We start from the raw sequence: 55,862 nt of genomic DNA on the forward strand, positions 1-55,862 counted from the left end.
TGCACTCGGCCAGGCTGAAATCCCGTAGTTCGCCGGTCTGGCGATCAAGGGCGGTCAGGCCGCTGAATACATCCTTGATCTCTACACCGTAGGCGCCGATGTTCTGCATCGGTGCGGCGCCGACCGTTCCGGGAATCAGGCTGAGGTTTTCCAGGCCGGAAAAGCCCTTGGCCAGGGTCCACAGCACAAACGGATGCCAGGCTTCGCCCGCTTCGGCCTCAACCACGACCTGCACGCCATCGTCGTGCAACACCCGGATGCCCTGGCTGGCCATGCGCAGCACCAGTGCGTCAATATCCTGGGTCAACAGCAAGTTGCTGCCACCGCCAATCACCAGCAACGGCAGTTGTTGCTCGGCGGCACAGGCCAGGGCCTCACGCACGTCGGCGTCATTGTGGGCCTCGGCAAACAGCCGGGCACGCACGTCGATACCAAAGCTGTTGAACGGCTTGAGCGAAACCTGTGCCCGTACCTGCAAAGTCATAACCGGCCCTTCAATTCAATCACCAACAGGTCACAGGCGCGCTCGATCAGGTCGAGGACAGTTTCAAAGCCCTGGTCACCTTCGTAGTACGGGTCCGGCACTTCATCCACCACCGAGTCGTAGCGGCGCAGGAACAGGTCCAGGTCCGCCTTGCCCTGAGCCGGCTGCATGGCCTTGAGGTTGCGCAGGTTGCTCTGGTCCATGGCGAGGATCAGGTCGTAGCGGGAAAAGTCGGCACGCGACACCTGTTGTGCACGCTGGGCCGACAGGTCGTAGCCGCGTTGCAGCGCTGCACGCTGGCTGCGCTTGTCCGGTGGGTTGCCGACGTGCCAATCACCGGTACCGGCAGAGGCCACTTCAACCTGATCGGCCAGGCCGGCTTCGCGCAATTTGTGGCGCAGAACGCCTTCGGCCGTGGGCGAACGGCAGATGTTGCCCAGGCAGACGAACAGAACCTGCATCAGGCCCCCAGAAGGCGACGGACGCGCTCGAGGTCTTCAGGGGTGTCGACGCCCGCCGGCGGCGCTTCCAGGGCATCGCCCACATGAATGCGCACGCCGTGCCACAGGGCACGCAGTTGTTCCAGGGATTCGGTATTTTCCAGCCAGCACGGGCCCCAGCTCACGAAGTCGTGCAGGAAACCGGCGCGGTAGGCGTAGATGCCGATGTGGCGACGGTACGGCACGCCAGCCGGCAGCACGTCAGGCTGTTTGGCGAACGCATCCCGCGCCCACGGCAAGGTGGAGCGGCTGAAGGTCAGCGCCAGGCCATTGATGTCGCTGACCACTTTCACCACGTTGGGGTTGAACAGGGTCTCGATGTCTTCAATCGGCTCGGCCAGGGTCGCCATGCGCGCTTCGCCATGGGCTGCCAGGTTGGCCGCCACCTGATCGATCACGCTGGGCGGAATCAACGGCTCGTCACCTTGCACATTGACCACGATGGCGTCCGCCGCCAGGCCCAGCTTTGTGGCCACTTCGGCCAGGCGGTCGGTACCGGAGTTGTGGTCTTCACGGGTCAGCACCGCTTCGGCACCAAAGCCTTTGCAGGCCTCGATGATGCGCGGATCGTCGGTGGCCACCACTACCCTTTCGGCGCTGCTTTTGCAGGCCTGTTCCCACACCAGCTGGATCATCGGCTTGTTGCCGATCAGTTGCAGCGGCTTGCCGGGCAGGCGGGTGGAGGCGTAGCGGGACGGGATGACAACGGTGAAGGCGGTGGTCATTTATCCAGGCGCTCGTCGGTGGTCAGGGTGCGGGCTTCGCTTTCGAGCATTACCGGAATGCCATCACGAATCGGGTACGCCAGGCCGGCGCCCTTGCTGATCAGCTCGGTTTTGTCGGCGCTGAGCTTGAGCGGCCCCTTGCAGATCGGGCAAGCGAGGATATCGAGCAGTTTGGTGTCCATGAGTATGTCCTGGAGAGCAGCGTTTTAAGGCAAAAGGCGAGCGGGCAGCAAGCGCATCAACTGCGTGTCGAACCAGGCGATAAACGCCGGTGACGGTGCCGCGTCCACCGCAAGGTACCACCAGTCGGGCCTGGCAAAGGCGCGGCACTTCACCGCGTCCTTTTCAGTCATGACCAACGGCAGTGCCGGTGTGAAATTCAAGACCTCGGCGCTGTACGGCGCGTGGTCGGCAAAAGCATGGGGTATTGGGCGCCAGTGTAGCGTTTCAAGGGTGTTGAAGAAACGTTGCGGGTTGCCGATGCCGGCCACCGCATGTACCTGCTGCCCCACCGCGAAGTGTTCGACGGGTTTACGCTCGCCGGAATGCAGGTTGACCAGCGCGGCAGGCAACAGACGGAAGGCAAAGCCGTCGTCACGGTCAGAACCTGCGCCGTTGTAAAGCAGCGCATCGACGCTCTGCAAACGCTCGACCGGCTCACGCAACGGCCCCGCCGGCAGGCAGCGACGGTTACCCAGCCCGCGGGCGGCGTCAATCAACACCAGTTCCAGATCACGGGCCAGGCGGTAATGTTGCAGGCCGTCGTCGGAGAGGATCAGGTCGAGGGTTTCGCTGGCCAACAGCGCCTTCACGGCGCGGCTGCGGTCGGGGTCGATCATCAGCGGCACGCCGCTGCGCTGCACGATCAGCAAGGGTTCGTCCCCCGCCACCGCAGCGGTTTGATCGGCCTCTACGCGCCATGGAAACTGTGGCGGCTTGGCGCCATAACCGCGGCTGACCACACCGACGCGCAAACCACTGCGCTGGCAATGGTCGATCAGCCAGAGAATCATGGGCGTCTTGCCGGTGCCGCCCACCGTGATATTGCCTACCACCACGACCGGCACCGGCGACTGATAGATCTCGCCCTCGCCCGCCAGGAACCGTGCGCGCTTGCGCTGCACCACCCGGCGATAGAGGGATTCCAGCGGCTGCAATAACGCAAGTGCAGGATGGCCTTCGTACCAGGCCTTGAGCAAACGATCAGTCATGGCCATCAGGGTTGGCTCGCCGCCTCGACGGTGGTCATGCGCAAATGGCTGAAGCCGAGCTTGCCGGCAGCGTCCATCGCCGTGATGACGGCCTGGTGCTTGGTGTTGCCATCGGCGCTGATGGACAGTGGCAAGTTAGTGTCCCCACCAGACTCTTTTTGCAGCGCTTCCATCAGGCTGGCCAGGTCGTTTTTCTCCAGCAACTGGTTATTCACCGAGAACACGCCATCGGCGCTGATGGCGATGTCCAGTTGCTTGGCCTGCTGGTCTTCCGCCGGCGAACCGCTGACGGCTTCCGGCAGGTCGACGCGCAGCTGGGTTTCCCGGGTAAAGGTGGTGGTGACGACAAAAAACAGCAGCAGGATAAACACCACGTCGATCAACGACGCCAGGTTGATATCGACGTTTTCCCGTTGCTTGCGACGAAATTTCACGCGTTGCCCTCAACCAGGTCCACGTCACGGTCGCCCTGTACCACTTCCACCAGCTTGATGGCTTCCTGCTCCATGCCCACCACCAGTTCGTCGATGCGCCGTTGCAGGAAACGGTGGAAGAACACCGAAGGAATACCGACCATCAGGCCCGCCGCCGTGGTGATCAAGGCCTTGGAAATACCACCGGCCAGCACTGCGGCGTTGGTGGTCATGCCCGACCCCATGAATGAGCTGAAAATATCGATCATGCCCAGCACCGTACCGAGCAGGCCGAGCAACGGTGCCATGGCGGCGATGGTGCCCAGGGCATTGATGTAGCGCTCCAGCTCATGGATGACCCGGGCGGCGGCCTCTTCGATGCACTCCTTCATGATCTCGCGACCGTGCTTGGAGTTGGCGAGGCCGGCGGCGAGGATTTCACCCAGGGGCGAGTTGGCGCGCAGTTCCTTGAGTTTTGTCTTGTCGAGCTGCTTGTTCTTGATCCAGCCCCAGACCTGGCCCAGCAGGTGGTCAGGCGTTACACGGCTGGCACGCAGGGTCCATAGGCGTTCGGCGATGATGCCGAGTGCGGCGATGGAACTCAAAATGATCGGCAACATCATCCAGCCGCCGGATTTGACCAATTCCCACACAGTGAATGTCCCCTCGAAAAAGTGCGCCACTTTACCATAAGGGTCCGGTGGAAGGGCTGGCCTGCCCCAGAGCATCCTGACGCAGGGGCCGCTCTTTGGTAACGCTGTTTTGCGGCGGGCGCTCGCGCCAGAAACGCCGCTGGCTGCGCGCGGCCAGCGGCGGCTGGAACGTGCCCAGTTGCAGGCGGAGTGCGCCTTGCTCGGCACTGTCATAAATCGCGCTGCCCATGGCCTGGTAACGCTCCAGCACCTGTGGATGCGGGTGGCCAAACCCATTGCTGCGCCCCCGGGAAATCAACACGGCCTTGGGTGCCAGGCGCTGTAGAAAGGCCCATGACGACGAGCTGCGGCTGCCGTGGTGCGGCGCTTGCAGCCAATCGACAGGAGCGCCCATGGGAGTGGCCAGCAATGCCCGCTCGGCGTCATGGTCAATATCCCCGGTCAGCAACAAGCGCTCGCCATTGGCCTGCACCCGCAACACGCAGGACATCTGGTTACCGTCCGTCGCATCAGGCCATTGCCATAGCTCGAACCTCACGCCGTCCCACTCCCACTGCTCGCCGCTGACACACGCCTGGGTACCGAGCGAGGCCGGCAGCCGTGCCGTCTCACCGCCCACCACACGCTTGACCGGCAACCCATGGGCGACGGCCAACGCGCCGCCGGCATGATCGGCATCGGCATGACTGAGCAGCATCACGTCCAGCTCTGCGACCCCCAGCTTGCGCAACGCAGGCAATACGACACGCGCGCCAAGATCGAACTCACCGGAGCGCGGCCCGGCGTCATACAGCAGTACATGGTTGCGGGTACGCAGGATGATCGCCAACCCCTGGCCGACATCCAGCTGCACCACCTCGACCAGCCCATGAGGTATCGACTCCCGCGGCGGGAACACTGCCAGCAGCAACATCGGCCAGCCCAGCAGCCGAAACGGGACGCCCTTGGGCAGCAATAACAGCACCGCCCCCAGCAGGCTCACCAGCCAATAGCCAATGGGCACTTGCGCCGGTATCCAGGCCGGCAAGTACTGCGCCAGCAGCGCCAAGGCCTTGAACAGCCCGTCCAGTGTGCCGCCCGCCAGCCATAACAACCCCTCTCCTATATAAGGCAGCGGCAATAACACCGTACCCAGCAAGGCCAGGGGCAGCACCACCAGGCTGATCCACGGCACCGCAACCAGGTTGGCCAGCGGCCCGCTCAGGCTGATGGGCAGGCCGAGCACCAGCAGCAGCGGAAACAGGCCGATGGCAATCATCCATTGGGCGCGGGTCCAGGCTTGCCACAAGGGCCAGGGGCCCAATCGGCCACTGAACGCCAAAATCAGCACCGCAACAGCCGCAAAAGACAACCAGAACCCCGGCTGCAGGCTGGCCAGCGGTTCGAGGATCAGCACCGCGTCCAGCGCCAGCAACAGCGGCCACCAGATTCCCAGGTGACGAAACCGCAGACGCCACAGCAACACCAGGCCCACCATCACGCAGGCCCGTTGCACCGGCACCTCGAAACCTGCCAGCAGGCCGTAGCCCAGCGCTGCAGCAAACGCCAGGCCGCAGGCCCAGGGCAGCCACGGCAAAGGTTTTGGCCACCCCCCGTAGCGCGCAAGCCCGGCGACCAGGCCATAGATCAACCCCGCCAGCAGGCCGATGTGCTGCCCGGATATCACCAGTAAATGCACGGTGCCAGTGGCTTGCAGGACCCGCCAATCCTCGGCGGCCAACCCGGAACCATCGCCGAGCACCAGCGCCGCCAGGCCCGCCTCTCGCCCCTGGGCATCCACTGCCAGCAGCCGCTGGCGAATCCCGTCGCGCCAGGCATGTCGTGGCGGTGCCAGCAGTTGGCCGTCCTTGACCGAGCCGGTGGCGCCAATCCGCTGGGCCAGCAGCCAGGCTTCATAGTCAAAGCCATCGGCATTGAGCAATCCGGAAGGACGCTTGAGAGTCACCGCCAGTCGCCAGCGCTCACCGCTCTTAACCGGTGGGCCGCCGCGCCAGGACACGCGAATGCGCTTGGGAAGCAGGTCCTTGCGTGACCGGCTGTCGGTCAGTTCGAAGCGCACACCGTCGCCCATCTGCTGCGGTAACCCGCTGACACGCCCTTCCACCCAGCGGGTCTGGCCATCCAGATGCGGGGCCAACCGGTCATCCAGCGCCCACTGCGCGCTGAGGCATGCCCAGCCCAGGCCAAGCAGGAAAAACCCCAGCGGATAGGTACGAAAAGGCAACAGCATCAGGGCCAGCACCGGCATCAGCAACAGCCAGCCGCCGGACGGCAACGCGGGTAAAAAACGCAAGGCGAGCAGCCCCAGCGCGAGTGCGAACATCCCTGTTCTCATGGATCTTTCCTTGAAAGCGACCCATTGAGTCTTAGCCGGGCTAGCGGTGTGGCCTATTATTATTTGTCACAAAGTCTGAATTTCACGTTCGTGGAATGCGGGCATACTTGCCCCTCGAACTGACCTGGACCCCTTATGCCACGGCGCTTATTCAAACGGTACATGCCCGATCCGACCAGCATTCGGGAACACAAGTCCTTACGCTTTCTCGGCAAGTTGCTGCATGACCCGAATCTCTGGCACCTCAATCGGCACTCGGTCGCGCGGGCCATGGCCGTTGGCCTGTTCGCGGCATTCATCCCCATTCCCTTGCAGATGCTGCTGGCAGCGGTCCTCGCCATCAGCGTGCGCGGCAACATGCCGATTGCCGTGAGCCTGGTCTGGCTGACCAACCCGATTACCATGCCGCCGGTGTTTTTCTGCACCTACATGACCGGGGCCTGGCTGATGAATGTGCCACCCCGCAGCATGCCCGACGAGCTGACCTGGGAATGGATCAGCGGGCAGTTGTCGACGCTGTGGCAACCGTTCCTGCTGGGCTCGGTAGTACTGGGGCTGGTGATGGCGGTGCTGGGTTATTGCCTGACCATGGGCTATTGGCGCTGGTGGGTGGCCCGCCAGTGGAAAAAACGCAAACAGCGCAGGTTGTAACCGTTAGCGCGCCAGCAAGCGCATGTGCACACGCAAACCCTGGCCGGTATTTTCCGCCCACAGGCTGCCGTCCTGACGCTGCACAGCGTTGCGCGCAATGCTCAAGCCCAGGCCAAAGCCGCCGTCGCCGGGCCTTGAGCCGTCCAGTCGGGTGAATGGCGCAAAGATTCGCTCCAACTCCACCTCATCGATCCCGCCGCCCTGGTCTTCCAGCCACAAGTGCCAGTGATCCCCCTCACGCTGCCCGCCCAATTGCACCGTTCCGTCTTGCGCAGAGTGCCGGATGGCATTGCGCAGGATGTTCTCCAATGCCTGGGCCAGCAGGTTCAGATGACCGCGCACCCAGCAGTCGGCCCCCAGCTCGCACTGCAAGCGTGAAGCCGGCCAGCCACTTTCAAAACAGGCGTTTTCCCGGAGCATGTCCCACAGCGCCTGCACCTGGATGTCTTCCTTGGGCAACGGCGCGCGTTCGGTGTCGAGCCAGGCCAGTTGCAGGGTGTCGTCCACCAGGCGCTGCATGCCGTCGATTTCCCTCCCGAGGCGCTCGCGCAGCTGGGTCAGGTCCTGCTCGCTGTCACTGGCCACACGCAGGCGGCTCAACGGTGTGCGCAACTCATGGGACAAATCCCGCAGCAGTTGCTGTTGCAGGGCCACGGTGCCTTGCAGGCGTTCAGACATCTGGTCAAACGCGCGGCCCAATTCCCCCAGTTCATCCTGGCGGCTGGTGGTGTCGCGGGAAAGCCGGGTGCCCAGTTGATCGGCACGCCAGGCGTTGGCCTGCTCTCGCAGGTGGTTGAGAGGCATGATCAACAGCCGGTAGAGGCCGATGCACAGCAGCAGGGTGAACAGGCCGGGAATCACGCCATTGGTGACGATCCGCCAGAACAGCTGGTTTTGCCCGGGCATGAAACGCCGCGGCAACTCGATCACCAGGGAGCCCGCACCCGGGTCGAGCGGGAACGGGATTTTCAACCACGGCAGGCCCTTGGCATGCCGGCTGACGGGCCAGTCCAGGCCGCGCAGGAAGGTCAGGCGCTGGCTCTCCTTGTCCGTCAGTGGGTAGCTGCTCAGGGATTGCAGGTCGTTGCCGATGACCCCCACCCAGGTGCGCTCGCGCTGGCCCAGGGTGTGCAACCATTCGTCCACACCGGCGTTGCCGCCCTTGTTCCAGGCCAGTTCCGCGCCAGCGGCATAACCGCTCAGGGTGGCGCGGGCCTCGCTGGACAGAAAGGCATTCTGCTCTTCCATATACCGGCCCCATGACCAACTGAGCCAGATCATCAGCAAGCAAAACGCGATCAGCAGGCAGGCCAGTTTCCAGAATAACGAATGCTTGCCCGGCAGCCGTTTGAACGCGGCTTTAAAGCCCGTCATCGTGACCGCTCAACACATAGCCCTTGCCCCACACCGTGCGCACTTCCCGCTCGCTGTAGCCGACAGCCTTGAGCTTGCGACGAATCTGGCTGATGTGCATGTCCAGGCTGCGGTCATGGGGCGCATAGCCGCGCTGGAACACATGCTGGTAGAGGAAGGCTTTGCTGAGGACTTCTTCGGCGTTGCGGTGCAGGGTTTCCAACAGGCGATATTCGCTGCGGGTCAGGCCGGCCCACTGCTCCCGGTGAAACACATCACACAGCTCGTCATCGAAACGCAGGCTGCGGGCATCGCCGCGCACCGCCGCCAGGGCCGGCAACGGCCGCCGGTCCAGGGCGACCCGGCGCAGGATCGCTTCGATGCGCACCCGCAACTCGGCCATGCTGAACGGCTTGGGCAGGTAATCGTCGGCCCCCAGGCGAAAACCGCTGATGCGATCGGCTTCGGCCCCCAGGGCCGACATCAGGATCACCGGCATCGAATGGCTCTGGCGCAAATGCGTGAGCACCGACAACCCGTCCATGCCCGGCAGCAGGATGTCCATCAACACCACGTCGAAGCGCTGATCGCGGGCCATTTGCAGGCCCTGCTGGCCATTCTGGCACCAGGTCACCTGGAAGCCACAGAGGCCCAATTGCTCATGGACATAGGCGCCAAGCACAGGATCGTCTTCAATCGCCAGGATACTGGGTAAGCCAAGTGCTGCGGGATTCATTAGCGTCTGCAAGTCATTCTCAATGACTGATTATTCAAGATTGCCCCCCCATGAGCAACCGCCGCCGGGCGTCCGGCGGCCCAAGGTTTGCCTCAGGTCATTAATTTTGCAAGATTCCCCGCCGCGCAAATGGCTACACTGCGCAGGTGGCGCGGGCCGGATGCCTGCGTGGAATTCGACAACAGTGTGGTAGCAGGAGAGTGGCGTGCTTAAAAGAATGGGGATAAAAGGCCGCGTACTGTTGCTGACCTTATTGCCTACCAGCCTGATGGCGTTGCTGCTGGGCGGGTACTTCACCTGGATGCAGCTTTCGGAGTTGCAGTCGCAGTTGCTGCAACGCGGCGAGATGATCGCCGAGCAACTGGCGCCGCTGGTGGCCCCGGCCCTCGGCACCAGGAACACCGACCTGCTGGAACGCATCGCCACCCAGTCCCTGGAACAAACCGATGTGCGCGCCGTATCGTTCCTCGGGCCCGACCGCACGCCCCTGGCCCACGCCGGGCCGACCATGCTCAACCAGCCGCCCATCGGCAACAGTTCGCACCTGTTGCAGCGCACCGGCAATGACGCCACCCGTTATCTGCTGCCGGTGTTCGGCCGCCATCGCAACCTCGCCGGTGAACTGATCCCGGATGAATCCGACCGCCTGCTCGGCTGGGTCGAGCTGGAACTGTCCCACAACGGCATGTTGCTGCGTGGCTACCGCAGCCTGTTCGCCAGCCTGCTGCTGATCGCCATCGGCCTGATCTGCACGGCAGCCCTCGCCTTGCGCATCAGCCGTACGATCAACTCACCGATCGGCCTGATCAAACAGGCCGTCGCGCAACTCAAGGACGGCAATCTCGAAACCCGCTTGCCACCCCTGGGTAGCCAGGAGCTGGATCACCTGGCCTCGGGCATCAACCGCATGGCCGAGACCCTGCAAAACGCCCAGGAAGAATTGCAACACAGCATCGACCAGGCCACCGAAGACGTGCGGCAAAACCTCGAAACCATCGAGATCCAGAACATCGAGTTGGACCTGGCCCGCAAGGAAGCCCTGGAAGCCAGCCGCATCAAGTCGGAGTTTCTGGCCAACATGAGCCATGAAATCCGCACGCCGTTGAACGGCATCCTTGGTTTCACCCATTTGTTGCAGAAAAGCGAACTGTCACCGCGCCAACTGGATTACCTGGGCACCATCGAAAAATCCGCCGATAACCTGCTGGGCATCATCAACGAAATCCTCGACTTCTCGAAAATCGAGGCCGGCAAGCTGGTGCTCGACAGCATCCCGTTCAACCTGCGGGACTTGCTGCAAGACACCCTGACCATCCTCGCCCCGGCCGCCCACGCCAAACAGCTGGAGCTGGTGAGCCTGGTCTACCGCGACACGCCGCTCGCCTTGGTGGGTGACCCGCTGCGGCTCAAGCAGATCCTCACGAACCTGGTGAGCAACGCGATCAAGTTCACCCGCGAAGGCACCATCGTTGCCCGCGCCATGATTGAAGACGAACAGGAAGACAGCGTACAACTGCGCATCAGCGTGCAGGACACCGGCATCGGCCTGTCGAACCAGGATGTGCGGGCGCTGTTCCAAGCGTTCAGCCAGGCGGACAATTCGCTGTCACGCCAACCCGGCGGGACCGGCCTTGGACTGGTGATTTCCAAGCGCCTGATCGAACAGATGGGCGGTGAGATCGGCGTCGACAGCACGCCGGGAGAAGGCTCGGAATTCTGGATCAGCCTGAACCTGCCGAAAACCCGTGACGATATCGAAGACCTGCCCTCCGCGCCGCTGCTGGGCCGGCGCGTGGCGGTGCTGGAAAACCACGAGCTGGCGCGCCAGGCCCTGCAACATCAGCTGGAAGACTGCGGCCTGGAAGTCACCCCGTTCAACAGCCTGGAAAGCCTGACCAACGGCATCACCAGCGCCCACCAGACCGAACAGGCGATTGACCTGGCCGTGCTGGGCATCACCGCCAATGACATTCCGCCGGAGCGTTTGAACCAGCACCTGTGGGACCTCGAACACCTGGGCTGCAAGGTACTGGTGTTGTGCCCGACCACCGAACAGCTGCTGTTCAACCCCTCGGTGCCCAACCCCAACAGCCAGTTGCAGGCCAAGCCCGCGTGCACCCGCAAACTGCGTCGCGCCCTGGCCGACCTGATCAGCCCGCGCCCGCTGCGCAGCGAACCCGGCGAGCCCCTGTCCAGCCGCGCGCCGCGGGTGCTGTGTGTCGACGACAACCCGGCCAACCTACTGCTGGTGCAAACCCTGCTGGAAGACATGGGCGCCAAGGTCCAGGCGGTGGAAAGCGGTTACTCGGCCATCGAGGCAGTGAAGCAGGAAGCCTTCGACCTGGTGCTGATGGACGTGCAGATGCCGGGGATGGACGGTCGCCAGAGCACCGAGGCAATCCGCACGTGGGAAAGCGAACGCCATGGCACACCGCTGCCCATCGTCGCGCTGACGGCCCATGCGATGGCCAACGAAAAACGCGCCCTGCTGCAAAGCGGCATGGATGATTACCTAACCAAACCCATCAGCGAACGGCAACTGGCCCAGGTGGTGTTGAAATGGACCGGGCTGGCCCTGCGCAACCAGGGCCCGGACCGTGGCACCGAAAGTTTCGGGCATGCCACGCAATTGCCGGTACTGGACCATGAAGAAGGTTTGCGCCTGGCGGCCGGTAAGGCGGATCTGGCGGCAGACATGCTCGCGATGCTGCTGGCCTCGCTGGAAGCGGACCGTGAAGCGATTCGCGTCGCCCGTGACGCCAATGACCGCAACGCCCTGATCGAACGGGTGCACCGCCTGCACGGCGCCACCCGGTATTGCGGCGTGCCGCAACTGCGTGCGGCCTGCCAACGGGCCGAGACCCTGCTCAAGCAGGACGACGCCAAGGCCATGCCGGCCCTGGATGAACTGGACATGGCGATTGCCCGGCTGGCCAGCGAGGCGCGGGTCAGCGCGTAAACTTTCGGGGCAATGTGGCGAGGGAGCTTGCTCCCGCTGGGCTGCGCAGCGGCCCCAAAATCCTGGGAGCGCTTCGCACTCCAGCGGGAGCAAGCTCCCTCGCCACAGTAAGCTTCCTCACCACAGCAGGCTCACTCACCACAGACAAGCCCCCTCGCCACAAAATCAGCTTTCCATCATCAAGAAGGAATATTTGATGCGCATCATCCTCTTCAGCAGCCAGACCTACGACCGCGACAGCTTTCTCGCCCAACCGCTGCCCGAAGGCATGCAGCTGCAATTCCAGCCGGCCCGGCTGAACCTCGACACCGTGGCCCTGGCCGAACACCACGAAGTGGTCTGCGCCTTTATCAACGATGACCTCAGCGCCCCGGTGCTGGAGCAGTTGGCCAGCGGCGGCACCCGCCTGATCGCCCTGCGTTCCGCCGGTTACAACCATGTCGACCTGCCCGCCGCCAAGCGCCTGGGCCTGACCATCGTGCGGGTGCCGGCCTACTCGCCCCATGCGGTGGCCGAACATGCGGTCGCGTTGATCCTGGCCCTCAATCGCCGCCTGCACCGAGCCTACAACCGTACCCGCGACGGTGACTTCAGCCTGCACGGCCTGACCGGGTTCGACCTGGTGGGCAAGACCGTCGGCGTGGTCGGCACCGGGCAGATCGGCGCCACATTCGCCAAGATCATGGCCGGGTTCGGCTGCCAGCTGCTGGCCTACGACCCCTACCCCAATCCGCAGGTCGAGGCCCTTGGCGCCCGGTGTGTGAGCCTGCCGCAGTTGCTGGGCGAGTCACAGGTCATCAGCCTGCATTGCCCGCTGACGGCGGACAGCAAACACCTGATCAACGCCCAAAGCCTCGCCCATATGCAGCCCGGCGCGATGCTCATCAACACCGGGCGCGGCGGCCTGGTGGACACCCCGGCGCTGATCGACGCACTCAAGGACGGCCAGCTCGGCTATCTGGGGCTGGATGTATATGAAGAAGAGGCCCAGCTGTTTTTCGAAGACCGCTCGGACCTGCCCCTGCAAGACGACGTATTGGCGCGCCTGCTGACCTTCCCCAATGTGATCATCACCGCGCACCAGGCCTTCCTGACCCGCGAGGCGCTGGGGGCGATTGCCGGCACCACCCTGGCCAACATCGCGGCGTGGGCTGGCGGGCAGGCGCAAAACCTCGTCGAAGGATGATCAGCGGTCACATAGCCGCGCCATGATGGGTAGCGGCGCATGATAGGATGCCGCGCCTATTTGGAGGATCCATGGCCGAACACGATTTCCGCTTCAGCTTGCTGAGCCCGCAACACACCCTGATCGAATGCCGGGCCCTGGTGCCGGGCCGTTATCAAGTCACCGGCAACGGTGGCTCGATCAAGAACGGCGACGTTCTGATCGTCACCCTGCGCGGCAGCAAAACCCTGTCGATGCGCCTGACCGTCGAAGGCGATGCGCGCTACTCCATCCGCCCGGCGGGCCAGTGGGTCGCCATGGCCCAGGGGCCGAAATTCGGCGAACTGGAGATTCACACCTGGAAGGTCAACTGCGACAGCTGCGACAACGTGCTGGAGTTTGAATTCGCGGTGGAAACCAAGCTGACCAAGGAACCGCTGCAACCGGCCGCCACTGCACGGGTTACCGAGTTGGGCTGGGCCACCCTGGGTGACAAGCACCGCTGCCCGAAATGCCAGCAGGCCGCGCAATGAAAGCCCTGCTGATGCTGGCCGTGCTGGGTGCAGGCCTTGCGGGCTGCGCCAGCGACGAGGTCAAGCTCAAGCAGGATCACAGCTACGTGGTGGAATGGATCGGTGAGCGGCCGCTGATGGATTACGCCCACCTGACCGTAACCCTCGGCGCCGATGGCCGGGCCTATGGCAATGGTGGCTGCAACCATTGGTTTGCGCCCTACACCCTGGACGGCGACAAGCTGAGCTTCGGCAAGGTCGGCAGCACCCGCAAACTCTGCGCCGAAGCGCTGATGGAGCAGGAGCACCGCTTCTTCCAGGCCCTGCAGGGCGTGCAGCGCTGGGACATTTCGCCGATCGAACAGACCCGCTTCTGGCCGGCGGATGGCAAGCCGTTGCGGTTGTGGCTGGAAGAAGGCTGATCTGTAAGGCGCAGCAGGTCTAAATGTGGGAGCGGGCTTGCTCGCGAAAGCGGTGGATCAGTCGATGTATCCGGTGACTGCCACACCGCATTCGCGAGCAAGCCCGCTCCCACATTTTTTATCCGCGCAACGCCTTGAGCTTGGCCAACACCCCTTCCGCCGTCTGCTCACCCATCAGTTGCTCACGCACCTTGCCCTTGTCATCAATGATGTAGGTCACCGGCAGGGCTTCACTGCGGGGAATATCGAAGATCCCGTCCGGGTTCTGCGCCAGTACGGTGAACTTGATGCCCAACTTCTCGCTGGCGCTCTTGAGCTCGTCACCCTGGACGTTGTCGAAATTCACCCCGAACACCCCCACAGACTGGCCCTTGAGCTGTTCGGCCAAGGCGTTGAGTTCTGGGATTTCGGTACGGCACGGGCCACACCATTCGGCCCAGTAGTTAACCACCAGCCATTGCTTGTCCAGGCGTTCGGCGGCCACTTTCTGACCATATTGGTCAACGCCATAATCATTGCCACAGCCGCTGAGCAGCAGTGTGCCGATGATTGCCAATGCGCCTAACAGTCGCCTCGTCATGGGGTAATCCTTCGTAAAAATGAACGTTGGCTGCGGCCTATCGCCTCTCATGGTTTAAGGACGCGGCGCAGCGCGGGTAGAATACCCGCCACCTTACGCAAGATGCGACCCGCACATGACCGATCTGACGCTTTATCACAACCCGCGCTGCTCGAAATCCCGCGGTGCGCTCGAACTGCTGGAAGCCCGTGGCCTCACACCGACCGTGGTGCGCTACCTGGAAACCCCGCTCGACGCCGCGCAATTGCAGGCCCTGCTGGGCAAGCTGAACATCAGCGCGCGGCAACTGCTGCGTACCGGCGAGGACGAATATAAAACCCTCAACCTGGCTGACACCAGCCTCAGCGAAGCACAGTTGATCGCTGCCATCGCCGCTCATCCGAAACTGATGGAGCGTCCGATCCTCGCCACCGCCGACAAGGCCGTGATCGGCCGCCCACCGGAGAACATCCTGGAGCTGGTTTCGTGAGTGCGCCGTATGTGCTGGTGTTGTATTACAGCCGCAACGGTTCAGTCAGCGAAATGGCCCGGCAGATTGCCCGGGGCATCGAGCAAGCCGGGCTTGAGGCGCGGCTGCGCACCGTGCCGGCCATCTCCAGTGAATGCGAGGCCGTGGCGCCGGACATTCCGGTCGACGGCCCGCTGTACTGCAGCCTCGACGACCTGAAGAACTGCGCAGGCATGGCGCTGGGCAGCCCGACCCGTTTCGGCAACATGGCCGCGCCGCTCAAGTACTTTCTCGACGGCACCAGCAACCTGTGGCTGACCGGCGCCCTGGTCGGCAAGCCGGCGGGTGTGTTCACCTCCACCGCCAGCCTGCACGGCGGCCAGGAGACCACGCTGATGTCGATGCTGCTGCCGCTGCTGCACCACGGCATGCTGATCACCGGACTGCCCTACAGTGAACAGGCGCTGCTCGACACCAAGGGCGGTGGTACGCCTTATGGCGCCAGCCACCATTCCGGTGCCGACGGCAAGCGTGCGTTGGATCAACACGAGATCGCCCTGTGCCGCGCACTCGGCCTGCGCCTGGCGAAGACCGCTGCGCTACTGGAGAACGGCCGTGGCCAGGAAGCCTAAGCTACTGCCGCCCCAGGCCTGGCTGGAGCCACGGGTCAAGGCGATGCGGGCGTTGAGCCTGCTGGCGTTCCTGGGATTGGTGGGGCTGCTGTGTGCCTACTACCTGGTGTTCGCCGATCTGCATGGCGCGCGGCCGTGGGTGATTCTGCTGATCGAATTGGTGCCGCTGCTGTTGCTGGCGCCGGGGATGATCCTGGGCAGCGCGCGCGGGCATTCATGGATGTGCTTTGTGGTGAACCTGTATTTCATCAAGGGCGCGCTGGCGGCCTATGACCCGAATCGGCAGTGGTTTGGTGTGCTCGAGATGCTGGCGAGCCTGGCGGTGTTCTGCACGGCGTTGATGTATGTGCGGTACCGGCATCAGCTGAATCGGCGGTTGGCGGGGGAAGGATTGCCTGCCTGATGCTTTTGTAGTGCCTGACCTGCCGCTATCGCAGGCAAGCCAGCTCCCACAGAGGAATGCATTCCAAGTGTGGGAGCTGGCTTGCCTGCGATGGCATCAACCCGGTATCAATGATTCACGGTGTAAGCCAGCATCATCGACAACTGGCACATCGGCCGCCCGCTCTCGGCATGCCACTGGTTGAATGCGCCCTGCACCGTGGCCAGGTCCCGCAGGCTGGTGGGCACCTTGTCGACGATCTTCTGCGCATTCAGCGCCGCCACCACGTCATAGCTCGGCACGAACGTGTCCTTGCCCACCATCCGTAAAAAGCGTGGCGCCGACAGCCCGCCCAACTGGTGGCCGTGCTTGCTCAGGTACTTCCACAGGCCGACGATATCGGTCACCGGCCAGTCGGCAATAAACCCGCCGAAGCTGCCTTTTTCCTTCTCGATATCCAGAATCATCTGCGCATTGCGCGGCACGCTCTTGAGCTTGCCCAGGTGACGGATGATGCGCGTGTCCTGCATCAGCCGCTCCAGGTGCTCGGCGCCCATGAGTACGACTTTTTCCGGGTCAAACCCAAAGAACACCTGCTCGAAGGCCGGCCACTTGGCGTCCACCACGCTGTGCTTCAGGCCGGCACGAAACACCCGCAGCGACAGGGTCGACAGGTAGCGGTCATCGCTGATCTTGCGCAGTTTCGCCGGGGTCAGGGGCACAGGCAGGTGGGCTTCCAACTCGGCCGCCGAACCAAACCGGTTCAGACAATATTCGTGCAGCCACTTGTAATCGCGCATGCCCTCTCCTAAGGATTGAAATGAAAACGGCGCCCAGGAGCGCCGTCTGTCAGAGCGGTGAAAACACTCAGAGGTTCACTACGTTGACGAAGCGCGACGCCGCACTTTCGTCGATACGCAAGCTGGTGAAGTCGAACAGGTTACGGTCAGCCAACTGCGACGGCTGCACGTTCTGCAAGCTGCGGAAGATGCTGTCGACGCGGCCCGGGGTCTTGCGGTCCCAATCCTGGAGCATGTCCTTGACCACCTGGCGCTGCAGGTTTTCCTGGGAGCCGCAGAGGTTGCACGGGATGATCGGGAATTGCTTGAGGTCGGAGTAGGCCTGGATGTCCTTCTCATGGCAGTACGCCAGTGGGCGGATCACCACGTTGCGCCCGTCATCGGCCCGCAGCTTGGGCGGCATGGCCTTGAGGCTGCCGTTGAAGAACATGTTGAGGAAGAAGGTTTCGACGATGTCATCGCGGTGATGACCGAGGGCCATCTTGGTCGCGCCGATTTCGTCGGCAAACGTATAGAGCGTGCCACGGCGCAGGCGCGAGCACAGCGAGCAGGTGGTCTTGCCTTCCGGGACCAGCTCCTTGACCACCGAATAGGTGTCTTTCTCGACGATGTGGTACTCGACCCCCAATGCCTTGAGGTAGGCCGGCAGCACATGCTCGGGAAAACCCGGCTGCTTCTGGTCCATGTTCACGGCAACGATGTCGAACTTGATCGGCGCGACCTTTTGCAGGTGCATCAGCACGTCGAGCATGGTGTAGCTGTCCTTGCCGCCGGACAGGCAGACCATGACCTTGTCGCCCTCTTCGATCATATTGAAATCGGCGACTGCCTCGCCGGCCAGGCGACGCAGGCGTTTTTGCAGTTTGTTCTGGTTGACCGTAAGAGTGCCCATGGCGCTTGGATCCGCGAAAGGTGTGTGACGAAAAGCCGGGTATTTTACCGGGATGGACGACCGAGTTCCAATGTGGGAGCGGGCTTGCTCGCGAACGCGAAGTGTCATTCGCCAGGTGTTTAGCTGACCCACCGCATTCGCGAGCAAGCCCGCTCCCACATTTGACCGCATTCCAATCAACAGACCCCGCCGCGATTAAGCCCAATGTTTACAGCGCAATTTGCTCTAAAGCCCCACACTTTTTCCGGTCATCACTTCCTATACTGCGACATAAGGTCGCACATATATCCAGACCTTTCAGGCCAATTGGCCCGTGGGCGCTCCGCTGGGGGGCGATGGTAATAACGACAGGAGTGACTGGCATGATCCATCACGTCGTGGGACTTTTCACCCACCCCGATCAGGAATGGCGGGAAATTCGTGGCGATAAAGAAGAAAGCATCGGCCACATGTACCTCACCCACACGCTGATTCTCGCGGCCATCCCCGCTGTCTCAGCCTTTATCGGTACCACTCAGGTGGGTTGGGTCATCGGCAGCCGCGCCCCGGTGATGCTGACGGTGGAAAGCGCGTTGTGGATGACCCTCATGTCCTACGCGGCGATGCTCGGCGGCGTGGCGGTGATGGGCGCGTTCATTCACTGGATGGCCCGCACCTATGACGCCAACCCCAGCATGGCGCGCTGCGTGGCGTTTGCCACCTACACCGCGACACCGCTGTTTATCGGCGGGCTGGCGGCGCTGTACCCGCATATGTGGCTGGGCATGGTGGTGGGCACGGCGGCCATTTGCTACACGGTGTATCTGCTGTACGTGGGGCTGCCGACCTTCATGAATATTCACCCGGACGAGGGCTTCCTGTTTTCCAGCTCGGTACTGGCGGTAGGCCTGGTGGTGCTGGTGGCGATCATGGCCTTTACCGTGATCGTCTGGGGGCTGGGCGTAGGCCCGATCTACACCAACTGACGCGGTTTACCCGCAGGAAAAGCCACCGCAAGGTGGCTTTGTGCGTTATGCATGACCATTCGGCGCCTGACAGATTCGGATACACCCTTGTTTGCGGCATACTGGACATCTCTGGAGATATGTACAGCATGCCCGAGCAACTCAATACCCGCGTCGAAGATTGTTTCCTGCAAGCCGAATCCTTTTTCAAACGAAGCTTCAAACGCCCCCAGGTCAGCCTCAAGCTGCGGGGCCAGAAGGCCGGTGTCGCGCATTTGCACGAGAACCTGCTGCGCTTCAACCCGCAGCTCTACCGTGAAAACAGCCAACACTTCCTTAAACAGACAGTCGCCCATGAAGTGGCGCACCTGATTGCCCACCAATTGTTCGGCGAGCGCATCCAGCCCCATGGCGAGGAATGGCAGCTGATCATGCGTGGGGTTTACGAACTGCCGCCGGACCGCTGCCACACCTATGAAATCCAGCGGCGGCGCGTCACGCGGTATATCTACCGCTGTCCGTGTGCCGACAGTGACTTCCCGTTTTCGCCCCAGCGTCACGGGTTGGTGGGCCAGGGGCGGCGGTATTTGTGCCGCAGGTGCCGGCAGACTTTGGTGTTTACCGGGGAAACCCGCGTCGAGTGAGGTTTGTGGTGCTTGTATGGCCCTCTTCGCGAGCAAGCCCGCTCCCACATTTGATCGCATTCCAACGATGGAACTCGGTTGAATGTGGGAGCGGGCTTGCTCGCGAAGGGGCCGGCCCAGGCGCTACTGAATCACCTTGGCACGCCGCAAATCATCTATCTGCTGAGCACTGAAGCCCAACTCCGCCAACACCTCATCGCTGTGAGCGCCCACCGCCGCGCCTATGTGCCTGGCCGCCGGCAAGCCCTCGGAAAACTTCAGCGGGCAGGCCATTTGCGCCTGGCTGGAACCATCGCCCCGCGGCACCTGGCTGACCAGCTCCCGGGCTTTCAACTGCGGGTGTTCAACGGCCTCGCTCAGATTCAGCACCGGCTCGACACACGCATCAATCCCGGCAAACAGCTCACACAGCTCATCAAAGCTGCGTTTCTCGAACTCGACCTGCAGCGCCAGCTTGAGGGCTTTCTGCTGCTCGGGTTTGGGCGATAGGCCCATTGCCGCCAATTCAGGGCGGCCAAGGGCCGTACACAGCTGCTGCATAAACGCCGGCTCCAGACTGCCCACCGACAACCAGCGTCCTTCCCGCGATCGGTAATAGTCATAGAAACTGCCGCCATTGAGCACCTGGTTCTCCCACGCCGGCTCCACGCCGCACGCCAGGTAACCGGCGCCGGCCATGGCATGCAGGCTGAAGGCGCAGTCGGTCATGCTCACGTCCAGGTATTGCCCCACCCCACTGTGCTGCCGGGCAATCACCGCCGCCAGCAAACCGATCACCGCGTGCAACGAGCCGCCCCCCACATCCGCCAACTGCACACCCAAGGGCAACGGCCCGCTGTCCTGGCGCCCGGTGTAGCTGGCAATGCCTGCCAGGGCCAGATAATTGATGTCATGGCCGGCGCGATCCTTGTAGGGGCCGGTCTGGCCGTAGCCGGTGATGGAGACGTAGATCAGCTTTGGGTTGATCGCCTTCAACGCCTCGTAACCCAGGCCCAGGCGCTCCATGACCCCGGGACGGAATTGCTCGAGGACGATGTCGTAGTCCGCCACCAGTTGCCGCACGATCGCCACCGCCTCGGCCTGTTTGAGGTCCAGGGCCAGGCTGCGTTTGTTGCGGTTCAGATAGGCATGGCTGGCCGACACGCCCTGGTCATGGGGCGGCAGTACTCGCAGCAGGTCCATGCGCGTGGGGGATTCGATGCGCAACACCTCGGCGCCCATGTCGGCCAGCAGCAACGAGGCGAACGGCCCCGGCAGCAAGGTGGAGAAATCCAGTACTTTGAGGGACGCCAAGGGACCTGACATGCGGACTCCGATTCCGATTCGATTGGCCACAGAGTAGGCAAACCCGGCGGTCGGCGGCAATCACATAAACCATCATCCGAAGTGACTGATGCTTCCCGAAGGCATAAAAAAACCCATCCGAAGATGGGTTTTTCACAAACGCTGCAGCCTTACTTGACGGCGGTTGGAGCCGGGCCTTCGGCCACGCCCAGGTCGTCTTCTTCACGGGTGTCGGAGATACCGCGACCACCGGAAGCCAGTTCGACTTTCAGCTTGTCTTCGTCCAGTTCCTTGACCCACTTGGCCACAACCAGGGTTGCAACAGCGTTGCCAACCAGGTTGGTCAGTGCGCGGGCTTCGGACATGAAGCGGTCGATACCCAGGATCAGCGCCAGGCCGGCAACCGGCAGGTGGCCAACAGCCGATAGGGTAGCGGCCAGTACGATGAAACCACTACCCGTCACGCCAGCAGCGCCCTTGGACGACAGCAGCAGTACCAGCAACAGGGTGATCTGGTGGGTGATGTCCATGTGGGTGTCAGTCGCCTGGGCGATGAACACGGCAGCCATGGTCAGGTAGATCGAAGTACCGTCCAGGTTGAAGGAGTAGCCAGTCGGGATAACCAGGCCGACTACCGACTTCTTGGCGCCCAGGCGTTCCATCTTGATCAGCATGCGTGGCAGTGCGGATTCGGACGAGGAAGTACCCAGTACGATCAGCAGTTCTTCACGGATGTAGCGGATCAGTTTCAGGACGCTGAAGCCGTGTGCGCGGCAGATGGCGCCCAGCACCAGCACCACGAACAGGATGCAGGTGATGTAGAAGCAGATCATCAGCTGACCGAGCTGCACCAGCGAACCTACGCCGTAGGCACCGATGGTGAACGCCATGGCGCCCAGGGCACCGAGTGGCGCGAGCTTCATGATCATGTTGATGATGTTGAACATCACGTGGGCGAAACGATCGATGAAGTCCAGCACCGGCTTGCCGTAGGCACCCAGGCGGTGCAGGGCGAAACCGAAGATCACCGAGAACATCAGCACTTGCAAGATGTCACCGGTAGCGAACGCGCCAACGATAGTGTTCGGGATCACGTTCAGCAGGAAGCCAACGATGCTCTGGTCGGCACCGGCAGTCACGTAGGCCGCGACTTTGGAGGCGTCCAGGGTAGCCACGTCGATATGCATGCCGGCGCCCGGTTGCACGACGTTGACCACGACCAGGCCGATCAGCAGGGCGATGGTGGAGACGATTTCGAAGTACAGCAGCGCGTAGCCGCCGGTCTTGCCGACCGATTTCATGCTTTGCATGCCAGCGATGCCGCTGACAACGGTGCAGAAGATGATCGGGGCGATGACCATTTTGATCAGCTTGATAAAGCCGTCACCCAGTGGCTTGAGGGCCACGCCGGTCTGCGGGTAGAAGTGACCGAGCAAAATACCGATAACGATTGCAACGATCACCTGGAAATACAGGGATTTGTACAGTGGCTGACGAGTCGTCATTGCAAAGTTCCTCAATCGTCCCGTGTGGCAAATATCCGCCATTGCCCACGACACTTGAATTGCGAACCCTCCTGCACTGGAGGGATTTGTTGTTTGAGAGCCTGCTCGAGGCGGTCTCCCTGCGCTCTGTATCGCAAGCGTCGTGCCACTTCTGCTGAAACTCCCTGAAGGCCTTTAGACATCAGCGCTCGGGCGATTTCCAGCTTAAGGTTATGCCTACAGACAGTGGCGGATTTCCGCCTGCTCGCCTGATCTCGTCCTACAATTTGGCGGATATCCGCCTTGTTGCACCCGCCCGGGGTGGCTAACATCCGCCACTCAATGGACGAGGCCCCTCATGCGTGAACGAACCATCGCCAGTCACTACGCCCGAGCCGCTCTCGGCGGTGCTCGCCGGGCCGGCTACGATTATTCGGGCCTGCTGCAGCAGGTCGGCATCACTGCGGAACTGCTGAGCGAGCCCCGCGCCCGCATCGCCCCCGAGCAATTCACCCAGTTGTTGCAAATGCTGTGGCTGGCGCTGGATGACGAATACCTGGGCTTCGCCGAAGGCCCGAGCAAGCGCGGCACTTTCGCCATGATGTGCCACGCGCTGATTCACTGCCGCACCCTGGAGAAGGCTCTGGAACGCGGCTTATTATTTTATAGCCTATTCCCGCAGGGTCCGCGCTGGCGTCTGACACGTGAAGGAGAAATGGCCCGCCTGAGCCTGGACGATTCGCAACTCTGGGACCCGGATCACTTCCTCAGCGAATGCCTGCTGGTGATCTGGCACCGCCTCGGCAGTTGGCTGATTGGCCAGCGCATCCGCCTGCACCAGGCCACCTTCAGCTACCCGACGCCGGCCCATGCCGGTGAGTACGACTTGCTGTTCCCCTGCCCGCAGGTATTCGCGGCACCCACCAGCAGCCTGGTGTTCCCCAGCCGCTACCTGAGCCTGCCGTTGTTGCAGGACGAGCGCACCCTCAAGCATTTCCTCGAACGCTCCCCGGCCGACCTGCTGTCGCGGCCGGATGAAGGCGACAGCCTGAGCAGCCAGTTGCGCCGCTTATTGAGCCGCGACCGCACGCCCTGGCCCGACCTCGAAGCCGTCGCCCAGCACCTGCATATCAGCCCGCAGACCCTGCGTCGGCATTTGCGGGAGGAAGGCACCAGCTTTCAGGCGCTCAAGGATGAGTTGCGCCGGGACATTGCGATCTATCATTTGGGGCGGGCGGATTTGTCGCTGCAGGAGATCGCCGAGCAGCTGGGGTTTTCCGAACCGTCGGCGTTTCATCGGGCGTTCAAGAAGTGGACCGGGCTGACGCCGGGGGCCTATAGAGCACAAGAAACCTAGGTGTGTATTGATGCGACTGGCCTCTTCGCGAGCAAGTCCGCTCCCACATTTGACCGAGTTCCACCTTGGGAATGCCATCGAATGTGGGAGCGGGCTTGCTCGCGAAGAGGCCGGCACAGCCAATAAAGATCAAACAGCCGGGAAGTGGATCTTGAACGCAGCCCCACCCAGCGGTGAATCCCCAAGGGTCAGCCGGGCGCCATAGCTTTCAATGATGTCCTTGACCACCGCCAGGCCAATCCCCTGCCCCGGATGCTGGCGGTCGAGCCGCTCGCCCCGCTGCAGGATGCGCGCACGCTGGTCCGGCGGCACGCCGGGGCCATCGTCTTCGATGCACAACTCGGTGCCCTCCAGGCTTTCCTGCAAGGTGATGCGCACTTCGCTCAGGCACAGGCGATAGGCGTTCTCCAGCAGGTTGCCGAGCAGTTCCAGCAAGGCGCCCTTCTCGATCGGCACGTCGCATTCGTCCGGCAGTTCAAAGGCGACCTTCACGCCCTTATCGCGATAAACCTTGTCCAGCGTGTCGCACAGGCTTTGCAGCACCGGCTCCAGCCGCACCTGGTGGCGCACCAGGCCGCTTTTACGCAGGCTGGCGCGCTGCAATTGGTAGCTGATCTGCTGGCTCATGCGTTCGATCTGCGATTGCAGTACCCAGGCCTGGTCCCGATCTTCGGGGCGCTGGGCCATGTCTTCACTCACGCCTTGCAACACCGCCAACGGGGTTTTCAGGCTGTGGGCCAGGTCATCCAGGGAATCGCGGTAACGGGTGCGTTGCTCCCGCTCGCTGTGGAGCAACCGGTTCAGGGAGCCGGTCAGGCGCAGCAGCTCGCGCGGGTGTTGCTCGCTGAGGCTTTCCCGGGTACCGCCTTCGATTTCATCCAGTTCCTGGCTCAGCCGGCGCAGCGCCTGCAGGCCCCAGGTCAGGCCCAGCCACAACAGGGTCAGCAGCACCAGCAAGGCGGCGCCGAAGCCCAGGTAGAGGTTTTCCCGCAGGCCTTCGAGGGTCAGTTGGTATTCACGCACCGGTTGCAGGGCGACGATACTGAACGCCGCGCTCTTGCCGCCCAGCAGCTTGACCTCGACGTCATAGACAAAAAATTCCTGGCCGTTGGCCTCGCGTATCCGCGCAAATTCGTTGCCGCGCCCGTCATAGCGCGGCTTGTAGTTGATGTTCTCTTCCTGTGTGGCGCGCGACCGCCAGACCAGATGGCCTTCGCGGTCATAGATGTAGCCCAGCAGGCGGCTGTCGGTGAGGTTGAAACGCTCGTCCGGCAACTGCGCGGGCATCAGCAGGCGATTGTTTTCAACCCGGGCAGCCGAAATCAGCGTCGTGACATCCGACGCCAGGCGCTGCTCGATGGAGTCCTGCAGGGCCAGGCTGAAGGCGCCCTGCATGGCCGGCAACAAGGCCAGCATAAACAGCACGGCCAGGATGGTGGCCGCGAGCATCAAACGTACACGTAGCGAGCGAATCAACGGCAGCGCTCATTGAACAGGTAGCCCAGGCCACGCACGGTGTCGATCGGTTTGAAACCCGCCGGGCCTTCCAGCTTGCGGCGCAGGCGGCCCACCAGCACTTCGATCACGTTCGGATCACGCTCGTCGTCATCGGGGTAGAGCTGTTCCATCAGGCGGTCCTTGGCGACCACTTGCTGGTGATGCCGCATCAGGTATTCGAGGATGCGGTATTCGTAGGCGGTCAGCGCCAGTGGCTGTTCGTCGAGGGACGCCTGCTTGCGATTGAGGTCCAGCAGCAACGGCCCGGCGACGATGGTGGATTGGGTGAAACCGCTGGAGCGGCGCAACAGTGCGTTCATCCGCGCTTCCAGCTCTTCGAACTGGAACGGCTTGACCACGTAGTCGTCGGCACCTGCTGCCAGGCCTTCAACCTTGTCCTGCCAGTTGCCACGGGCGGTCAGGATCAGGATCGGGAAGGTCTTGGCCTGGGCGCGCAATTGGCGGATCAGGTCCAGGCCGCCCATGCCGGGCAGGCCCAAATCGATGATCGCCAGGTCGTGGTTGAATTGCCCGGTCTGGTACAGCGCCTCTTCGGCATTGGCGACGGCCTCGACCACGTGACCGCTGTCGGTAAGGCGGGTCAACAGGTGATGGCGCAGCAACGCCTCATCTTCGACAACCAGCAATTTCATAAAGCTCTCCAAGGCAAATCAACTTTCCAACTGGGGTATATCATAGCGGCCCTGCAGGTCTTGCTGGCGCAATTTACTGCCGTTGAAGTGACCTGACAGGTTTTCATTGCCCACGCGGTAGTCTGACTGCGGGGTGTGCTGGCCCAGGGACTGGCCCCATGGAGCTGCCTGTTCACCGGCATCCTCAAAGCTCACCCGCTGGAGAAGGCTGTAGGGCTTTTTGCTCTTCTCCTTGGAGAAACCCGCGAAACTCGAATCAGAGGCCTGGACGCCAGCGGTGGCGCTGAGCATGGTTAAGGCCAACATCAGCTTCTTGATCGCAGTCATGGTGCTACCTCATACGCTTGGGCTTTGGGTACGGGGCCAGACTACGCAGACGCCCCTGAACTCCCCCTGAACACTCTCTGAACCTGGGCTGAACCGAGGCCGGCTACTGTGTAAAGAGTTATTTACGTATCCCCGGCCGCAGGCTATCCAGCGGCCCTGCAACTCGGCAAAATACCCGGCATGAATTCCCTACCCGCCTGCTGCACCCCACTTGACGCCCATTGGCCGTTGCCCGATGCCTTGCCCGGCACGGTCTTGCTGAGCACCCGTTTTGACCCGGCCCTGCTGGCCATCGGCGATTTCCAGCGCAGCGCCGTGCCGCCACCCGCGAGCATCCAGCGTTCGGTGGCCAAGCGGCAGGCGGAGTTCTTGGCCGGTCGCCTGTGCGCCCGCGCGGCCCTGCAACAGCTGGACGGGCTGGATTGCGTGCCGGCGATCGGCGAGGACCGCGCGCCGGTCTGGCCCGCGCACATCAGCGGTTCGATCACCCACAGCACCGGCCATGCAGCGGCCATCGTCGCCCACAAGTCACAGTGGCGCGGGCTGGGGATGGACCTGGAGAACCTGCTGACCCTGGAGCGGGCGGAACGCCTGGCCGGGGAGATCCTCACACCGGATGAATTGCTGCGCATGGCCGCCGGGCCGCGGGAGCAGGTTGCGCAACTGGTGACGCTGACGTTTTCGGCGAAAGAGAGCCTGTTCAAGGCGCTCTACCCGATCGTGCAGAAGCGCTTTTATTTTGAGCATGCCGAGTTGCTGGAGTGGTCGGATACCGGCCATGCGCGGCTGCGGTTGCTGACGGACTTGTCCGCAGAATGGTGCCATGGCAAGGAACTGGAGGCGCAGTTTGCGGTGGATGAGGGGCAGTTGTTGAGCCTGGTGGCCGTCCAGGCCTAGACCTTCTCCTGATCCCGTGGCCAACTCAGGCTGAAACACGCGCCACCCAGATTGTTGCTCTTGCTGATCAACGCCCGGCCGCCGTGCCAATAGATGATCCGCCGCACAATGGATAACCCCAGGCCGTGCCCACCCGACGCGCGGGTCCGGCTGTCATCCAGGCGCAGGAACGGCGTGAAAATCCGCTCCCAGGCACTTTCCGGTACGCCCGGCCCGTCGTCTTCCACGTCGATGCGGCAACGCACTTGGCCCACCTGGTAACTGATCAGCACCTGCCCCTGGGCGTGGCGCATGGCGTTGCTCACCAGGTTTTGCAGGGCACGGTGCAGGTAACGCGGCTCGGCCTCCACCCATGCATCGTCCCAATGTGCCGAGGACAGGCAGATGCCCCGCGCCACGTTGATTTCCGGGCGCAGCGGTGACAGTTCATCAATCACCTGATCCAGCAACGCATTGAGGTCGACCCGCTGGAAATTCAGTGCCGGCGCCCCCTGTTCCAGCCGCGCGTAGGTGAGCATTTCGTCCACCAGGCCATCGAGGTCCTGGATGTCGCTGTCCATGCCCTCCATATACTTGCGCCGCGCTTCAGGCGTGGCCGCGTCGCCGATCATCTCCAGGCCGAACCGCAGGCGCGCCACCGGGGTGCGCAGTTCGTGGGACACCGCCCGCACCAGTTCGCGCTGAATTGCCAACAGGCGTTGCAGGTGCTCGGCCATGCCATTGAACGCTGCCGCCAGGCGCCCCACCGAATCGGCGCCGCGGGCCGGCACCCGCACTTCCAGGCTGCCTTTGGCGATGCGCGTGGCGGCGGCTTCCAGGCCACTCAAGCGCCGCTCCAGCTGGCGCACCAATAAATAGACGATCAAGCCGATCAAGGTCAGGCTGATCAGCGCAATCAGGATCAGCCATTGCGCCGGGTACGGATTCATCTGATACAGCGGGCCGATTTCCAGGACCCACGGCGTGCCGACCATGCCGGCAAATACCCGGATCGAATCCCCACCCTTGCCCAGGGCCATCACGGTATCGCCTTCGGACACGCGGCGGCGCTGGTCTTCGTCCATATCGGCCTGATTGAGCATCACCAGGTGCATCTCGAAACCAAAGCCCTTGGCTTCCTTCAGGTCTGCGAGTTTCTGCGGTTGCTCCGCCACCGGGAAACGCACCAGTTCATCGGCCAGCAGGTAAATCGTCGCGCGCGCCAGTTGTTCGCTGATTTGCTGCACTTCACCGGTCAGCAACAGTTGCTCCTGGTCACTGACCAAGCGCAGCACCCTGGCCGCATGAGGCCCGGTTTGCTCCACCAACACCTGGCCACGTTGCAGACGGCTACGCTGGGTCAGGTCCAGGTGCGCCTCGGCCACGGTCTGCAATTGCAGCGGGATACCCAGCAAGCGCTCCCACACTGCCAGGGCGCGGCGGCGCTCGATGGCACTCATGGGTTGCAGGTTGTCGCCCATCAGCGCGAAGGTGCCGTGGGCCAGGCGCTCGCGGTACTGGCCGCTGCGCACTTCATTGAGCAGGTGCAAGGCCAGTACGCCGAGCAACGCCACCAGAATCAGCGCCGCGCACATGCCGCCGTAGATGCGCAGGAAGATTGAGTTCACGGCGTCAGGTCAGCCGCAGCTTCGGGGACGAACAGGTAGCCTTTGCTGCGAATGGTCTTGATCAGGCGTGGGTGAATCGGGTCGTCGCCGATTTTCGGGCGGATGCGCGAGATGCGCACGTCGATGGAGCGGTCCTGGCCGTCATAGCCAATACCGCGCAAGGCGGTGAAGATTTCTTCCCGGGACAGGATCCGCCCGGCATTCGCCACCAGCAGCCACAACAGGTCGAATTCGGCGCTGGTCAGTTCGATGCCGCCTTCGTGCAGCCAGGCTTCACGCAGGGCGTTGTCCACCACCAGCGGGCCGAATTGCAGGCGCCGCTGTTTTTCGGGGAGTGCCGGCTCGACGCTTTCGCTGCGCCGCAGCAGGGCCTGGATGCGTGCCAGCAACAGGCGTGGACGCACGGGCTTGCATACGTAATCGTCGGCGCCCATGTCCAGGCCCAGCACCTGGTCCATGTCGTCGGTGCGCGCGGTGAGCATCAGGATCACCCCGTCGTAGTGCTCGCGCACCTTGCGGCAAATGCTCAGGCCGTCTTCACCGGGCAACATCAGGTCGAGGATCACCAGGTCCGGCTGCTCGGCGATGATCCGCGCCGCCGCGAGGGCGCCATTGCCTTCCACCGACACCCGCAAGCCGTTGCTCTCCAGGTAGTCACGGGTCAACTCGGCCAGTCGCTCGTCGTCCTCGACAATCAATACCTGCCAGGCTTCTTGCTCCATGCGTTACCTCGGTTCTAATTATTGTAGGGGCGGGTTTGCCCGAGAAAACTCGAGGGCGCCGCGTTTATTCAGGTTTCCAGCGTCATCGTTGACGTCCTTCGCGGGCAAGCCCGCTCCTACAGTTGTCATGTAGGCGAGGCATAAACTGTATGGATAACCGCCGATTGTAGCAACGGGCCGGCCCTCTGCCACAAGCGCGCAAATGCGTTCGGACATCGTGTTTTTTTGTGATAGGGTTCGCGCCCGCAAAAATCCAACCGGTTGTTTTTACCTCGGAATATTCGGTGACAAACGGCGCAATGCAGCAGTACTGCGGCCTACACGGCCATTCCACGTTTCATACACATTTTACCCACAGCGTTATCCACAGGTAGTCCGTTGCTAAGCCCCCCAAAACGCATTATCTTGTAGGTCGTCGCAAAAAAAACCCTACATGTAGGGTTTTCAGCGAAAAGACCAAACACAAATCAGACAAGAAACTCAAGCTCTTTCTTGCTCCTGTTTGGTGAACTTAAGCCTTTTTCAGAAGACCAAACCGCGCACGCGGATGGCAGCCGCTTTCTGCCCCGATCAGGCGAAAACGGTACGGGTGTTGCAGTACGAAACTGTCACCCACCAGGAATACGGTAAAGAGCCCCAAGGCTTGTAACCGAAGACTTCGGCATGGAAGCGGCGCGAACAGCTCCCTTCCTCCTGTCCCGAAGTTGTTATGCCAGGCCCCTGGCCTGTTGTAAGTGCTTCAGGACGGAACGGTGGGCACCGTGATGGTGCCCAAATAAATATAGAATGTGGAGACAACCCCCCATGCAAACCGACACAACTCGCGAGAACCCGCAGGGCTCCGTGCCGCAGGCCGCTGATTCGAACCTGGATCTGTCCGCCACCGCGCCCGGCCAATTGCGTGTGATCAAGCGTAACGGCACTGTCGTTCCTTACACCGATGACAAAATCACCGTCGCGATCACCAAAGCGTTTCTTGCAGTTGAAGGCGGCACCGCTGCTGCCTCGTCGCGCATCCACGACACCGTTGCCCGCCTGACCGAACAGGTCACCGCAACCTTCAAGCGTCGCATGCCATCGGGCGGCACCATTCACATCGAAGAAATCCAGGACCAGGTCGAACTGGCCCTGATGCGTGCCGGCGAGCAGAAAGTCGCCCGCGACTACGTGATCTACCGTGACTCGCGCGCCAAGGAACGTGCCGTACGTTCCCCGGCCGAAGAAGCTGCCGTACAAGCTCACCCGTCGATCCGCATCACCCTGGCCGACGGTACGTTTGCACCGCTGGACCTGGGCCGCCTGAACACCATCATCACCGAGGCCTGCGAAGGCCTGGAAGAAGTCGATGGCGACCTGATCCAGCGCGAAACCCTGAAGAACCTGTACGACGGCGTGGCCCTGACCGACGTCAACACCGCACTGGTGATGACCGCCCGTACCCTGGTCGAGCGTGAGCCGAACTACTCGTTCGTCACCGCGCGCCTGCTGATGGACACCCTGCGTGCCGAAGGCCTGGGCTTCCTGAAAGTCGCCGACAGCGCCACCCACCACGAGATGGCCGACCTGTACGCCAAGGCCCTGCCGGCCTACATCGCCAAGGGTATCGAATTCGAATTGCTGAACCCGATCCTGGCCACCTTCGACCTGGAAAAACTCGGCAAGGCGATCAACCACGAGCGCGACCAGCAGTTCACTTACCTGGGCCTGCAAACCCTGTACGACCGTTACTTCATCCACAAGGACGGGATCCGCTTCGAACTGCCGCAAGTGTTCTTCATGCGCGTGGCCATGGGCCTGGCGATCGAAGAGAAGCAGAAAGAAGACCGTGCCATCGAGTTCTACAACCTGTTGTCGTCCTTCGACTACATGTCGTCGACCCCGACCCTGTTCAACGCCGGTACCCTGCGTCCACAACTGTCCAGCTGCTACCTGACCACCGTGCCGGATGACCTGTCGGGCATCTACCACGCGATCCACGACAACGCCATGCTGTCCAAATTCGCCGGCGGCCTGGGTAACGACTGGACCCCGGTGCGTGCACTGGGTTCGTACATCAAGGGCACCAACGGCAAGTCCCAGGGCGTTGTACCGTTCCTCAAAGTAGTGAACGACACCGCCGTAGCCGTGAACCAGGGTGGCAAGCGCAAGGGCGCTGTATGTGCCTACCTGGAAACCTGGCACATGGACATCGAAGAGTTCATCGAGCTGCGCAAGAACACCGGTGATGACCGTCGTCGTACCCACGACATGAACACCGCCAACTGGATCCCTGACCTGTTCATGAAGCGCGTCTTCGATGACGGCAAGTGGACCCTGTTCTCGCCATCCGAAGTACCGGACCTGCACGACCTGACCGGCAAGGCTTTCGAAGAGCGCTACGAGTACTACGAAGCCCTCACCGAATACCCGGGCAAGGTCAAGCTGTTCAAGACCATCCAGGCCAAAGACCTGTGGCGCAAAATGCTCTCCATGCTGTTTGAAACCGGCCACCCATGGCTGACCTTCAAAGACCCGTGCAACCTGCGCAGCCCGCAGCAGCACGTGGGCGTGGTCCACAGCTCGAACCTGTGCACCGAGATCACCTTGAACACCAACAAGGACGAGATCGCCGTTTGCAACCTGGGCTCGATCAACCTGCCGAACCACATCGTCAACGGCAAGCTGGACACCGCCAAGCTGGAACGCACCGTGAACACCGCCGTTCGCATGCTCGATAACGTTATCGACATCAACTACTACTCGGTACCCCAGGCGCAGAACTCCAACTTCAAGCACCGTCCGGTCGGCCTGGGCATCATGGGCTTCCAGGACGCGCTGTACCTGCAGCACATTCCTTACGGTTCGGACGCTGCAGTCGAGTTCGCCGACAAGTCCATGGAAGCGGTCAGCTACTACGCGATCCAGGCTTCCTGCGACCTGGCCGACGAGCGTGGCGCCTACGAGACGTTCCAGGGTTCGCTGTGGTCCAAAGGCATCCTGCCGCTGGATTCGCAACAGATCCTGATCGAGCAACGTGGCCAGAAGTACATCGACGTTGACCTGAACGAATCCCTGGACTGGGCGCCGGTACGTGCCCGCGTGCAGAAAGGCATTCGTAACTCCAACATCATGGCCATCGCACCGACCGCCACCATCGCCAACATCACCGGCGTGTCGCAGTCGATCGAACCGACCTACCAGAACCTGTATGTGAAATCGAACCTGTCGGGCGAATTCACCGTGATCAACCCGTACCTGGTTCGCGACCTGAAAGCCCGCGGCCTGTGGGACTCGGTCATGATCAACGACCTGAAGTACTACGACGGTTCGGTGCAGCAGATCGAGCGCATCCCGCAAGAACTCAAAGAGCTCTACGCGACTGCCTTCGAAGTGGACACCAAGTGGATCGTCGACGCCGCCAGCCGTCGCCAGAAGTGGATCGACCAGGCTCAGTCGCTGAACCTGTACATCGCCGGCGCATCGGGCAAGAAGCTCGACGTGACCTACCGCATGGCCTGGTACCGTGGCCTGAAAACCACTTACTACCTCCGTGCCCTGGCTGCCACCAGCACCGAGAAGTCGACCATCAACACCGGCAAGCTGAACGCTGTTTCCAGCGGCGGCAACCACGGTGATGATTCGGTTCTCGCCGCACCTGCCGGCCCGGCGCCAGTGCCTAAAGCCTGCGCGATCGACGAGCCGGATTGCGAAGCTTGCCAATAAGCTGAGCACACCCTGGGTCTAACCACCCAAGGTTGAAAAACCCCCGATAGGCCTACGGCGTATCGGGGGTTTTCTTTTGCCTGGAACAACACCGTCGCGATTCGCGCAGGTATTTCACCTCCTTGAAAACATCGGTGGGCTTCTGGCCGAAGTGCATCATGGCGGCTTTTATCGCTGAAACAGTGATGCAGTTGCCGCCAGGGCCCTGACTGAATCCGCTCCAGATATCGCCCGGCTGGCCTTGTACCGTTCCGACAGCCGTGTATCCGCCTGTGACGCCCCCGCCTATAGGCGTTATCTGAACGTCCAAAAAAAAGCCCCTCACGTGAGGGGCTTTTCGGTAAAGCGAGTTAAAGCGACAACATCAGGTCATCTGAATGATGGTCTGCATGATGGTGCTTTGAGTGGAGATGGTCTTGGCGTTCGCCTGATAGTTGCTCTGGGCCTTGATCAGGTCCACCAGCTCGTTGGTCAGGTTGACGTTGGAGTTCTCCAGGGAGTTGGCCACGATCGAACCCAGGGTGCCGACTTGCGGGGTATCAAAACCCGGCTGGCCCGACGCGAAGGTTTCTTTCCAGGTGGTGCCGCCGGCTGGCTGCAGGCCCTGCTCGTTGTTGAAGCTGGCCAGGGAGATCTGGCCGATGGCCTTGCTCTGCTGGTTGCTGAACGTGGCGAACAGTACACCGCTGCCGTCGATTTTCAGCCCGGTGATTTGCCCGGTGGCGTAGCCATCGGTGGTCGGCGGGTTGCGGTAGGTGGCGGAGTTGTACTGGGTGATGTTCCCCATGTTGACGGCCACGCCGTCTGCGTTGGCGGCCGCACCATTAGGCGTCCAGACACCATTGACCAGGCCGCCCGGCTTCCAGTCGGAAATGGTCAGGGTGGTATTGGAAGCGGTGGCTGGCGGGGTAACGATCCCGGTCAGCTTGCCGGAGGTGTCAAACGACAGCGTCGAGGCGACTGGCGCCTTCACGTCAGTACCGGTGCCGCTGATCGGCGAGCCGTCAGGGTTGCGCCCATCGATCAGGGTGTAGGACTTCCAGGTGTTGGAGTCGGTCTTCACCAGGTACTGCACCATCGGATGCGCGTTGCCCTGCGTATCGTAGAGCGTGGTGGAATATTGAGTGGTGAAGCTGTCCGATTTGGTCGGATCAAACGGGTGCGCCGTCTGGTCGATCGCCGTCTCGGAGGAGTTCAGGTTACTGGTGGAATCCACCTTGCTCGAAGCCTTCGGCGGCAGGTACGACAGGTTGAGCTGCAGGTCGGTCAAGCCGCCCTTCTGGATGTTGCCATCGGCATCCGCTGCGTAGCCTTGCAGGCGCGAGGTGCCGGTGTTGTTGGTGATGTAGCCGTCCTTGTCGGCCCGGAACGCACCGTTGCGGGTGTATTCCAGCGAACCGTCGCTGCCCTTCTGCACGAAGAAGCCGCCGCCCTGGATCGCCATGTCGAGCGTGCCGCCGCTGTTGTTGACGTCACCCTGGGTGAACTGCTGGGACACGGCCGCCAGGTTCACGCCATTGCCGATGCTGTTCTGGCCGGTACCCAGCTTGGAAGCCGCGTAGATATCCGCGAATTCCGCACGGGACGACTTGAAGCCGGTGGTCGCGACGTTGGCGATGTTGTTACCCGTCACGTCCAGTTGTTTGTTGGCCGCATAGAGGCCGCTAAGGCCGATATTAAAAGACATTGTTCTCTCCTTTTGCCGTATTTAGCCGGCTCTATGTACCGATAGTCTGAATTTGCGACAGCTTGATACTGCCCAGGCCGCCCGCCAGGTTCAGCACCATTTCAGCGCCGTTCGTGCCCAGGGTTACGCTGGTCACCGTTGCCGGCAGCGAGGTGGCGAGGGCCACCGAGTCACCCTTGTCATTCTTGGTGGTGGCATTGAAGGTGTAGGTGCCGGGTGGCGCCGTCTCACCCGCATCGGTCTTGCCGTCCCAGACGAAGCTGGAGTTGCCGGCGCTCTGGGCGCCCATGTCGATGGTGCGAACGACGTTGCCATCCTTGTCGGTGATCTTGACGGAGACGTTGCCCGTCGCCGCCGTCACCGCCACGGAACCGGTCATGCTCTTGCTGGTATCCACCATCGCCTTGTCGGTCTGGGTGATGACCGAACGCCCCACCAGCGACGAAGCCTGCAGCGCCTGGGAGGAGCTGAAGTTGCTGGAAATCGCATTCACCGAGTCATTCAGGTTGTTGATGCCTTCCAGACTGCTGAACTGCGCCAACTGTGCGACGAACGCGCCATTGTCCTGGGGCGACAGCGGGTCCTGGTTTTTCAGCTGGGTCACCAGCAATTGCAGGAACGCGTCCTTGCCCATCGCCTGGTTGCCCGTCGCCGACTTGGCGGCGTCACCGACGCTGGTGTTATCTGTCGCCGTCTTGACCTTGGAATTAAAAAGGTCCTGGACTGCCGTGTTCGTCGAATTGTTATCAACAATGGCCATTATTTGGCGCCCCTTATCACTGACCCAGGGTCAGGACCTTCTGCATCATGGTTTTGGCGGTGTTCATCATTTCCGCGTTGGTCTGGAACGAGCGGCTGGCGGAAATCATGTCGGCCATTTCCTCGACCACGTTGACGTTGGGGTAGTACACGTACCCTTTTTCGTTCGCGGCAGGGTGATTCGGCTCGTAGCGGGCTTCGAGGTTGCTCTGGTCTTCGACCACACCGAGCACCTGCACGCCCTGGCCTGCGGCATCCTGGTTCTGGAACAGCGAATCGCCGCTGCCACTCTGGCCGCCCTGGCCGCCCTGGAACATGGTGGCGAACACCGGGTGCCGGGCGCGGTAGGTCTGGTCAATGCTCGAAGACACGGTCTCGGCGTTGGCGATGTTACTGGCGACGGTGTTGAGGCGCGTGGTCTGCGCACTCATGCCACTACCGGCAATATTGAAAACACTGGCGAGGGACATGGCTTATTCTCCACGCAAGGCTGACATCAGCCCTTTGAATTTGCTGTTGAGCAGGGTGAAGCTGGCCTGGAAGTTCACTGAGTTCTCGGCGTAGGCCGATTGCTCCAACTGGGCGTCCACGGTGTTCTGGTCGATCGACGGTTGCATCGGCGTGCGATACAGCAGCGACTCGTCACCATTGCCCAGGCCTTGCGCCTCGATATGACGGCTGTTGGTCATGTTCAGGGCGAAGGTGCCGTTCTTGGTCTTGTCTTGCTGGGCGGCGAGCACGGCAGAGAAGTCCAGGTCCCGAGCCTTGTAGTTCGGGGTGTCGGCGTTGGCGATGTTGTTGGCCAGGACTTCGGCACGCTGGGCGCGAAAGCCCAGTGCTTGTTCGTGGATACCGAGCGCTTTATCGAAGCTGATGCTCATGGCGGAAACCTTTAGGGGCTGACCTGCTTTTCGTAACAAGGATTTAGCAAGGGCCATGCCAAGTTGCTTGAGCCCCGTAAATCATGGGTTTGCGAGGGAATTGCCGGCGGCAATGCCAGAAAAGCGGCAAAGGGTTTCCGCGAAACGCCAGTAAAGCGGCAATGAGGGCTTGCCGCTTTGCGGCCATAAAAAAAGGGAGGCCTGTGCAGGCCTCCCTTTTTGTCCAAGCACTCGTCACTTGGCCTGGTAAATGATTCCAGGACTGCACTGCACCATCTGGTAATGATCCGGCAAACCGTTCAGCGCCTCGGAAGCCCCCAGGAACAGATAACCGCCACGCTTGAGGGTGCCGTGGATGCGCAACAGAATGTCTTTCTTCACCTCGGCCGAGAAGTAGATCAGCACGTTGCGGCAAAACACCATGTCGAACTTGCCCAGGCTGGCATAACTGTCCAGCAGGTTGAACGAACGAAACTCCACCCGGCTCTTGATCGGCGCCTTGACCGCCCAACGCCCTGCTCCCTTGGGATCGAAGAAACGCTGCAAGCGCTCCTGGGACAACCCGCGCCCCAGCGCCAGGCTGTCGTACTCGCCGGTCTTGCAGTTGGTGAGCATGGTGCCGGACAAATCCGTGGCCACGATTTGCGCCCCGGCCTTCAACTGGCCCATGTTGGTCCGCTCGAACTCATCGATGGCCATCGAAATCGAATACGGTTCCTGTCCCGACGAACAGGCGGCCGACCAGATGCGCAGGCGCTGGCCGGGAGCGGCCTTGATCGCCTCGGGCAGCACCTTGTTCTTGAGCACTTCAAACGGATAGGTATCGCGAAACCACAAGGTTTCGTTGGTGGTCATGGCGTCGACCACCATCTCCTTGAGCCCGCTGCGTGGCTGGCCCTGGATCCGTTGCACCAACTCCCCGAGGGACTTGATGCCTTGCTGCTCCATCAGTTTGTTGAGACGGCTGGATACCAGGTACTGCTTGTTTTCACCGAGCAATATGCCACAGGCCTTTTCCAGGAAGACCCGGAACTGTTCGAAATCCAAATTACCCGTAGACAATGATACCGCCTCTTAAATCGTGTGACCGCCAGGGAAAAGGCCCCTAGCCGTGATCTGCTGCCTTGATCCGGTCGACTACCCGGGATGCCAGGTCATCAGGGCGGAATTTGGCCAGGAAGTCATCGGCACCGACCTTCTTGACCATCGCCTGATTGAATACACCCGACAACGAAGTATGCAGGATGATATGTAGTTTTTGCATGCGTGGGTCGTTGCGTATCTCGGCCGTGAGGGTGTAGCCGTCCATTTCCGGCATCTCGATGTCGGAGATCATCATCAGGAATTCTTCTTCCGGCTTCTTGCCCTCATCCACCAGCTTGCGCAGGTAATCCAGGGCCTGGCGACCGTCATTGAGCGCGACCACTTCGACCCCAACGGTCTGCAGGCAACGGGACACCTGCTTGCGCGCAACCGAAGAGTCGTCCACCGTCAGCACCCGCAGCGAGATCGCCTTGTGCGCGGTTTCGGCGTCTACCACACCCACCGATATCGCCTCCGAGGTCGGGGCCACTTCGGCGAGGATTTTCTCCACGTCGATGATTTCCACCAACTGGTTGTCGACCCGCGTCACCGCCGTGAGGTAGTGATCGCGACCGGTGCCCTTGGGCGGCGGATGGATCTCTTCCCAGTTCATGTTGACGATGCGCTCCACCGAGCGCACCAGGAAACCCTGGGTCTTGGTGTTGTACTCGGTAATGATCACGAATGGGCTCTCGCGGTCCTGCAACCCCGCCGAACCGGTGGCCATTGCCAGGTCAAGAATCGGGATGGTCGCGCCACGGATATTGGCCACACCGCAAACCACCGGGCTGGACTTGGGCATTATTGTCAGCTTGGGACACTGCAGCACTTCGCGAACCTTGAAGACATTAATCCCGTACAGCTGCTTGCCGTCCAGACGGAACAACAGCAACTCCAGGCGATTCTGCCCCACCAGCTGTGTGCGCTGGTTCACTGAATCCATTACACCGGCCATGCCCAGACTCCTACGCTAAAACTTAGGGGTACGACGCGCACCCAACACTAAACGGCACGAGCTTTGCTTTTTTATTGGCCATGGACATCAAAACGACAGTTTCCCGACGCCTCCGATCCCCACAGTACCGCAGATTGCTCTGCGTCTCGATGGCGTTGCTTGCCTTGGCTACGGGCCAGCCGGCCCGCGCCGATAACGTCACCTTGCCTGATCTGCTTATCGGCGTCACTCAAGGCTTTCTTGAGTTCACTGTAGAAGATTATCTGGCCACGACGCAGACACCGGGCCGCTACGAAATCCAGGTCAACCAGCTGGATCCGCGCCTGCGCATGCCCATGTGCGACAGAGAATTGACAGCTTCCCTGGAAAGCCCCGCCCAGCCCATCGGGCGCGTGACCGTGAAAGTGCGCTGCGAAGGCGCCTCGCCCTGGACGGTGTTCGTGCCCGCCCAGGTCAAACTGTTTCGCGAAGTGGTGGTGGTGACGCGCCCGCTGAAACGTACCGGAATCATTGGTTATGATGACGTCGCGATGCGCGAGCGCGACATCAGCATGATCACCCAGAGCTACCTCACGTCCCTTGACCAGGCACTCGGGCAGAAACTTACCCGACCAATGGTCGCCGACCAGGTGATTACCCTGGTCCATCTCGAGCAGGCCGAAGTCGTGCGCAAAGGTGACCAGGTGGTGATTTCCGCCAGCAGCGGTGGCCTGAATGTAAAAATGCCGGGGGAAGCCCTGTCCAACGGCGGCATGAGTGAACAGATTCGCGTCAAGAACCTGAATTCCAACCGCGTGATCAAGGCCCGGGTGACTGCGCCGGGGCAGGTTGAGGTGGCTTTATAGATCACTGGCATCGGACGCCAGCTTTTCCTACACTGTGCGCAAAGCGGCATCGCGCATAGGTTTATTGTCAATCGAGCCTAAAGTTTGTCCGGGTATGGCCGAAAACATGGCAAGCGTCCAAATACCCAGAGGTTTTTTTAACATGGTCATCGATTTCAGTCGTTTGAATAACGCCCTGCCAACGCCCGGTTCTTCGCGCACCAACGGTGCCAAAGACAGCGTTGAAGCCAAGTCCCAGCCTCTGCCTGCCAAGACAGAACAGGCCGGTGCGAGCCAAAGCGGGGAATCGGTACACCTGAGCAATGAGGCTCAACAGTTGCAGAAGGTCACTGACTCGCTGAGCGATCAGCCAGTTGTCAATAAAGCCCGTGTGGCCGAATTGAAACAGGCGATTGCCGATGGCAGCTATAAGGTCGACAGCAACCGTGTAGCCAGCAAACTGCTTAACTTCGAAGCCGAGCGCTAGGCAAAGGCCTGCGCCAGGCTTTTGGACGCTTAAACCCCAAGGCCAGCCATGCACGACGAAAACTTGCTACAACTGATCATTGAAGACCTGCCTCCCGCACAGCAGCTGCTGGAGCTCCTTCGAGAAGAATCACTGGCCCTGTACGGCCGGGACATGCGCATGCTGGAAGAAATCCTGGCGCGCAAGCAATCGCTGATCGTCCTGCTGGAACAGCACGGCAAGAAGCGCAGCCAGATTCTGATCAGCCTGGGCCTCACGGCCGACCACAAGGGCCTGGAACAACTCGCCAGCCACTCCACTGTGGGCGACCAGTTGCTGGCCCAGAGCAAAGAACTCAACCAGTTGCTGACCCTGTGCCAGGAAACCAACCTCCTCAACGGCCAGGCCATCCAGCTTCAGCAAGCCACGACCGCCAATCAGTTGCGTATCCTCCACGGCGGCGAGCCTCCGGCTCTCTACAACGCTCAAGGCTCCACCTCACGCCTGGCCAAGCCAAGCACCCGCAGCCAAGCCTGAAACCAGTTTGAGCGCGCCCTATCCAAGTCGCGCCACATACTGGCAAAATGACAGCACTTGCGTGTAGTCGTATTTTGTCTGGAGATGGAAGAACCGTGTTCAACACCCTTAACGCGGAAGATGCTCCGCAGCCACCCAAGGTACTCACCACGCCGCTGGAAATCGCTGGCACCTTGCGGATGCTGCAAGAAAGCCATGATCCGCTGATCATCACCTTCCATGAACGCAACCAGCGGTTTCAAAGCTACCTGGTGGAAATCGACCGGGACAGCAAGACACTGGCCCTGGACGAAATGGTCCCGCGCGACGGCGAACGCTACCTCGAGAATGGCGAAGCTTTCCGGATCGAAGGTTTTCACGAGGGGGTGCGGGTAGCCTGGGAAAGCAACGGCACCCTGACCCTCGATGAAGCCGGCGGCCACCGTATTTACCGCGGCAGCATGCCTGGCGAGGTGATTTACCATCAGCGTCGCAACGCCTTCCGCGCGGCGTTGAAGCTGGCGCAACTGGTGAGCGTCGAACTGGGCGGCGACAAACTCAAGGCCCCCATCAGCGGCAAGTTGCTGGATATTTCCGCCACCGGCTGCAAATTGCGCTTCGAAGGGGATATTTCCGAGCGCCTGCAACTGGGCCAGGTCTACGACCGATTTATCGCCGCGCTACCCTTTGGCAGCATGACCACCTCGGTAGAACTGCGTTACCTGCACTTCGAAGAAAGGATCAACACCACCTTCGCCGGCCTACGTTTTCATAACATGAGCGGGCTGGTGCAGCGTCAGGTCGAGCGGTTTGTGTATCAACTGCAGCGTGAAGCGCGCCGGTTTGACAAGGACGACGACCTTTAAACAATAAAGGTCGCGACAAAAAAACGGGCAGTCCCTCAAGGGGGCTGCCCGTTTTTGCTTTCAGGGGCGCGCCCTGCTCAAGTCGTGGGGGTGATCATCCGGGTCCGGATGCTCTGGTGGCTCGGTGACAGGCTCCGGCTGATCCAGTTCGGGATCGACTTCCGGCTCGGGATCCACAACGGCGGTCTGCATCTGGTCCTGCACCACCTGTTCGTCCACTCGCGGATCGAGGCATGCTACCAGGGGCGAGCTGGACATGCTGTCGGGCATCGCCACGTGATGCAGCGGTGCGTCGTCCACCTGATGCAGGTTGGTGACCGCCTTGGGCCGGATGCGCCACACCAGGATCAATGCGCACACGCTGAAAAACGCATACAGCATATGGCTGCCGAACAGCTTCATCACCACACCGGCCAACAGCGGGCCGACACTGGCGCCGATGCCGTAGGTCACCAGCAACATCGCAGTGAGCGACACCCGGCGATCACCCTCGACGTGGTCGTTGGAAAACGCCACAGCCAGCGGGTACAGGCAGAACTGCACCAGGGAACAGAGAAAGCCCGCGACGAACAGCACTTCCAGTGGTACCTGGGTCATGATCGCCAACGGCAACGCGGCCACCGCCAGGCACAAGGCGAAACAGCGAATCAACAGCGCGCGGTCATATCGATCGGACAGCCAGCCCAATGGCCACTGCACCAGCAGCCCGGCGAAAATGCAGCTACCCATGAACAGGCCGACCTGCTCGGTGGTCAGCCCTTGCTGAGACGCGTACAGCGGCGCCAAACCGTAGAACGAACCGACGATCAGCCCGGCCCCCAACACCGTACTGAGGGACTGCGGCACCCGCTTGATAAAGAAGCGCGGCTCCATCGGCGCCGGATGCAGCGGCGCCGGGTGAATGCGGCGAGTCATGGCCACCGGCACCAGGCACAGCGCAAAACACAGCGCGACCAGCATCAGCAACTCAAGCCCCAACTGCGGGTGCATCACAAGGATCAACTGGCCCAGCACCAGGCCCAGGTACGAGGCGATCATATAGCCGCTGAACACCGCACCGCGCTGCTTGGCTTCAGCCTGTTCGTTAAGCCAGCTCTCGATGACCATGTACTGGCACATCATGCCCAGGCCGACAATCATCCGCAGCACAATCCAGGCTGGCAGCCAGTTGATCAGCCCGTGGCCCAACACCGCCGCGCCGACGATCCCGGCACAGGTGGCGTAGGCCCGGATATGCCCGACGCGGCCAATCAGGCGGTGACCGATCTTGCCCCCCAACACCAGGCCAAAATAGTTGGCGGCCATCAACGCACCGACCCACAGGCTGTCGACGTGATCTGCCGCCAGGCGCAAGGCCAGGTAAGTACTGAGCAGGCCAGAGCCGATCAGCATCATCAGGGAAGCAAAATAAAGGGCTCGAAAAGGTTTCCAGATCTGGCGCATCGGCGTTCCGAGCGGCTCCTTGCTGTGGGTGTCAGGACTACCGGAATGATAGTCCCGCGTCGTCGGGTCCGGACAGCCAAAACATGCGGTTGCCGGGGAATATTTTGCTCATGCCAATTGGCTACGTGTCAGACGCTCGCCAGTCACCCGCGAGGTACAGGATGCAGACGAATACTTGCGCCGCCCCGCTCTTGCCTCCCGTGTGAACCTCAAACGCGGGCAAGGTTCGGTTGGTGTTTGAAAAGACTGCCGCACTCAAACGCCCGGCCACAAAAAAGCCCCGCCAGATAAATCTGATCGGGGCTTGCGGACGTCGAGGCCGCTTGGGCAGCAACGGTGAAGTGGTGTCCCAGGGCCGGTTCGAACGGCCAACCTTCCCCTTAGGAGGGGGATGCTCTATCCAATTGAGCTACTGGGACTAATGACAGCCAACCGGCGATGGGCACGGCGACGGACGGCGTGCATGTTAACGGCGCAGGTGAATTTTGTCATGTCGTCCGTTGGCTTTTTGAGTGTAGGCCCATGCCAGTGACAGCCGGTGGTATTGCGCTCAACGATTACGGACGGTTCGGACCATCGTGCAAAATGCACTCCCCCAAAATGCCATCATTGCAAATTGCAACAGCATGGCAATCTGGACACTATATAAATGTTTGATTTTAAAGGATTTATTGTCAATTAAAGACTGGCACGACACCTGCAATCCTTTATCCTACAAATACAGTCCGGCCCAGCCATCTGCGGAGAACATGCACATGAACAGCGCACTTCTACTAGCCCTCAATACCGTTGCACTGGCTGCGCTGGTGATGTTCCATTTTCAGTCCACCACTTCCGACGACGCCGCGCAGGTCAGCCAGGCGATTCCCCATCACCTGCAACAGCGCCCGCAACTGGCTGTCATGAAGCCGAACATGCAATCCCCACTGCAACTGACCCAGGGCACTCAAGCTGCTCCTGCCACTGAACACTGGGTTTTCTGAACCGCTTACCGGAGCATTCCATGAACAAGTCCGCCTGGCTGTTTCTGACCCTGGCACTGGCCGCCGCCGGCGTCGGCCTGAACGTATTGTCGCAAGACGTACAGACAGTCTCCTTCGTCGCCGCCGGCGTGTTTGGCAGCCTGTGGGTATTGGCAGTCTTCATTGGTCGCCGCATCAAATTCGATCCCGTACTGCGCTGAATCCCCCCGCTCGTCGCCCTCGCTAAAATCGCTGCCACGCCTCGGCTCGTCCGTCCGGACAGCCGACCATATGTCGCTCCGCATTCGTAAATTGGCAATTTGCCACTAATCTTAAAGTTAAGGGCAAAAGGCCATATTGCTATAGGATGTGCGCCCGAAAAGCCTTTTGCGCCCAGGGTCTGCGGGCTCAACACTCATTTGGGTGCGTCCGCGGAAAGTTTTCCAACCAGTCCGCAAATTTTGAAATGAGTACTGGCATAAAGCCGGTAGCCGGTTCAATATTTGTCACAGAATTGACGCCAAGGAACTGGCAAATCTGAGGCATGATGCGGCCTCTTTGCAATTCAGGTTGAACATTTGGCAGCAAACCTTGTCCTAACATGCATCTTGCGGCCAATTCCAAAAACCGCTCCCCTGAACTAACCGGTTAAATATATGCGCCCATTGAAACAGGCAATTTATTCCAGCCGTACGGCTGACAAGTTCGTCGTACGTCTGCCAGACGGAATGCGGGAACGCATTGCCGAGGTGGCTCGCAATCATCACCGCAGCATGAACTCCGAAATCATCGCACGCCTGGAACAAAGCCTGATTCAGGAAGGTGCGCTGGGCGACGAGCTGAGCATGCGCCTGGACAGCCCCGAGCTGTCACTGCACGAACGCGAACTGCTGCAGCGTTTTCGTCAGCTCTCCCACCGCCAGCAAAATGCTCTCGTCTCGCTGATCGCCCACGACGTTGAGGCAGCTGCAGAAGCCAACTGATTGGCAACTGAAAGCTGAAAGCCAGCCATGCGCTGGCTTTTTTTTGCCCGGGATTTGGTCAGGAAAGGATCAAGGGGCAAATGCCCCCGATCCATGGAAAGGATCAAAGCAGGAAGATGGTTGCCAGGCCCAGGAAGATGAAGAAGCCACCACTGTCGGTCATGGCCGTGATCATCACACTGGCGCCCATCGCCGGGTCTCGTCCAAGGCGCACCAGGGTCATTGGAATCAGAACACCCATCAACGCTGCCAGCAGCAGGTTAAGCGTCATGGCCGCCGTCATGACCACGCCGAGCGACCAGCTGCCATACAGCAGGTACGCCACGATACCGATGACACCGCCCCACACCAGGCCGTTGATCAGCGCGACCGCAAGCTCCTTGCGCATCAAACGCTTGCCATGCCCGGTCCCCACCTGATCCAGCGCCATGGCGCGGACGATCATGGTGATGGTCTGGTTACCCGAGTTACCGCCAATACCCGCCACAATCGGCATCAGTGCAGCCAGGGCCACGAGCTTCTCGATGGAGCCTTCAAACAGGCCGATCACCCGTGAAGCAATAAACGCGGTAATCAAATTCACCGCCAGCCAGGCCCAGCGGTTACGCAGGGACTTCCAGACCGACGCAAAAATATCCTCTTCTTCCCGCAGACCGGCCATGTTGAGGACTTCGCTTTCGCTCTCCTCACGAATCAGGTCGACCATTTCATCGATGGTCAGACGGCCGATCAGCTTGCCGTTCTTGTCGACCACCGGGGCCGAGATCAAGTCATAACGCTCAAACGCCTGGGCCGCGTCGTAAGCGTCTTCGTCCGGATGGAAACTCACCGGGTCACTGGCCATGACGTCCGCGACTTTTTTGTCCGGATCATTGACCAGCAGGCGCTTGATCGGCAGTACGCCCTTGAGGATCCCTTCGTAGTCGACCACGAACAGCTTGTCGGTGTGGCCTGGCAGCTCTTTCAACCGGCGCAGGTAGCGCAGAACCACTTCCAGGCTGACGTCTTCGCGGATGGTGACCATCTCGAAGTCCATCAACGCACCGACCTGCTCCTCGTCGTAGGACAACGCCGAGCGCACACGCTCGCGCTGCTGGCCATCGAGGGTTTCCATCAGCTCATGGACGACGTCACGCGGCAGCTCGGAAGCCAGGTCAGCGAGTTCGTCGGCATCCATGTCCTTGGCGGCCGCCAGGAGCTCGTGATCGTCCATGTCGGCGATCAGGGTTTCACGGACCGAGTCGGATACTTCGAGGAGGATGTCGCCGTCGCGGTCAGCCTTGACCAACTGCCAAAGGGTCAGGCGGTCATTCAGCGGCAAGGCTTCGAGGATGTAGGCAACGTCGGCGGAGTGCAGGTCATCGAGCTTGCGTTGCAGCTCGACAAGGTTTTGCCGGTGGACCAGGTTCTCGACCCGGTCATTGTTCGCGCCTTCCTGGCGATGCGTCAGGTCTTCGACCACGCGCTGGCGCTGCAGCAGCTCGACGACTTGAGCCAGGCGATCCTGCAGGCTTTCTTGTGTTTTCTTTACTTCAACTTCGGTCATAGGCGAACTCCACTCCCAGCAGCGGGGCACGCCGGAAGGATCAATCAGTCAATTCATGATTGGTAAAACGGGGTACTGAGTAACTACTGGGTAAGTCCATGGAGGTGTTCCACAAGCCCCGGCGGGGCTGACGGGCGCAATGATACACCGGGCGGCCGCGTTTAACGTCAAAAAACTGGAAAGAACAAGCGCTTGCGACACAAAGCTGAGCATTGGCCACACATATGAACTGCGACGACGCAGCTTGAGAGGAAAACACATGGGAGGGAGAAAAAGGCGCCCCGGGAATAAAAACCCCAGACGGCAAAAAGCCCGCACTAGGCGGGCTTTTTGTTGTTTGGTGCACTCGACAGGATTCGAACCTGTGACCGCTCGGTTCGTAGCCGAGTACTCTATCCAGCTGAGCTACGAGTGCAGATTGTGTTTTTAGACCAGATCACAACTGGTTGAAGCCAAGCTACCTGCATTGCTGCAACTAACTCTTAAATGGTGCACTCGACAGGATTCGAACCTGTGACCGCTCGGTTCGTAGCCGAGTACTCTATCCAGCTGAGCTACGAGTGCATTTGTTGCCGCGCATTATAGGCCGTTCAATCTCTATGTAAAGCTATTTTTTCGTTTAGTTTCAACAACTTAGCGAAAAAACCAGATTGCAACGTACTAAGCAAATAATGGCGGAGAACGGGGGATTCGAACCCCCGACACCCTTTTGAGGTGTACTCCCTTAGCAGGGGAGCGCCTTCGGCCACTCGGCCAGCTCTCCGCAACACGGGGCGTATATTAACCAGCTTCATCCCCGTTTGCAAACATAAAAAACGATAAAAATTAATGGCTTGGTTCTTCGTCCTTCTCTTTCTTGATCCGCAGGTAGATTTCCTCGCGGTGGACAGCCACCTCTTTCGGAGCGTTAACCCCGATACGCACTTGATTGCCTTTGACGCCGAGCACGGTCACGGTGATTTCGCCATCACCAATAATCAGGCTTTCTGCGCATCGACGAGTCAGAATCAGCATACCTTTCTCCTCACGCATTTCATTTCGGGAACAACAGTCTGCAAAAAAAAGGCATTCGACCTACAACCAAATGGCCATAGCCCTACACGCCTAAGTATTGTCGAGCGCAGGTAAAAGAACAGGTCTTAACCACACACCCGGCAAAAAAATGAAAGGCGCGGATAACCGCGCCTTCCTGGCAACGCATCACTCGCCCTGTCGGGCCGGAGCGTCCAGCTCAAAAGCGGTATGCAGTGCGCGTACAGCCAGTTCCAGGTACTTCTCTTCGATCACCACCGACACCTTGATTTCCGATGTGGAGATCATCTGGATGTTGATGCTTTCCTTGGCCAGGGCTTCGAACATGCGGCTGGCAACACCCGCATGGGAACGCATGCCCACACCCACGATCGACACCTTGGCAATCTTCGTATCGCCGACCACTTCACGGGCGCCGATTTCCTTCGCAGTGTTCTGCAGGATCCGCTCCGCCGCATCGTACTCGTTGCGGTGCACGGTGAAGGTGAAATCGGTGGTGTTATCGTGCGAGACGTTCTGCACGATCATGTCGACTTCGATGTTCGCGCCACTGATCGGGCCCAGGATCTTGAAAGCCACGCCCGGGGTGTCTGGCACGCCACGGATAGTCAGCTTGGCTTCATCACGGTTGAAAGCGATACCGGAAATGATCGGCTGTTCCATGGATTCCTCTTCATCAATAGTAATGAGGGTGCCCGGACCCTCCTTGAAGCTGTGCAGTACGCGCAGCGGAACGTTGTATTTGCCGGCGAACTCAACGGCACGGATCTGCAACACCTTGGAACCGAGGCTGGCCATTTCCAGCATCTCTTCGAAGGTGATCTTGTCCAGGCGCTGAGCCACGGACACGACCCGCGGGTCAGTGGTGTAGACGCCATCCACATCGGTGTAGATCTGGCATTCGTCAGCCTTCAGGGCTGCCGCCAGGGCCACGCCAGTGGTGTCGGAACCGCCACGACCGAGGGTGGTGATGTTGCCGTGCTCGTCGACGCCCTGGAAACCGGCGACAACTACCACACGACCGGCTTTCAGGTCAGCGCGAATCTTCTGGTCATCAATCTGCAGGATGCGGGCTTTAGTGTGCGCGCTATCCGTAAGAATGCGGACCTGGTTGCCAGTGTAGGACACCGCCGGCACACCACGCTTGTTCAGCGCCATGGCCAGCAATGCGATGGTCACCTGCTCACCGGTGGAAATGATCACGTCCAGTTCACGGGGAACCGGTTGCTGATCGCCACTGATTTGCTTGGCCAGATCGATCAGGCGATTGGTCTCGCCGCTCATGGCCGACAGCACCACCACCAGGTCATCGCCGGCATCGCGGAATTTCTTAACCTTGTCGGCGACCTGCTCGATTCTTTCGACAGAGCCGACCGAGGTGCCTCCAAATTTCTGTACGATCAAAGCCATTTCTAAGCCGCCTCAGCCCGTAAAGGGGCGCCTGTTATTCAATCAACCAGCACTGACTGAGCCCGCGACTAGACCACGGGCTCATTAACAGCGTCTTAAATACCTGCCTCGACAAACGGCACGGTCAGGGCCAGGGCCGCGTCCAGGGCGCCGGCGTCAATACCACCGCCTTGCGCCATGTCCGGACGACCACCGCCCTTCCCGCCCACTGCCGCGGCGGCTTGCTTCATCAAATCACCGGCCTTGAGTTGGCCAGTCAGGTCCTTGGTTACACCGGCAACCAGAACGACCTTTTCCTCATGGACACTGCCGAGCAGGATCACTGCGCGGCCGAGCTTGTTCTTCAACTGATCGACCAAGGCCAACAGCGCCTTGCCGTCCTGACCGTCCAGGCGTACGGCCAGCACTTTCACACCCTTGACGTCCAGGGCAGAAGCCGACAGATCGTCGCCCGCCGCACTGGCCGCCTTGGCCTGCAACTGCTCCAGCTGCTTCTCCAGCTGACGGTTGCGCTCCAGTACGCCGGAGAGCTTGTCGATCAGGTTGTCGCGGCTGCCCTTGACCAGGCCGGCCGCTTCCTTGAGTTGTTCTTCTGCCGCATTGAGGTAGGCCAGGGCCGCAGCACCGGTGATCGCTTCAATACGACGTACGCCGGAAGCCACGCCGCCTTCGCTGATGATTTTCAGCAGGCCGATGTCGCCGGTACGGCTGGCGTGAATACCACCACACAGCTCCACCGAGAAGCTGCCGCCCATGCTCAATACGCGCACTTCGTCGCCGTACTTCTCGCCAAACAGCGCCATGGCGCCTTTTTGCTTGGCGCTCTCGATATCGGTTTCTTCGGTTTCCACCGGGGTGTTCTTGCGAATCTCGGCGTTGACGATGTCTTCCAGGGCCTTCAACTGCTCAGGCTTGATCGCCTCGAAATGACTGAAGTCAAAACGCAGGCGCTGGCTATCGACCAACGAACCCTTCTGTTGCACATGCTCACCCAGCACCTGACGCAACGCAGCGTGCAGCAAGTGAGTGGCAGAATGGTTCAAGGCAGTTGCATGCCGTACGTCGGCATCTACCTGAGTGTCCACCGGCGCGCCGACGGTCAGGTTGCCCAGCACCAGCACGCCGTGATGCAGGAACGCACCGCCAGTCTTGGTGGTGTCGCGCACTTCAAAACGACCGGAGGTGGAGCTCAGGAAACCACAGTCGCCAACCTGGCCACCGGATTCAGCGTAGAACGGGGTCTGGTCGAGGACCACAACGCCCTCGTCACCTTCGTTCAGCACGTCAACCGACTTGCCGTCCTTATAGATAGCCACGATCTTGGCCGAGCCAACGGTGGCTTCGTAACCAATGAACGAAGTCGCCACATCAACCTTTACCAGGGTGTTGTAGTCCAGGCCAAAGGAGCTGGCGGAACGGGCACGGACGCGCTGGGCTTCCATCTCACGCTCAAACCCGGCCTCGTCGATGGTCAGCTCGCGTTCGCGGGCGATGTCGGCGGTCAGGTCCATCGGGAAACCGTAGGTGTCGTACAGCTTGAACACGACGTCGCCCGGCACCACGGTGCCCTTGAGCTCGACCAGGTCCTGCTCGAGGATCTTCAGGCCGTGCTCCAGGGTCTTGGAGAACTGCTCTTCTTCAGCCTTGAGCACGCGCTCGATGTTGGCTTGCTGCTGCTTGAGTTCCGGGAAGGCATCGCCCATCTCGGCCACCAGCGCGGCAACGATCTTGTAGAAGAAGCTACCGGTGGCGCCCAGCTTGTTACCGTGACGGCAGGCGCGACGGATGATGCGGCGCAGCACATAGCCACGGCCTTCGTTCGACGGCAGCACGCCATCGGCGATCAGGAAGCCGCAGGAACGGATGTGATCCGACACCACCTTGAGCGACGACTGGTTGTCGTTGGCACAGCCAATGGCCGCGGCCGAAGCGCTCAGCAGGTTGGTGAACAGGTCGATCTCGTAGTTGGAGTGAACGTGCTGCATCACCGCACTGATCCGCTCCAGGCCCATGCCGGTGTCCACCGACGGCGCTGGCAACGGATGCAACACGCCATCGGCGGTGCGGTTGAACTGCATGAACACGTTGTTCCAGATTTCGATGTAGCGGTCGCCGTCTTCTTCCGGCGAGCCCGGTGGGCCACCCCAGATGTCGGCGCCGTGATCGTAGAAAATCTCGGTGCACGGGCCGCACGGGCCGGTATCGCCCATGGTCCAGAAGTTGTCGGAGGCGTAAGGCGCGCCCTTGTTGTCGCCGATGCGAATCATGCGCTCGACCGGCACCCCGATTTGCTGGGTCCAGATGTCGTAGGCTTCGTCATCGGTGGCGTAGACGGTCACCCAGAGTTTTTCCTTCGGCAGCTTCAGCACGCCGGTCAGGAAGGTCCAGGCAAAGGTGATCGCGTCTTTCTTGAAATAGTCGCCGAAGCTGAAGTTACCCAGCATCTCGAAGAATGTGTGGTGGCGGGCGGTGTAGCCCACGTTTTCCAGGTCGCTGTTCTTGCCGCCGGCGCGTACGCACTTCTGGCTGCTGGTGGCGCGGGTGTAGGCGCGCTTTTCCTGGCCCAGGAAGCAGTCCTTGAACTGGTTCATCCCCGCGTTGGTGAACAGCAGGGTTGGGTCATTGCCTGGGATCAAGGAGCTGGAGGCGACACGGGTGTGACCTTGCTCTTCGAAGAAGCGAAGGAAGGCTTCACGGATTTCTGCGCTTTTCATTAGGTTCTTCCACGGAGGCTGCGGCCAAAGGCCAGTGCTAAACGTCATCAGACGGAGCGACGGCAAAGGGCCGCATTATATCGGCCCTTTGCCCGTGGTACAGCGTGTTTATGTGATAGAAACAGTCAATTAGACGGTCTGCACTGTCATTTCCGGGAAAACTCGACAAATGTCGCGAGCACTTGCTCGATCTGCGCCCGGCTGACGTCCAGGTGCGTGACCATGCGCAGGCGCGGCGCCGCGCTCAACTTGATCCCGCGCTCGGCAGCAAACGCCTTCAAGGCCTGGGCTCGATCACCGATGTCGACGTAGACCATGTTGGTCTGCACCGGCTCCACCGTATAACCCGCCTTGCGCAGTTCATCCCCCAGCCATTGGGCATTGGCGTGGTCGTCGGCCAGGCGCTGCACCTGGTGATCCAGGGCGTACAGCCCCGCCGCCGCCAGCGAACCGGCCTGGCGCATGCCACCACCGACCATCTTGCGCAAACGACGGGCCTTGGCGATCAATGCCGTGGAGCCGCACAGCACCGAGCCGATCGGCGCGCCCAGGCCCTTGGACAGGCACACCGACACCGAATCGAAGTGCCGGGCAATTTCCCGCGCATCCACACCCAGCTTGACCGCCGCGTTGTAGAGCCGCGCGCCGTCCAGGTGCAAGGCCAGGCCGTGTTCCCGGGTAAAGGCTCGCGCGGCCGCCAGGTATTCCAGCGGCAGGACCTTGCCCTGCATGGTGTTTTCCAGCGCCAACAAGCGGGTACGGGCGAAGTGGAAGTCGTCCGGCTTGATCGCGGCCAGCACGTGCTCCAGGTTCAGGGAACCGTCGGCCTGCACTTCCAGGGGTTGTGGCTGGATCGAGCCGAGAACCGCCGCGCCGCCGCCTTCGTACTTGTAGGTGTGGGCCTGCTGACCGACGATGTATTCCTCACCACGCTCACAGTGCGCCATCAACGCCAGCAGGTTGCTCATGGTGCCGGTGGGCACGAACAACGCGGCGGCAAAACCCAGGCGCTTGGCCAGTTCGGCTTCCAGGCGATTGACGCTCGGGTCCTCGCCGTAGACGTCGTCGCCGCTGGCGGCCGTGGCCATCGCCTCGAGCATGCCAGGGGTCGGTTGGGTCACTGTGTCGCTGCGCAGGTCAATCACGTTCATCAAACTAGCCTCTAGCGGATTGGAGCGTTTCTTGTGTTGACGATTACTGCGGGCAAACCCGCGGAATATCAAGCCCCGTGCTTGCACAATCGAATACCAACCAAACAAACCGATATAGGTTATCGATAAACCAACCGTGCAGTTTCTGAAAAACCATGATAAAAACTCTCCGCCGCCAGGGTTCTGGCGGCAACGTTCTCAGGGCGGGGTGTAATTCCCCACCGGCGGTAATTGCACGCAATGTGCATAGCCCGCGAGCGCTTGGCGCCTCGAACTGCCTCGGCAGGACGGCGACAAGGTCAGCAGACCCGGTGTGATCCCGGGGCCGACGGTCATAGTCCGGATGAAGAGAGAACGGGATTGGCACCTAAGGGCCGCGCTGACGTCATGTTCACATGAGCCCGCTGTGCGTACCCTTAAATCCCATTCGATTCATAACGCCCTGTTTTTTTCTTAAACAGGAGTCAGAACATGCAACCCACCGCAATCGACAGCAAAAGCAAAAACCACCACGGCGAGCGCGTCGCGTTTATCCAGGCCTGCTGGCACAAGGATATTGTCGACCAATCCCGTAAAGGTTTCCTCGCCGAAATGATCGCCCAGGGCTACCAGGAATCGGACATCGATTTCTTCGAAGTCGGCGGCGCCTTTGAAATGCCCCTGCACGCCAAGCTGCTGGCCAAGTCCGGCCGTTATGCCGGTATCGTCGCGGCCGCCCTGGTGGTGGACGGCGGGATCTACCGTCACGAGTTCGTGGCCCAGTCCGTGGTCAGCGGCCTGATGCAGGTCCAGCTGGAAACCGAAGTGCCGGTGTTCTCGGTATCCCTGACCCCGCACCACTTCCACGCGGGCAGCGAGCACCATACGTTCTTCTATGAGCACTTCGTGCACAAGGGCCAGGAAGCGGCACGCACCTGCGCCGACACCCTGCACAAGGTTCGCGCACTGCGTCGCAATGAGCCACGGGCTCTCGCGGTTTAAGCAACACTGCAAAGCAAATGTGGGAGCGGGCTTGCTCGCGAAAGCGGAGTGTCAGTCAATACATGCCTGACTGATACACCGCCTTCGCGAGCAAGCCCGCTCCCACATTTGACCGAGTCGGTCTCGGGATTCAGGCCAGGCCGGCATCCGTGGTCGGCACAATCAATATCCCTGCTCGCAAGCCATTCTTGACCTTCGGGTTCGGGAAGATGATGCGCGCGCCCTCCTCCTCGATTACCCAGCGGGTCTTGGCAATGTCCTCGGCCAGCAGATAACCCTTCTCCAACTCCGAAAAGTTTTCCACGTCCGCCGGCAAATGCAGGACGAAGGTATCGCTGTGCTTGATCACTTCCCGGGAGACGCTGAACAGCTGCAGGCCATCCAGGCTCTCGGTGGCCGGCTCGTTGCCTTCGATGATCTGCGTGAGGCGGGTTTCCAGGCGCGATACGTCCACGCCCTGGTTCTGCCCGAACGGCCGGGCCTTGCCCAACTCCAGGGTGAAGGACTCGGCCTCCAGCTGCTCATAGGTAAACGCCGTGAAGGTGATCGACGTCTTGTTCTGCAACAGCACCGCCTCCAGGCCGGCGGCTCGCAGGCGCGCCAGTTCACGACGTGAATGCTGGCGACCGTCCTTCCACGGGTACAGTGCGAACTGCTCGATCTTCGAGCCACGGATGGCGGTGTGCAGGTCGTAGTGCAAACGGCTACGCCCAGGCACGCTGAAGAAGGTGCGGGCCAACTGCTCAAGCTCGGCGGCGCGCATGGCTTCGGGGCCGATGTTTTGTTCGTGACGGCCATTGAACAGCCGGTTGACGTCCAGTTCGAGGTAACGCTCGCCGCGGCGCATGGCCTCGGGGTTGCCGAACAGGAACAGGATACGGGTACGGGGCTTGATCTCCCCACGGGCGATGCCCTGCAGCAAGCGGTCAGCCAATTCGATCGGCGCGGTTTCGTTGCCATGGATGCCGGACGACAGCAGTACGTCGCTGCCGTTGTCCCGCGCCTCAGGAGGCCGCACTTCCAGCGCGCCCTCACTGAGCCAGCGCAGTTGCACGCCGTCGACAGTCAGTTGAATTTTTTGCGCCGGTTCGCGACCGGCGAGGGTCAGTTCAAGCAGTTTGCCGAGGGCGAGCATACGCAGCTTCCTTAGTGGTTGCAGCCAGGACCGTGGACGTGATCGTCGTCATCACCTTCAACGTCGGCCGGTTCCATTTCCAGTTGCAGGCTCATCAGGTTGGTGGCCAATGGGCGCATCAGCAGGTTGGCGTATTCCGCGTCGCCTTCTTCCACGTCCACGCCGATCAGCAGTTGGCCACGGCCGTCGTGCTGGATCCAGATCTCCTTGCCCTGCCACACCACGGCGACGCGGGTGCAGGAGGTTTCCAGCTGGGTGCCGTCGGTGTCTTCAAGGATCAGTTTCAGGGTGTCGGTGGTCATAAATAGTTCTCAGCCGTGCGGCGTTAATTGATCTGGAAAGGATAAACCGAGCCCAGTTTAAGGATTTGCGTCAGTTCATCCAGTGCCGTCCGGCACTCAAGCAGCAATTGCGGGTCAGCCAGGTCGGTTTCCCGCAGGCTGTCGCGGTAGTGCTTGTCGACCCATTGGGTCAGCGTGTCGTACAACGGCGCCGTCATGATAACCCCTGGGTTGACCGCCGCCAGTTCGGTTTCATTCAAGGCTACACGCAAGCGCAGGCACGCCGGGCCACCGCCGTTCTGCATGCTTTGCTTGAGGTCGAAGACTTTGACTTCGCGGATCAGCCCGCCGGAGGACGTCAGGCCTTGCAGGTACTGCCAGACACGCTCGTTGGCGCGGCATTCTTCCGGCACGATCAGCAACATCGAACCGTCGGCGCGGGTCAGCAGCTGGCTGTTGAACAGGTAGGAACGCACCGCGTCTTCAACACCCACCTGGGCCCGTGGCACGCAGATCGACTGGAAATTGCCGCCGAGCTTGCCGAGCTTGCCCTGCAATTCGCCGAGCATCTGATCGGTATTGAGGAACGCGTCCTCGTGATAGAACAGCACCTCGCCATTGCCCACCGCGATCACGTCGTTATGGAACACACCGGCATCGATCACCGCCGGGTTCTGCTGGGCGTAGACCACACCGTCATCCCGCAGGCCGTGCAGGCGCGCGACCGCCTGGGAGGCTTCGAGGGTCTGGCGCGCCGGGTACTTTTGCGGCGCCGGGTAGCGGGTGTCGAACGCACTGCGACCGAACACGAAAAACTCCACGCCCGCCTCGCCATAGTCACGGCAGAAACGCGTGTGGTTGGCCGCGCCTTCGTCACCGAACTGCGCCACGGCCGGCAGCGCGGCGTGGTGGGCGAAGTGTTTGCTATCGGCAAACATCGCCCCCAGCACGCGGCTGGTGGTCGGGTGTTCGATGCTGCGGTGGTATTTGCAGTTGAGGTTGGCGGCGGTGAAATGCACACGGCCGTCAAAGGTGTCGGCGCTCGGGCTGACGGTCGCGGCATTGGCCACCCACATGCTCGACGCCGAGCAACTGGCAACCAGCAGCGGCATGGCTTGCTTGGCGGCCTGCTGGATGACTTGTGCGTCGGTGCCGGCAAAACCGAGGTTGCGCAAGGCGGCCACATCCGGACGTTCCTGGGGCGCCAGCACACCTT

56 protein-coding genes, 4 tRNA genes and 1 riboswitch (2 of these 61 running past the window's edge) are annotated in these 55,862 nt (G+C 61.1%); of the genes, 21 read left to right on the forward strand and 39 right to left on the reverse strand.

The window, feature by feature from the left end; translation table 11 throughout:
• The 8 genes in view from murB to HX801_RS12880 are tightly spaced (at most 31 nt apart) and all read right to left on the reverse strand, a layout consistent with a single transcriptional unit that may run on beyond the window.
• Positions 1-484: the 5' end (the start) of a UDP-N-acetylmuramate dehydrogenase gene (gene murB, locus HX801_RS12845; protein ID WP_177022197.1), read on the reverse strand. It extends 536 nt beyond the left edge of the window; 484 of the gene's 1,020 nt are visible here — the first part of the coding sequence; it begins with the start codon at positions 482-484; its stop codon lies beyond the left edge, outside the window.
• Positions 481-945, reverse strand: coding sequence for a low molecular weight protein-tyrosine-phosphatase (locus HX801_RS12850; protein ID WP_004371338.1), 465 nt, complete (start codon positions 943-945; stop codon positions 481-483). The genes murB and HX801_RS12850 overlap by 4 nt, the downstream gene beginning before the upstream one ends.
• Positions 945-1,709 carry a 3-deoxy-manno-octulosonate cytidylyltransferase gene (gene kdsB / locus HX801_RS12855; protein ID WP_008434982.1) on the reverse strand — a complete coding sequence of 255 codons (765 nt, stop codon included), beginning with the start codon at positions 1,707-1,709 and terminating at the stop codon, positions 945-947. The genes HX801_RS12850 and kdsB overlap by 1 nt, the downstream gene beginning before the upstream one ends.
• A complete protein-coding gene (locus HX801_RS12860) occupies positions 1,706-1,891 on the reverse strand; it encodes a Trm112 family protein (RefSeq protein ID WP_003174668.1) in 186 nt (61 codons plus the stop codon). The genes kdsB and HX801_RS12860 overlap by 4 nt, the downstream gene beginning before the upstream one ends.
• 24 nt (positions 1,892-1,915) lie before the next feature.
• Positions 1,916-2,926 carry a tetraacyldisaccharide 4'-kinase gene (gene lpxK / locus HX801_RS12865; RefSeq protein ID WP_177022198.1) on the reverse strand — a complete coding sequence of 337 codons (1,011 nt, stop codon included), beginning with the start codon at positions 2,924-2,926 and terminating at the stop codon, positions 1,916-1,918.
• Entirely contained in the window at positions 2,926-3,354 is a 429-nt protein-coding gene (locus HX801_RS12870) for a biopolymer transporter ExbD (RefSeq protein ID WP_004371361.1), read from the reverse strand. Before HX801_RS12870 ends, lpxK begins: the two co-directional genes overlap by 1 nt.
• The gene (locus HX801_RS12875) at positions 3,351-3,986 is read right to left on the reverse strand and encodes a MotA/TolQ/ExbB proton channel family protein (protein WP_004371363.1); all 636 of its coding nucleotides are present in this window, start codon (positions 3,984-3,986) and stop codon (positions 3,351-3,353) included. Before HX801_RS12875 ends, HX801_RS12870 begins: the two co-directional genes overlap by 4 nt.
• A gap of 31 nt (positions 3,987-4,017) precedes the next feature.
• Positions 4,018-6,309 (reverse strand): DNA internalization-related competence protein ComEC/Rec2, encoded by a 2,292-nt coding sequence (locus tag HX801_RS12880; RefSeq protein WP_177022199.1) that lies wholly within the window; start codon positions 6,307-6,309, stop codon positions 4,018-4,020.
• A 147-nt stretch (positions 6,310-6,456) separates the two neighbouring features.
• Here HX801_RS12880 and HX801_RS12885 point away from each other — a divergent pair, with 147 nt between their 5' ends.
• Positions 6,457-6,972: a DUF2062 domain-containing protein gene (locus HX801_RS12885; RefSeq protein WP_004371367.1), complete on the forward strand. Its 516-nt coding sequence runs from the start codon at positions 6,457-6,459 to the stop codon at positions 6,970-6,972.
• 3 nt (positions 6,973-6,975) lie between these two features.
• Here HX801_RS12885 and HX801_RS12890 read toward each other — a convergent pair whose 3' ends face one another.
• Together HX801_RS12890 and HX801_RS12895 are read right to left on the reverse strand one after the other, a co-directional pair.
• Complete coding sequence (locus HX801_RS12890; RefSeq protein WP_008434990.1) at positions 6,976-8,346, reverse strand: sensor histidine kinase; 1,371 nt, start codon at positions 8,344-8,346, stop codon at positions 6,976-6,978.
• Positions 8,333-9,061, reverse strand: a complete 729-nt coding sequence (locus tag HX801_RS12895; protein WP_004371371.1) for a response regulator transcription factor — start codon at positions 9,059-9,061, stop codon at positions 8,333-8,335. The genes HX801_RS12890 and HX801_RS12895 overlap by 14 nt, the downstream gene beginning before the upstream one ends.
• A 205-nt stretch (positions 9,062-9,266) precedes the next feature.
• Between HX801_RS12895 and HX801_RS12900 the strand changes: the two genes are divergently transcribed.
• The 4 genes from HX801_RS12900 to HX801_RS12915 all read left to right on the forward strand — a co-directional run bounded on the left by HX801_RS12900 (position 9,267) and on the right by HX801_RS12915 (position 14,119).
• The gene (locus tag HX801_RS12900; protein WP_008434994.1) at positions 9,267-12,020 is read left to right on the forward strand and encodes a response regulator; all 2,754 of its coding nucleotides are present in this window, start codon (positions 9,267-9,269) and stop codon (positions 12,018-12,020) included.
• 196 nt (positions 12,021-12,216) lie between these two features.
• Positions 12,217-13,206 carry a 2-hydroxyacid dehydrogenase gene (locus tag HX801_RS12905; protein WP_177022200.1) on the forward strand — a complete coding sequence of 330 codons (990 nt, stop codon included), beginning with the start codon at positions 12,217-12,219 and terminating at the stop codon, positions 13,204-13,206.
• 71 nt (positions 13,207-13,277) lie between these two features.
• Positions 13,278-13,718: a hypothetical protein gene (locus HX801_RS12910; RefSeq protein WP_004371378.1), complete on the forward strand. Its 441-nt coding sequence runs from the start codon at positions 13,278-13,280 to the stop codon at positions 13,716-13,718.
• The gene (locus HX801_RS12915; RefSeq protein WP_004371380.1) at positions 13,715-14,119 is read left to right on the forward strand and encodes an META domain-containing protein; all 405 of its coding nucleotides are present in this window, start codon (positions 13,715-13,717) and stop codon (positions 14,117-14,119) included. The genes HX801_RS12910 and HX801_RS12915 overlap by 4 nt, the downstream gene beginning before the upstream one ends.
• 118 nt (positions 14,120-14,237) lie before the next feature.
• Here the strand turns inward: HX801_RS12915 and HX801_RS12920 are convergent, their stop codons facing one another.
• Positions 14,238-14,699 (reverse strand): TlpA disulfide reductase family protein, encoded by a 462-nt coding sequence (locus HX801_RS12920; protein ID WP_177019557.1) that lies wholly within the window; start codon positions 14,697-14,699, stop codon positions 14,238-14,240.
• A gap of 115 nt (positions 14,700-14,814) precedes the next feature.
• Between HX801_RS12920 and arsC the strand changes: the two genes are divergently transcribed.
• Genes arsC through HX801_RS12935 form a run of 3 tightly spaced genes read left to right on the forward strand, consistent with a single transcriptional unit; the run spans position 14,815 to position 16,182 of the window.
• Positions 14,815-15,168, forward strand: a complete 354-nt coding sequence (arsC, locus tag HX801_RS12925) for an arsenate reductase (glutaredoxin) (RefSeq protein ID WP_004371385.1) — start codon at positions 14,815-14,817, stop codon at positions 15,166-15,168.
• Positions 15,165-15,779, forward strand: a complete 615-nt coding sequence (gene wrbA, locus HX801_RS12930) for an NAD(P)H:quinone oxidoreductase (RefSeq protein ID WP_177022201.1) — start codon at positions 15,165-15,167, stop codon at positions 15,777-15,779. Before arsC ends, wrbA begins: the two co-directional genes overlap by 4 nt.
• Positions 15,763-16,182, forward strand: a complete 420-nt coding sequence (locus HX801_RS12935; RefSeq protein WP_177022202.1) for a DUF2069 domain-containing protein — start codon at positions 15,763-15,765, stop codon at positions 16,180-16,182. Before wrbA ends, HX801_RS12935 begins: the two co-directional genes overlap by 17 nt.
• Before the next feature lie 107 nt (positions 16,183-16,289).
• Here HX801_RS12935 and HX801_RS12940 read toward each other — a convergent pair whose 3' ends face one another.
• Positions 16,290-16,961: a DNA-3-methyladenine glycosylase I gene (locus HX801_RS12940; protein ID WP_004371396.1), complete on the reverse strand. Its 672-nt coding sequence runs from the start codon at positions 16,959-16,961 to the stop codon at positions 16,290-16,292.
• Positions 16,962-17,028: 67 nt separating this feature from the next.
• Entirely contained in the window at positions 17,029-17,853 is an 825-nt protein-coding gene (gene ttcA / locus HX801_RS12945; protein ID WP_102604979.1) for a tRNA 2-thiocytidine(32) synthetase TtcA, read from the reverse strand.
• A 362-nt stretch (positions 17,854-18,215) separates the two neighbouring features.
• Here ttcA and HX801_RS12950 point away from each other — a divergent pair, with 362 nt between their 5' ends.
• Together HX801_RS12950 and HX801_RS12955 are read left to right on the forward strand one after the other, a co-directional pair.
• The gene (locus HX801_RS12950) at positions 18,216-18,818 is read left to right on the forward strand and encodes a Yip1 family protein (RefSeq protein ID WP_004371402.1); all 603 of its coding nucleotides are present in this window, start codon (positions 18,216-18,218) and stop codon (positions 18,816-18,818) included.
• Between the two features lie 128 nt (positions 18,819-18,946).
• A complete protein-coding gene (locus HX801_RS12955; RefSeq protein ID WP_004371405.1) occupies positions 18,947-19,441 on the forward strand; it encodes a SprT family zinc-dependent metalloprotease in 495 nt (164 codons plus the stop codon).
• A gap of 123 nt (positions 19,442-19,564) precedes the next feature.
• Here HX801_RS12955 and HX801_RS12960 read toward each other — a convergent pair whose 3' ends face one another.
• Both HX801_RS12960 and HX801_RS12965 read right to left on the reverse strand, forming a co-directional pair.
• Positions 19,565-20,746: a CaiB/BaiF CoA-transferase family protein gene (locus HX801_RS12960; RefSeq protein ID WP_177022203.1), complete on the reverse strand. Its 1,182-nt coding sequence runs from the start codon at positions 20,744-20,746 to the stop codon at positions 19,565-19,567.
• 149 nt (positions 20,747-20,895) lie between these two features.
• Complete coding sequence (locus HX801_RS12965; protein WP_008435307.1) at positions 20,896-22,230, reverse strand: dicarboxylate/amino acid:cation symporter; 1,335 nt, start codon at positions 22,228-22,230, stop codon at positions 20,896-20,898.
• A 337-nt stretch (positions 22,231-22,567) separates the two neighbouring features.
• On the opposite strand from HX801_RS12965, the gene HX801_RS12970 reads away from it, so the two are divergent.
• Complete coding sequence (locus HX801_RS12970; RefSeq protein WP_177022204.1) at positions 22,568-23,566, forward strand: AraC family transcriptional regulator; 999 nt, start codon at positions 22,568-22,570, stop codon at positions 23,564-23,566.
• A 129-nt stretch (positions 23,567-23,695) separates the two neighbouring features.
• Here the strand turns inward: HX801_RS12970 and HX801_RS12975 are convergent, their stop codons facing one another.
• From HX801_RS12975 to HX801_RS12985, 3 genes are read right to left on the reverse strand one after another with little or no spacing between them, the layout of a single operon-like run.
• Positions 23,696-25,042, reverse strand: a complete 1,347-nt coding sequence (locus HX801_RS12975; RefSeq protein WP_023659245.1) for an ATP-binding protein — start codon at positions 25,040-25,042, stop codon at positions 23,696-23,698.
• Entirely contained in the window at positions 25,039-25,716 is a 678-nt protein-coding gene (locus HX801_RS12980) for a response regulator transcription factor (RefSeq protein ID WP_003214228.1), read from the reverse strand. The genes HX801_RS12975 and HX801_RS12980 overlap by 4 nt, the downstream gene beginning before the upstream one ends.
• 18 nt (positions 25,717-25,734) lie before the next feature.
• On the reverse strand, positions 25,735-26,043 hold the full coding sequence (locus HX801_RS12985) for a hypothetical protein (RefSeq protein ID WP_003214230.1): 309 nt from the start codon (positions 26,041-26,043) through the stop codon (positions 25,735-25,737).
• Positions 26,044-26,223: 180 nt separating this feature from the next.
• Between HX801_RS12985 and HX801_RS12990 the strand changes: the two genes are divergently transcribed.
• The gene (locus HX801_RS12990) at positions 26,224-26,940 is read left to right on the forward strand and encodes a 4'-phosphopantetheinyl transferase (RefSeq protein WP_102369713.1); all 717 of its coding nucleotides are present in this window, start codon (positions 26,224-26,226) and stop codon (positions 26,938-26,940) included.
• On the opposite strand, the gene HX801_RS12995 is transcribed toward HX801_RS12990, so the two are convergent.
• Together HX801_RS12995 and HX801_RS13000 are read right to left on the reverse strand one after the other, a co-directional pair.
• Entirely contained in the window at positions 26,937-28,547 is a 1,611-nt protein-coding gene (locus HX801_RS12995; RefSeq protein ID WP_003214234.1) for an ATP-binding protein, read from the reverse strand. The two genes, HX801_RS12990 and HX801_RS12995, sit on opposite strands and share 4 nt — an antisense overlap.
• On the reverse strand, positions 28,544-29,269 hold the full coding sequence (locus HX801_RS13000) for a response regulator (protein ID WP_177022205.1): 726 nt from the start codon (positions 29,267-29,269) through the stop codon (positions 28,544-28,546). Before HX801_RS13000 ends, HX801_RS12995 begins: the two co-directional genes overlap by 4 nt.
• A gap of 804 nt (positions 29,270-30,073) precedes the next feature.
• On the opposite strand from HX801_RS13000, the gene HX801_RS13005 reads away from it, so the two are divergent.
• Complete coding sequence (locus tag HX801_RS13005; protein WP_008435294.1) at positions 30,074-32,971, forward strand: ribonucleoside-diphosphate reductase subunit alpha; 2,898 nt, start codon at positions 30,074-30,076, stop codon at positions 32,969-32,971.
• Positions 32,972-33,335: 364 nt separating this feature from the next.
• On the opposite strand, the gene flgE is transcribed toward HX801_RS13005, so the two are convergent.
• From flgE to HX801_RS13035, 6 genes are all read right to left on the reverse strand, one after another.
• Positions 33,336-34,658 (reverse strand): flagellar hook protein FlgE, encoded by a 1,323-nt coding sequence (gene flgE / locus HX801_RS13010; RefSeq protein WP_003214240.1) that lies wholly within the window; start codon positions 34,656-34,658, stop codon positions 33,336-33,338.
• Between the two features lie 31 nt (positions 34,659-34,689).
• Positions 34,690-35,418, reverse strand: a complete 729-nt coding sequence (flgD, locus tag HX801_RS13015; RefSeq protein WP_177022206.1) for a flagellar hook assembly protein FlgD — start codon at positions 35,416-35,418, stop codon at positions 34,690-34,692.
• Positions 35,419-35,434: 16 nt separating this feature from the next.
• Complete coding sequence (gene flgC / locus HX801_RS13020; RefSeq protein WP_003214244.1) at positions 35,435-35,887, reverse strand: flagellar basal body rod protein FlgC; 453 nt, start codon at positions 35,885-35,887, stop codon at positions 35,435-35,437.
• 3 nt (positions 35,888-35,890) lie between these two features.
• Complete coding sequence (gene flgB / locus HX801_RS13025; RefSeq protein WP_003214246.1) at positions 35,891-36,298, reverse strand: flagellar basal body rod protein FlgB; 408 nt, start codon at positions 36,296-36,298, stop codon at positions 35,891-35,893.
• A 234-nt stretch (positions 36,299-36,532) separates the two neighbouring features.
• Positions 36,533-37,360: a protein-glutamate O-methyltransferase CheR gene (gene cheR / locus HX801_RS13030; RefSeq protein ID WP_003214248.1), complete on the reverse strand. Its 828-nt coding sequence runs from the start codon at positions 37,358-37,360 to the stop codon at positions 36,533-36,535.
• A gap of 43 nt (positions 37,361-37,403) precedes the next feature.
• Entirely contained in the window at positions 37,404-38,336 is a 933-nt protein-coding gene (locus HX801_RS13035; protein ID WP_003214250.1) for a chemotaxis protein CheV, read from the reverse strand.
• An 80-nt stretch (positions 38,337-38,416) separates the two neighbouring features.
• On the opposite strand from HX801_RS13035, the gene flgA reads away from it, so the two are divergent.
• From flgA to HX801_RS13055, 4 genes are all read left to right on the forward strand, one after another.
• Positions 38,417-39,181, forward strand: coding sequence for a flagellar basal body P-ring formation chaperone FlgA (gene flgA, locus HX801_RS13040; RefSeq protein WP_032899382.1), 765 nt, complete (start codon positions 38,417-38,419; stop codon positions 39,179-39,181).
• A 142-nt stretch (positions 39,182-39,323) separates the two neighbouring features.
• Entirely contained in the window at positions 39,324-39,647 is a 324-nt protein-coding gene (gene flgM / locus HX801_RS13045; protein ID WP_003214254.1) for a flagellar biosynthesis anti-sigma factor FlgM, read from the forward strand.
• Between the two features lie 48 nt (positions 39,648-39,695).
• Positions 39,696-40,163, forward strand: coding sequence for a flagellar protein FlgN (gene flgN, locus HX801_RS13050; RefSeq protein ID WP_003214256.1), 468 nt, complete (start codon positions 39,696-39,698; stop codon positions 40,161-40,163).
• Positions 40,164-40,258: 95 nt separating this feature from the next.
• Entirely contained in the window at positions 40,259-41,008 is a 750-nt protein-coding gene (locus tag HX801_RS13055) for a flagellar brake protein (RefSeq protein ID WP_003214258.1), read from the forward strand.
• 60 nt (positions 41,009-41,068) lie between these two features.
• On the opposite strand, the gene HX801_RS13060 is transcribed toward HX801_RS13055, so the two are convergent.
• Both HX801_RS13060 and HX801_RS13065 read right to left on the reverse strand, forming a co-directional pair.
• Positions 41,069-42,451 (reverse strand): MFS transporter, encoded by a 1,383-nt coding sequence (locus HX801_RS13060; protein WP_003214260.1) that lies wholly within the window; start codon positions 42,449-42,451, stop codon positions 41,069-41,071.
• A gap of 342 nt (positions 42,452-42,793) precedes the next feature.
• A tRNA-Arg gene (locus tag HX801_RS13065) sits at positions 42,794-42,870 on the reverse strand.
• A gap of 336 nt (positions 42,871-43,206) precedes the next feature.
• On the opposite strand from HX801_RS13065, the gene HX801_RS13070 reads away from it, so the two are divergent.
• The 3 genes from HX801_RS13070 (at position 43,207) to HX801_RS13080 (ending at position 44,396) form a co-directional block, all read left to right on the forward strand.
• The gene (locus HX801_RS13070) at positions 43,207-43,434 is read left to right on the forward strand and encodes a hypothetical protein (protein ID WP_003214261.1); all 228 of its coding nucleotides are present in this window, start codon (positions 43,207-43,209) and stop codon (positions 43,432-43,434) included.
• Between the two features lie 20 nt (positions 43,435-43,454).
• Positions 43,455-43,634: a PA3371 family protein gene (locus HX801_RS13075; RefSeq protein ID WP_177022207.1), complete on the forward strand. Its 180-nt coding sequence runs from the start codon at positions 43,455-43,457 to the stop codon at positions 43,632-43,634.
• A 435-nt stretch (positions 43,635-44,069) separates the two neighbouring features.
• Positions 44,070-44,396: an Arc family DNA-binding protein gene (locus tag HX801_RS13080; protein ID WP_003175643.1), complete on the forward strand. Its 327-nt coding sequence runs from the start codon at positions 44,070-44,072 to the stop codon at positions 44,394-44,396.
• Between the two features lie 103 nt (positions 44,397-44,499).
• On the opposite strand, the gene mgtE is transcribed toward HX801_RS13080, so the two are convergent.
• The 8 genes from mgtE to ltaE form a co-directional block, all read right to left on the reverse strand.
• Positions 44,500-45,942, reverse strand: a complete 1,443-nt coding sequence (gene mgtE / locus HX801_RS13085) for a magnesium transporter (protein WP_003214265.1) — start codon at positions 45,940-45,942, stop codon at positions 44,500-44,502.
• Positions 45,943-46,280: 338 nt separating this feature from the next.
• A tRNA-Arg gene (locus HX801_RS13090) sits at positions 46,281-46,357 on the reverse strand.
• Positions 46,358-46,429: 72 nt separating this feature from the next.
• Positions 46,430-46,506 (reverse strand) — tRNA-Arg (locus HX801_RS13095).
• A 108-nt stretch (positions 46,507-46,614) separates the two neighbouring features.
• Positions 46,615-46,705 (reverse strand) — tRNA-Ser (locus tag HX801_RS13100).
• Between the two features lie 62 nt (positions 46,706-46,767).
• Entirely contained in the window at positions 46,768-46,956 is a 189-nt protein-coding gene (gene csrA, locus HX801_RS13105; RefSeq protein ID WP_002554426.1) for a carbon storage regulator CsrA, read from the reverse strand.
• Between the two features lie 186 nt (positions 46,957-47,142).
• Positions 47,143-48,384: an aspartate kinase gene (locus HX801_RS13110; RefSeq protein WP_003214308.1), complete on the reverse strand. Its 1,242-nt coding sequence runs from the start codon at positions 48,382-48,384 to the stop codon at positions 47,143-47,145.
• A gap of 95 nt (positions 48,385-48,479) precedes the next feature.
• Positions 48,480-51,098: an alanine--tRNA ligase gene (alaS, locus tag HX801_RS13115; RefSeq protein ID WP_177022208.1), complete on the reverse strand. Its 2,619-nt coding sequence runs from the start codon at positions 51,096-51,098 to the stop codon at positions 48,480-48,482.
• 146 nt (positions 51,099-51,244) lie between these two features.
• On the reverse strand, positions 51,245-52,249 hold the full coding sequence (ltaE, locus tag HX801_RS13120; protein ID WP_032899380.1) for a low-specificity L-threonine aldolase: 1,005 nt from the start codon (positions 52,247-52,249) through the stop codon (positions 51,245-51,247).
• 190 nt (positions 52,250-52,439) lie between these two features.
• A riboswitch (FMN riboswitch) is annotated at positions 52,440-52,609 on the forward strand.
• Between the two features lie 111 nt (positions 52,610-52,720).
• Here ltaE and HX801_RS13125 point away from each other — a divergent pair.
• Positions 52,721-53,230: a 6,7-dimethyl-8-ribityllumazine synthase gene (locus tag HX801_RS13125; protein ID WP_003214313.1), complete on the forward strand. Its 510-nt coding sequence runs from the start codon at positions 52,721-52,723 to the stop codon at positions 53,228-53,230.
• A 130-nt stretch (positions 53,231-53,360) separates the two neighbouring features.
• On the opposite strand, the gene astE is transcribed toward HX801_RS13125, so the two are convergent.
• The 3 genes in view from astE to astB are tightly spaced (at most 23 nt apart) and all read right to left on the reverse strand, a layout consistent with a single transcriptional unit that may run on beyond the window.
• Positions 53,361-54,365, reverse strand: coding sequence for a succinylglutamate desuccinylase (gene astE / locus HX801_RS13130; protein ID WP_003214315.1), 1,005 nt, complete (start codon positions 54,363-54,365; stop codon positions 53,361-53,363).
• Positions 54,366-54,376: 11 nt separating this feature from the next.
• Complete coding sequence (locus tag HX801_RS13135; RefSeq protein WP_003214319.1) at positions 54,377-54,667, reverse strand: hypothetical protein; 291 nt, start codon at positions 54,665-54,667, stop codon at positions 54,377-54,379.
• Positions 54,668-54,690: 23 nt separating this feature from the next.
• On the reverse strand, positions 54,691-55,862 hold the 3' portion of the coding sequence (gene astB, locus HX801_RS13140) for an N-succinylarginine dihydrolase (protein WP_087694275.1). 175 nt of this gene lie beyond the right edge of the window; 1,172 of the gene's 1,347 nt are visible here — the last part of the coding sequence; the start codon falls outside the window, past its right edge; it ends in the stop codon at positions 54,691-54,693.

Origin of the sequence: Pseudomonas sp. G1002, assembly GCF_013385455.1 — a bacterium.
Lineage (GTDB): Bacteria > Pseudomonadota > Gammaproteobacteria > Pseudomonadales > Pseudomonadaceae > Aquipseudomonas.

What these genes read in the sequence shown, in the direction of transcription:
- HX801_RS12850 (WP_004371338.1), bottom strand. Translation starts at nt 945, where the DNA reads ATGCAGGTTCTGTTCGTCTGCCTGGGCAACATCTGCCGTTCGCCCACG.
- kdsB (WP_008434982.1), bottom strand. Translation starts at nt 1,709, where the DNA reads ATGACCACCGCCTTCACCGTTGTCATCCCGTCCCGCTACGCCTCCACC.
- HX801_RS12860 (WP_003174668.1), bottom strand. Translation starts at nt 1,891, where the DNA reads ATGGACACCAAACTGCTCGATATCCTCGCTTGCCCGATCTGCAAGGGG.
- lpxK (WP_177022198.1), bottom strand. Translation starts at nt 2,926, where the DNA reads ATGGCCATGACTGATCGTTTGCTCAAGGCCTGGTACGAAGGCCATCCT.
- HX801_RS12880 (WP_177022199.1), bottom strand. Translation starts at nt 6,309, where the DNA reads ATGTTCGCACTCGCGCTGGGGCTGCTCGCCTTGCGTTTTTTACCCGCG.
- HX801_RS12885 (WP_004371367.1), top strand. Translation starts at nt 6,457, where the DNA reads ATGCCACGGCGCTTATTCAAACGGTACATGCCCGATCCGACCAGCATT.
- HX801_RS12890 (WP_008434990.1), bottom strand. Translation starts at nt 8,346, where the DNA reads ATGACGGGCTTTAAAGCCGCGTTCAAACGGCTGCCGGGCAAGCATTCG.
- HX801_RS12895 (WP_004371371.1), bottom strand. Translation starts at nt 9,061, where the DNA reads ATGAATCCCGCAGCACTTGGCTTACCCAGTATCCTGGCGATTGAAGAC.
- HX801_RS12905 (WP_177022200.1), top strand. Translation starts at nt 12,217, where the DNA reads ATGCGCATCATCCTCTTCAGCAGCCAGACCTACGACCGCGACAGCTTT.
- HX801_RS12910 (WP_004371378.1), top strand. Translation starts at nt 13,278, where the DNA reads ATGGCCGAACACGATTTCCGCTTCAGCTTGCTGAGCCCGCAACACACC.
- HX801_RS12915 (WP_004371380.1), top strand. Translation starts at nt 13,715, where the DNA reads ATGAAAGCCCTGCTGATGCTGGCCGTGCTGGGTGCAGGCCTTGCGGGC.
- HX801_RS12920 (WP_177019557.1), bottom strand. Translation starts at nt 14,699, where the DNA reads ATGACGAGGCGACTGTTAGGCGCATTGGCAATCATCGGCACACTGCTG.
- arsC (WP_004371385.1), top strand. Translation starts at nt 14,815, where the DNA reads ATGACCGATCTGACGCTTTATCACAACCCGCGCTGCTCGAAATCCCGC.
- HX801_RS12940 (WP_004371396.1), bottom strand. Translation starts at nt 16,961, where the DNA reads ATGCGCGATTACAAGTGGCTGCACGAATATTGTCTGAACCGGTTTGGT.
- ttcA (WP_102604979.1), bottom strand. Translation starts at nt 17,853, where the DNA reads ATGGGCACTCTTACGGTCAACCAGAACAAACTGCAAAAACGCCTGCGT.
- HX801_RS12950 (WP_004371402.1), top strand. Translation starts at nt 18,216, where the DNA reads ATGATCCATCACGTCGTGGGACTTTTCACCCACCCCGATCAGGAATGG.
- HX801_RS12955 (WP_004371405.1), top strand. Translation starts at nt 18,947, where the DNA reads ATGCCCGAGCAACTCAATACCCGCGTCGAAGATTGTTTCCTGCAAGCC.
- HX801_RS12960 (WP_177022203.1), bottom strand. Translation starts at nt 20,746, where the DNA reads ATGTCAGGTCCCTTGGCGTCCCTCAAAGTACTGGATTTCTCCACCTTG.
- HX801_RS12965 (WP_008435307.1), bottom strand. Translation starts at nt 22,230, where the DNA reads ATGACGACTCGTCAGCCACTGTACAAATCCCTGTATTTCCAGGTGATC.
- HX801_RS12970 (WP_177022204.1), top strand. Translation starts at nt 22,568, where the DNA reads ATGCGTGAACGAACCATCGCCAGTCACTACGCCCGAGCCGCTCTCGGC.
- HX801_RS12980 (WP_003214228.1), bottom strand. Translation starts at nt 25,716, where the DNA reads ATGAAATTGCTGGTTGTCGAAGATGAGGCGTTGCTGCGCCATCACCTG.
- HX801_RS12985 (WP_003214230.1), bottom strand. Translation starts at nt 26,043, where the DNA reads ATGACTGCGATCAAGAAGCTGATGTTGGCCTTAACCATGCTCAGCGCC.
- HX801_RS12990 (WP_102369713.1), top strand. Translation starts at nt 26,224, where the DNA reads ATGAATTCCCTACCCGCCTGCTGCACCCCACTTGACGCCCATTGGCCG.
- HX801_RS13000 (WP_177022205.1), bottom strand. Translation starts at nt 29,269, where the DNA reads ATGGAGCAAGAAGCCTGGCAGGTATTGATTGTCGAGGACGACGAGCGA.
- HX801_RS13005 (WP_008435294.1), top strand. Translation starts at nt 30,074, where the DNA reads ATGCAAACCGACACAACTCGCGAGAACCCGCAGGGCTCCGTGCCGCAG.
- flgE (WP_003214240.1), bottom strand. Translation starts at nt 34,658, where the DNA reads ATGTCTTTTAATATCGGCCTTAGCGGCCTCTATGCGGCCAACAAACAA.
- flgD (WP_177022206.1), bottom strand. Translation starts at nt 35,418, where the DNA reads ATGGCCATTGTTGATAACAATTCGACGAACACGGCAGTCCAGGACCTT.
- flgC (WP_003214244.1), bottom strand. Translation starts at nt 35,887, where the DNA reads ATGTCCCTCGCCAGTGTTTTCAATATTGCCGGTAGTGGCATGAGTGCG.
- flgB (WP_003214246.1), bottom strand. Translation starts at nt 36,298, where the DNA reads ATGAGCATCAGCTTCGATAAAGCGCTCGGTATCCACGAACAAGCACTG.
- HX801_RS13035 (WP_003214250.1), bottom strand. Translation starts at nt 38,336, where the DNA reads ATGGCCGGTGTAATGGATTCAGTGAACCAGCGCACACAGCTGGTGGGG.
- flgA (WP_032899382.1), top strand. Translation starts at nt 38,417, where the DNA reads ATGGACATCAAAACGACAGTTTCCCGACGCCTCCGATCCCCACAGTAC.
- flgM (WP_003214254.1), top strand. Translation starts at nt 39,324, where the DNA reads ATGGTCATCGATTTCAGTCGTTTGAATAACGCCCTGCCAACGCCCGGT.
- flgN (WP_003214256.1), top strand. Translation starts at nt 39,696, where the DNA reads ATGCACGACGAAAACTTGCTACAACTGATCATTGAAGACCTGCCTCCC.
- HX801_RS13060 (WP_003214260.1), bottom strand. Translation starts at nt 42,451, where the DNA reads ATGCGCCAGATCTGGAAACCTTTTCGAGCCCTTTATTTTGCTTCCCTG.
- HX801_RS13070 (WP_003214261.1), top strand. Translation starts at nt 43,207, where the DNA reads ATGAACAGCGCACTTCTACTAGCCCTCAATACCGTTGCACTGGCTGCG.
- HX801_RS13075 (WP_177022207.1), top strand. Translation starts at nt 43,455, where the DNA reads ATGAACAAGTCCGCCTGGCTGTTTCTGACCCTGGCACTGGCCGCCGCC.
- HX801_RS13080 (WP_003175643.1), top strand. Translation starts at nt 44,070, where the DNA reads ATGCGCCCATTGAAACAGGCAATTTATTCCAGCCGTACGGCTGACAAG.
- mgtE (WP_003214265.1), bottom strand. Translation starts at nt 45,942, where the DNA reads ATGACCGAAGTTGAAGTAAAGAAAACACAAGAAAGCCTGCAGGATCGC.
- csrA (WP_002554426.1), bottom strand. Translation starts at nt 46,956, where the DNA reads ATGCTGATTCTGACTCGTCGATGCGCAGAAAGCCTGATTATTGGTGAT.
- HX801_RS13110 (WP_003214308.1), bottom strand. Translation starts at nt 48,384, where the DNA reads ATGGCTTTGATCGTACAGAAATTTGGAGGCACCTCGGTCGGCTCTGTC.
- alaS (WP_177022208.1), bottom strand. Translation starts at nt 51,098, where the DNA reads ATGAAAAGCGCAGAAATCCGTGAAGCCTTCCTTCGCTTCTTCGAAGAG.
- ltaE (WP_032899380.1), bottom strand. Translation starts at nt 52,249, where the DNA reads ATGAACGTGATTGACCTGCGCAGCGACACAGTGACCCAACCGACCCCT.
- HX801_RS13125 (WP_003214313.1), top strand. Translation starts at nt 52,721, where the DNA reads ATGCAACCCACCGCAATCGACAGCAAAAGCAAAAACCACCACGGCGAG.
- astE (WP_003214315.1), bottom strand. Translation starts at nt 54,365, where the DNA reads ATGCTCGCCCTCGGCAAACTGCTTGAACTGACCCTCGCCGGTCGCGAA.
- HX801_RS13135 (WP_003214319.1), bottom strand. Translation starts at nt 54,667, where the DNA reads ATGACCACCGACACCCTGAAACTGATCCTTGAAGACACCGACGGCACC.